The organism is Chryseobacterium sp. UF-290 (assembly GCF_058245615.1).
Genome location: NZ_JBSICB010000002.1, coordinates 230,686 through 288,356 on the forward strand (window position 1 = coordinate 230,686; position 57,671 = coordinate 288,356).

The window sequence follows — 57,671 nt, forward strand, 5'->3', positions numbered from 1 at the left end:
ATGGTGTCACTCCTTATAATTCCGGAGCCGAATTTGGTGAGAAAGGCTTCAGTGAAGCGAAATGGAGAACTGAACATTATGTAAAACGCAACGGTGAGCTGTATCCAACCCATGGATTAGGCCCGGTCGCCATGATGATGGATATCAACAGAGGAAACCGCCTGACCAGGCTTTCTTCATTCTCTTCAAAATCTGTAGGCTTACACAAATATATTGTTGAGCACGCCAAAGGAGGTGAAAACCATCCGAATGCTAAAGTAAAATTCAACCAGGGAGATATTGTCACCACACAGATTGCGTGTGCTAATGGAGAAACAATTCTTTTAACTCACGATACCAGCTTGCAGAGACCTTATGATCTTGGGTTCCGTGTACAGGGAACTGAAGGATTGTGGCAGGATTTCGGCTGGGGTGATTTCAATCAGGGACATATTTATTTTGAAAAAATAATGAACCATACCCACCGTTGGGAAAACACGGAGAAATGGATGAAGGAATATGACCACCCGATGTGGAAAAAGTTTGAAAGCACTGCTGCAGGTGCCGGACATGGCGGAATGGACTTTTTTGTTATGAATACGTTTATTGAATGTATTAAGAGAAATATAGAATTCCCGATGGATGTCTATGACCTCGCATTATGGTACTCCATTACTCCATTGAGTGAAGAGTCTATTGCCAAAGGCGGTCAGGTGGTTGATATTCCTGATTTCACCAACGGTAAATGGAAAACCCGTAAACCTGTATTTGGAATGACCGATGAGTTCTAAGAAAACATTACTCATCCTGGCAGGTGGATTAGGCAGTCGTTACAAAGGTCTCAAGCAGGTGGATGGAATACTTAACAACGGTTCTCCGATCCTGGAGTATTCTGTCTTTGATGCGCTGGAAGCAGGCTTCAATAAAGTGGTCATTATCGTCAACAAGCTGATTCCCAAAAGCTATATTGAAAGGCTGAACAGCATTTCCGAAACAAAAGGATTTGAACTGCATTGGATATACCAGGAAATAGACAGTATTCCCATACAAGGCTTTGATTATTCCAAAAGACAAAAGCCCTGGGGAACAGCCCACGCTGTGCTTTGTGCAAAAGATATTGTGCAGGAACCGTTTGTCATGATCAATGCTGATGATTTTTATGGAAAAGAGGTCTATCGGTTAGCCGCAGAAGGATTCGAACTCAATCAAATCTCAGATTCACAATTGGGTATGGCTGCTTATCCTGTAGCAACAACTTTAAGCGGTAACGGAACTGTAGCAAGGGGAATCTGTACCTTAGATCCTGAAAGCTACCTGATCAAAGTAGAAGAACAGACTTCCATTCAAAAGGTAAATGATAGTATTATTTATATTGAAAACGGAAAAAATATTGAAATAACTCCTGACACATTAGTATCTATGAATTTTTTCATGTTCCATCCGGGTATTTTTAAGGTATTGGAAACTTATTTTTATGATTTTATCAAGTCCGGACCTCTACCCAACCAGGAGTTTTATATTCCTTCAGCAGTACAGAAAATGATGGACGAAAAAAGAGTAAAAGTCATGGTAAGGACTTCCCCTTCACAATGGATGGGAGTCACCTATGCAGATGACAAGAAGAATATTAAGGATTTTCTGACCTCAGAAATACAAAAGAACAGATACCCGGAGAACTTATGGAACTAAACGATATTGTGATTCAATTTATCGGCACAGATAATTACCATCTCTCTCCTATTACGGATGGATTGATCAATACCACTTACCTCCTGGAAGATAAAGACCGGAAAGAAAAATTTATCCTCCAAAGGATCAATCATCATGTTTTCAAGCAGCCCGAAGTCATTATTAATAATCATATCGCCATCAATCAGCTTCTTGAAAACGGGGATTACCCGCTAATGCTCATCAAACCCATTCCTTCTTCAACCGGAAGTTTTATTGTAAAAGATGATCAGACGACAGGAGCATGGAGAATGACCGGTTTTATAGAAGGGGCCCAAACCTTCTTCAGAATCCCTGATTCCGGGACGGCCTATGCTTCGGCAAAGGCAATAGGATGCTTTCTAAATACCGTCAATACCGGAAATATTCCGGATATCCGGACTCCGATTCCTGATTTTATCAATTTTGAAAAGAGGATTTCAGATTATAAAGATTCCTTACACAAAGCGGACAGCTCTTTCATCAGCAATGCCTCTGCTGAAATTGAAGAGACCAACCGGTTTTTAACTCTGCCAAAGCAATGGATTGATATGGAAAATAATAATTTACTTCCCAAAAGGATCATCCATGGAGACCCGAATGTCAGAAATATCCTTTTCAAAGACTCCGCGCCTCTTGCGATTATTGATCTTGATACCATCATGATCTCTACCCTGTTATATGATTTTGGAGATATCGCCCGGTCATACACCAATACGACCAATGAGGATGACGGAACCGCTACTGAAAACTTCAATGCTGATATTTACGAAGCGGTAAAAGAAGGATTCTTATCTGACCTGAAAGAAAAACTGGTGCCTGAAGAACTTGGCAATCTTGATTATGCTGCTCAGGTAGTGATCTATATCCAGGCTGTCCGCTTTCTGACAGATTACCTGAATGGGAGTACTTATTATTCCATAACCTATCCTGAGCATAATCTGGACAGAACAAGGAACCAGCTACAGCTGTTAAAAGGATTAAGAGAGCATTTGGGTATTGACTGATTTATAAAACTGTTGCGGATTGAAGAAACCATGTAGGGCTATTGAAAATTTTTAACCACAGATTAAACAGATTTACACAGATTTTTATGGTAATTTTTTAAGCTCACAAATTGAACGATTATACAGAACTTTCTTCAATCTCAAAGCCACAAAAGCTTTTGAAAACTTAAGTTTTATAAAGTTCATTGAAAACTGAAAAGAAGAATACATAAGTTTTCAGAATCAAAGATTTTTTACCACACTCATTAAAGAACTGTGCTATCCGCATAATCTGCGAGGGACAAAAAAATGATCAGAGATTAATAAGTATAAAATTTAAACCTTATAGGTTTTTAGAAACCTATAAGGTTTGTTGTAAGCAGTGAGAGATGTTGTATATCTTATAATAGGTTCTGCATTATCTGCCCAATCCGCAAGAGATAAGATCATTTCAGGAATTCCTGGATTTTTTTCCATTCTTCCAGCTTCTTTTCAAAGGAAACCGTATGAAGCGGGCTTGTGGAAGGTAATAAAATGACAGGCAGCCTGTAATTCTTACCCAAGAGCTTCTGTAAGTTTTTAAACGATTTTCCTCCGTTGCAGAAAATGGCTTTTATGTTCGGATGCTCTTCCAACAGTTCGGCGATCTGATTGGCTTCTTCATTCCTGATCTCAGAATCCAGGCTTCCTTTTCTTTCGCAGGTATCGATGACATCCCAAAGGGCAATATGCTGCTTCTTTAGTGTTTCAATTCTTTTAGAATAGTCTTCTGTGAATTCTTCATTCAGCAATTCAAAGATGATCTTCCAGAATTTGTTCTGGGGATGGGCATAGTACTGTTGCTTTTCCAATGATTTCACTCCCGGAATGGAACCCAGGATCAAAATTTCAGACTGGTCATTAATAAGCGGTGGAAATGAAGAAATACGGTTTTGCATATTCAAATATATAAAATCCGGTCAAATCATCAGAAATTTCAAATAAAAAACGGGCATCCTTTATATTCAGAATGCCCGTTTATATCAATGTTCAGAATTAATTTTTTAATTCTTCATTATTAATGCTTAAAGTGTTTCCTTCAGCCAGTCAAAGAATTCTCTCTGCCATACCAATCCGTTCTGTGGATGAAGTACCCAGTGATTTTCGTTCGGGAAGTAAACCAGTTTAGATTTCAATCCTCTTAATTTAGCAGCCTGAAATGCTTCCTGACCCTGTTCGTAAGGCACACGGAAATCGATTCCTCCCTGAACGATCATGATCGGTTTGTTCCATTTTTCCACAAAATTGCTCGGGTTGAATTCCGTATAAGCTTTTGGCTGTGGCTTTTCCCAAGGAGAGCCAATATCCCAGTTGGCAAACCATAGCTCTTCGGTAGTAAGATACCAAGATTTCATATCGAATAATCCATCATGGGCGATGAACGTTTTGAATCTGTTCTCATGAATTCCTGCCAGCATAAATACACTGTATCCTCCATAGCTGGCTCCCACTGCAGCTACCCTGTCACCGTCTACGTATGGCAATGTTTTAGCATAGTCTGTTGCAGCGAGGTAATCCCTCATGGGCTGTCCGCCCCAGTCTTTGGAAATATCTTCATTCCATTTCGTTCCCCAGCCCGGCATTCCTCTTCTGTTGGGTGCCACTACGATATAATCGTTGGCTGTCATCAGGGCAAAATTCCATCTTACGCTGAAATATTGCGTCAATGCAGATTGTGGACCTCCCTGGCAGTATACCAGTGTCGGATATTTTTTGTTGGGGTCAAAGTTTGGCGGATAATGAAACCAAACGCCCATTTCTTTGCCATCCGAAGTTTTTACCATCTTAAGTTCAGATTTTCCCTGAGCTAACTTAGCATAAGTATCTTTATTGGCTTCAGTAACCTGCTTCATTTCTCCGTTCTTAAGGTTTACAGAGAAAATCTCCGTTGCATGGTTAACATCTGTTCTTCCGACTAAAAGCGAAGTCTTATTGTCTGTAAAGATCTCATTAACGTCAAAGTCTCCTTTGGTAATCTGCTGTACTTTTGCAGTTTTTGAATCCAGGGAGAAAAGCTGTTTTGTGCCTCTGTAAGCTGCTGTAAAATACACCGTTTTTGAATCCGCTCCCCAAAGGACATCTCCTGAAACACTTTCATCCCAACCGGCTGTAAGGTTTGTTGTCTTTCCGGTTTTCCAGTCCATGATTTTTACATCATTCTTATCCGCTTCATAGCCGTCTCTGGCCATACTCTGCCAGATCAGTGATTTTCCGTCCGGGCTGAATTTAGGATTAATATCATATCCTTTGTTCGATTCTGTCAGGTTTTTAGTTGTTCCTGAAGCCATATCGTAAGCAAAGATATCCGTATTGGTGCTTATAGCATATTCTTTCCCGCTTTTAGGTTTTGTAACGTATAAAAGCTGGGCGGAATCCGGGCTCCAGATAAAATCTTCCGCACCTCCGAAAGGTCTCTGAGGTGAATCCCATGTTTTTCCTTCCAGAAGGTCTTTAGCAGCCTCTACTTTATCAGAGGTATTGACAACAAATACATGATTGTATTTTCCTTCATTGAAGTAATCCCAATGTCTGTGGTTCAGATCGGTATACACCTGAGCCGTCGTTTTTGGAGTATCGCTGTATTTATCTTTCCCCATCAGTTTTTCAACCAAAACCTGCTTGCTGAAAGCTATTCTCTTACCGTCCGGTGAGATAGCAATGTTGTCAGCTTCACCAATTGTGTAGAATTCTGTCCAGGTTTTCCCGGCATCTTTTGAAAGGTAAATTTTATCGCCTTCCTGCGCATAAATTCCGTTTTTATCCCATTGAATCAGGGATTTTTTACCGAAATCTATTTTGGAGGACTGATGATTAAGAACATTCAGAAAGTAGTTCTCACTTTTTGTTTTTTCTGTTTTCAGATCTACCTGTCCCATTTTATAAATAAGGGAAGCCTGATCGGGTGAAACGGCCTGTACTCCTACTTTTTTCAAAGTCCAAAGAATTTCAGGCGTCATTCGTTGTTGTGCATTCATTAAAAGCGGAGCTGCCAGAGCCAGCAGACTGTACTTAAGTTTCATATGTTGATATTCATTTTTTAACAGATCTATGGGACCATGCCGATTAGATCCGTTTTATTAGTTCAAAGATTGCCAAAGTTAACCATTAAAATAAAATTAACGAAACTTTTCATGCTAATAAATTCTTACTCAGGTTTAATGGGTGCTTAGTCAGCTTTTTAGTACTATTTCTGTTTTTAAACCTGTAAATCACAGCATAACAGAGCAGGCAACAGCTCTGTATCCTGTCAGCTGATAATACCACGTTCCAGATAATCAAAGAACATCTTTTTATAGCTTTCTCCGATAGGGATAAAGGTACCTGCTATATTGGCCCTGTTCCCTTCCACAATGCTCAGGTGTTTTGTGGAAATGATAAACGAACGGTGAATCCTGAAGAAAAGCGGACTGGGTAATGACTCAGACAGCGTTGCCAGGCTCTGGTAAGAGATAACATTTCCTTTCGCTGTTACAAACTTCACATAGTTGCGCAGGCTTTCGATATAATAAATATCTTCCAGAAAAACTTTGTGATATTTATGCTTCCGGTCACCTTTCAGCATGAGAAATGCTTCTTCCTGCTTGTCTGCCTGTACCGGTATATCCTGACGCTGAACTTTTTCAACAGCCCTTAAAAAACGGTCGAATGCTATAGGCTTCATCAGGTAATCCACCACGTCATACTCAAAGCCTTCGAGCGCATAATCAGGATATGCAGTCGTAAGAATGATCTTGCAGCGGCTGCCGATTATCTTAAGGACATCGATACCACTTAGGTCCGGCATCTGAATATCCAGAAAAAGCAAATCCACCTCACCCTGAATGATTTTATCAATGGCTGAGAACACATTGTCTGAGCTTTCAACGACAGTAAGTGAGGGAACTTTCTGAATAAAAGATACCATAATATCTGCTGCATATTTTTCATCATCGAGAACAAAACATCTGTACATGGCCCGGATTGCTATAAGGTTATCTGCAGCAAAATACAAAATTCTTTTTGATCCTGCCGGATATCCAGGCGGTGCCGTCCGTTATAGAGTAAGCTCAGCCGCTTTTGTACATTAACCAATCCGATACCACCGGATACTTCTTTCCTTTTATTACTTTTTCTATTGGATACGGAAAATTCAAGTTTATTATCCCGGATGGAAAGATCAATATTTACCGGATATTCCGACTGATCAACAACGCCATGCTTTAATGCATTCTCTACAAACGCTATCAGGATCAGAGGGGCTATTTTGAGATTATTTCCTTTCGTATCCACTTGATAATTGACATAAAACTGTGGTGAAAAACGGATGCTGAATAGTGAAATATAATTTTGAATATACGTTATTTCATCCTCTATGTATACCAGTCCGTCCTTATGTTCCTTTAAAGTATAGCGCATCAGATCTGCAAGACTCACCAATGCATCGGCCAGCTGCTGTGATTTAGGCAGAGCCAGCGAATACATATAGTTTAATGAATTATAAAGAAAATGAGGGTTTATCTGGGAACGCAGGAAGGCCAGTTCAGCTTTGCCGGCTTCCTCTTTAAGGCGGAGATTCATCCTTTCAAGTACAAAATGCCTGTGAAGGAAAAATATTGCTGCCGATAATACGATATAGGGAATGGCATAATACAAATTGTCAAAGATATAGTATACTATAGACACATCTTCATCATAGTTTCTAAATCCAAGCCATACCGGATACAATACCTCTTCCCATCCGTAGCGGCACAGGGCAAAAAAAATACAGGCTGACAAGATCCCTCCTGCCAGAAAGATTTTATTCCTGTTGATTGCAAATCCTGGATATATAAAGCTGTAGCAATAATAAAACGTGGAAATTTTCGCAACATTCATAGAGAAATTGAGCCATAATATCTGCCGGTCAGGCGTTTCATTTAACCAGAAAAAGTAAGTATAGGCCAGAAATAAGGTCCAGCTCAATATATGTATGAAAATGATTTTCGATTTGCTCATGCGACAAATTTAAAAAGGGAAAGCAGCCGGCTTAAAAATTATTATACGTAGCTCCGATTTTTTTATATGAATCCCACATGTTCTGTTTCGCATAAAAAATAAAGAGATTGGAATAATAAAATTTATAAATGTCGCTGCAACTCTAATTTTGCTTTCAAATTTAATAGAATTCGGTATGAACATAGCAAAAATTGTAGTTTCCTTTTGTTTTTCAATCGCTTTATCGGTATCAGCATCCGCTCAGGAAAAGATCCGGATTTTAGTATTGGGCACTTCTCATTACAATCAAGAAAAGGACTCGGCAGAACAAAAAAAGGTCATCGAAAAGCTAGCAGCCTTTAACCCTGATATGGTAATGGGTGAGTTTGTTTCTCCTGAAGAATATGTCTCTCTTGAACCGGATAGCTACCGGAGAAAAATGAACGACAGTACTTTTTTCTATTATCAAAAGCTGAACGCTGATATTCGGTTCAGTGAAAAAAAATTGGAAAAGGATGCCAACCGCCTGATCAGGTTTCCCAATCTGCATCGATCACGTATAGAATTAGCAGCGGGTCTGCTCAATAATTATGATCTGGCGAATGCAAAATACCAGATATACATGCTGGAAACATGGAAGAAGTCCCATTTCAATCCTGAAGAAGCAGCTTTGTATAAAACAAGGTTAGGAGGAACCGAAACTTTGGTACAGCGTAATCTCTATCAAGATACAAGTGAATATAATACGATTATTTTCCCATTAATGCAGAAGCTGAACCTTTCTACTGTTTACCCGGTTGACTGCCAGATCTACGACACAAAATGGACGCAAGCCTGGCGGATCGTGGCCTACTGCATGCATTTCATTAACAGGATTGCCAAAATGGACGAAAATTCTGAAGAGGCCGGAATCGTACAGAAAATTGAGCAGGAAAAAAAGCGGATCTATTCAAAATCGGATAGTCTTGGCCTGCACGGATATGCTTATCTCAACTCTTCATTCAATGCCGAAGAAAGTGATCTTATTAATTTCTATGGCGGTGAAAAGCTGTTTGGCTTTTCAAAGAACTATCCTGAAAAAGAAGTCCGGGAAATGATCAGATACTGGAAACTGCGGAACGAAGGCATGGCTGCCAATATCATCAGGCTGGCCCGTGAAAAGAAAGGAAAACGCATCGTGATCGCTGCAGGTTCTGCCCATCAGAAGTGGATCGCTGATATTCTGAGGAAGGAGCCTGATGTAGATATCATTGACTACAATACCCTGTAAGGCTTCTGGCTTTTCAATTTATATAGATTCCAGCCTAAATTATAAAAGAAGATCTCACTATATGGATCAAAAAAACCGTCAATTTACATTGACGGTTTTTATAATTTATTTCTTATGATTAATCTCCATCTGAGAACATTGAGCTGGCCAGAGAGGTGACAATTGATAACAGAATACTGAAGATAAAGGCCCACCAGAAGCCATCTACGACCATACTATCCATAAAGTAATCCGCAATCATAACAATTACCGCATTGATTACCAAAGCAAAAAATCCTAAGGTAATAATGGTAAGCGGAAGTCCAAACAGACTTAAGATAGGTTTTACAAATATGTTTAAAATCCCCAACACAATGGCGAAAATAATCGCTGAAGAAAATCCTTCAAACTGTACTCCCGGTAAAATTTTCGTTAAGAGGTACGCAACTATTGCAGTTATAAATAATCTGATAATTAAGTTCATGTTGTTATTTTTTAATGTTTATGGGGATTAGGGAGCAAAAGCCATTCCATTCCGGAAAAAAAATGCTGCAAATCCTTTATTGAAAGAATATTCTGCCCCTCTATAGCACAAATCTGTTATTTTATTTTCATCATCGTTACCAGTGAAGTAGCCACATGACTTTCTGAATCAGATCCTTCACTCTGTACATAAATTTCTGTTCTGACAACAATAATCTTCCCCCCACCTTTGATAACGTAAGACTTGGAAACCAAAGCATCTCCCATCGCAGGCCGCAGATAATTCACCTTTAATTCAACGGTTACTACGTAGCAGTCCTCCGCATAATGACTTACTGCCGCATAACCGGAAGAAACATCCACTAAAGAAGCGATCATCGCCCCGTTGAACATTCCCGCTTTTCTGGTCATCATTTCCATTTTAGGTATTTTAATGGAAACAAAGTCAGTTTCCACTTCCAGCAATTCTGCTTTATAAAATTTCAGGGTTTCCGAACGGCCGAAGCTGTCTGTGATTAATTTCTTTTTCTCTGGGGTCATTCATTTTAATTTGATGTAAAGTTAAAGATTGATTTAAAAATTAAAGAATTAAAAGATTAAAAAATTATTGACAGGATAAGGTATTTTTACTTTTTAATAACAAAAAATGTAATGGCCGTAAATGCTTCATTTAATTTTAAGTTTAATATTGTAGTACTTTTCTGCGTTATCTGCTAAATCTGCGGAGACAAAAAAAACATCAAAAATTAATAGATATTTGCAGTATAAATGAAATCTTATAGGTTTGTTTAAAAAAGTCAAAGATTTTCACTCCAAAAGATTAGCTTTGCAGGAAAGTGATCTTCTATGAATTTTAAAAAGATCTTTCTGCTTTTAAACTTCCTGGCATGCTGTATGTTCCATTCACAAAGCCTGCATCTGTACGGAGGTGCTGATCAGGACCAATATCTGGGATGTTTAAACTGTGATACGTTCGATAAAAATTCTGTATGGAACAAATTCAGTGATTATGGAAACGTTTACAGCTCAAAATCGATCTGGAATACCTACGGAAATTACGGAAGCTCACACAGTACGTATTCTCCGTGGAGTGCGTATGCATCCTATCCTCCCGCCATTGTTGACCAGAATGGAAATTTTTACGGTTATCTTACTTTGAATCCTTATAAATCTGAAAGATCGGAGCTTGAATTGGCAAAAGTCTTATGCAAATATCATGAAGACATCAAAACGGATATCAATGGATGGTATGAAAAGCTGTTTCGGTAAAATTTAAACAAACCTGGTGATCCCAAATAAAAAGCTTTAGCAACAGGCCAAGGATTCGAATCCCGTATTCTCCACTATTTTAAATATTTACAGAATGACAAGCTGAAATTATTTTTCCTATCATATATCATTCTATGGAAACTAAATGTAGTACAATTTTAAAAACACTTTAGTACACTTAAGAAAGTTGACAAGACATTGTATAAGTAAGTTCACTTTAGGAGAAAATCTTTGATTTTTATGTTTGATTTTAACCACAGAGGACACAGATTTTCACAGATGTTTGCATACAGCTTTGGGGTTCACGTAAAAATCTTTGATTTTTAAAAACTTATGTGCACTTCTATACGCAAAACCTATCACTTGAAATAACTTATGTGTTCAAAAAAACTGTTATGAGTTTTGTAACTAATTTACATTTCGCCCGTCAGTTGAGTTGCACCGAGAAGTCATCTGTAAGAGAAAGCACCCCTTCTGTAAGCCCTTCCAGGTGTGCGCTGAAGCCTTTCAGCTTTGATGTTTTCCCTTTCAAAACGAGATCTAAAAGCTGCTTATCCGATAATTTTTTTCCAAAGATTTCGAAAGTAATTTTAAATCCGCAGTTTTTGAAATCAGAGCAGCCAACCGCTGTTTTTCCTTTGATCAGGTTGTGTTCCTTACATTTCGGACACTTGGTTTCTTCCCAGGACTGAAGTTCTTTTTTCTGGGCAGGCTCTCTTTTCTTTTTCTCTTTTACAACTTCTTTTTCTTCTTCCTGGAGCGTAATCACTTTTCCTTTTCCGTCAACGACCTTTTTGGTAAGCTCTGTTACCATCTGGATCAGCTCTTCTTTAAAAAGATTGGCCTCATACTCCCCTTTCTCAATTTTGCGAAGCTTCAGTTCCCATTCTCCGGTTAATTCAGGACTTTTTAACAGCTCATCTTCGATGGTATCAATCAATTGAATTCCGGTTTGGGTAGCGATCAGATTTTTCCTTTTCTTCTCGATATATTTTCTTTTGAAAAGGGTTTCAATGATATTCGCACGGGTAGATGGTCTTCCGATCCCATTATTCTTCAGTAATTCACGAAGCTCTTCGTCTTCCACCTGCTTTCCGGCAGTTTCCATCGCACGCAGCAAAGTTGCTTCGGTGTATGGTTTTGGAGGGGTGGTTTTTCCCTGGTGGATCATCGGATCATGAGGTCCGCTTTCTCCTACCTTAAATTCAGGAATGGTCTGTTCCTCTTCTTTTTCTTTATCTTTTTCCTTATCCGTGGATTCTTCTTTAGGCTCTTTGGCATAGACAGTTCTCCATCCCGGCTCCAGAACCTGTCTTCCGCTGGTTTTGAAAGGAATGGTTCCTACTTTTCCTTCTACTAAGGTATTGGAAATCTTACATTCCGGATAAAATACCGCAATAAATCGTTTGGCGATCAGGTCATAGATCAGTTTTTCCTCCCTGCTCAGATTTTGAGAAGGCGGAATTTCCGTAGGAATGATCGCATGGTGATCGGTTACTTTTGAATCATCAAAAACGGCCTTTGATTTTGGAATCGGAGCTTCCAGTAATGGGGCAATCAGATCCTGATAAGGATACATTTTCTGAAGAATCCCTCCGATCTTCGGATATAAGCTCTCGGATAGATAGGTGGTATCAACACGCGGATACGTCACATGCTTTTTTTCGTAAAGGCTCTGGATATAATTCAACGTATTCTCCGCTGAATAACCATATTTTTTGTTGGCTTCCACCTGCAGCCCGGTAAGGTCGAAAAGCCTCGGATTTTTTTCTTTTCCTTCTTTAATTTCGAAAGAAACAATTTCAAATGGATTTACTTTAAGGTATTCCAATCCTTTTTCCGCACGTTCCAGAGTTTTCAGCCTGTCGATCGCCGCATTGAAGATCACGTCACGGTATCTGGTCTTCAGCTCCCAATATTCTTCAACGGTAAAAGCGTCAATTTCTTTCTGACGCTGAACCAGCATTGCCAAAGTAGGAGTCTGAACCCTTCCAATGGAAAGAACAGCTTTATTTCCTCCGAATTTCTTGGTAAAAAGCCTGGTTGCATTGATTCCCAACAGCCAATCTCCGATGGCCCTTGCATTTCCGGCCAGATAAAGGTTCTTATATTCTTCAGCAGGTTTCAGATTTGCAAAACCTTCTTTGATAGCTTCTTCCGTCAACGATGAAATCCATAAACGCTGAATCGGCTTGTTGCATTTTGCCTTCTGCAATACCCAACGCTGGATCAGCTCTCCCTCCTGCCCGGCATCCCCGCAGTTAATGACCTCATCACATTCTTCCACTAATTTCTCAATCACTTTAAACTGGGTTTCTACGCCTTTATTCGGGATCAGCTTTATTCCAAAACTGCCGGGAATAATAGGAAGTAAAAACAAATTCCATGATTTGTACTGCGGACCGTAGTCGTGAGGTTCTTTCAGGGTGCAAAGGTGCCCGAACGTCCATGTCACGCAATAGCCGTTTCCTTCCATATAGCCCTGCTTAGGCGTGGTAGCGCCCAATACTTTGGCAATATCTCTGGCAACACTGGGTTTCTCGGCAATACATAATTTCATGAACTCGGGTTTATTGAAGGAGTGCAAAAATCGGGATTTTTTTTGACTTTAGCTAATTTAGTTGACAGTTGAGAGCTAACAGTTGAGAGCTAAAAGTGGTTTCAAATAACAGAGCTGAATTTTTATACATTATTTTATGTGTTAACTAATTTAGTAAATGTAAAAGGCAATTTCCTTTAAACATATTTTCAGATAACCTGGAGCAAAATCCAACAGCAGCCTTTATACAATTCTTAAAAAAATCTATTTATTTTATGTTTTTAGCAACCACAATTACATTCTGGTTCAAGTTGAATTTGCATTAAAAGCTTATTTTAAATAATAATACGTTATTAAATAACAAAAAATTAACATTAATAAAATTCTAATTTACAACAATTTAAATCAAATTCAATAAATCAGAATTTAAAAAGTCTACTTTTTTAGTGGACTAATAAAAATTAAATTATATATTTGCAAGCGTATTCAGGAAATAAAACAAAATGAAGGCAGAACTAAAGAATAATTCAATACAGAAACATAGCATCAAAAATATGATGAAGGATACCTGTATGCCTGTACATAAAAAACACTGTGGTTGACCTTACTTTTATATGACATATTTTTTAAAGGCTCTACCACGTTGTAGGGCCTTTTTTCATTGAAAACGAACAACATTAAAAAAATAAAAATGAGCAATTCTAAAAACAAATGGTTAATTCCATTAGCGTTTACAAACATCTATGTGATATGGGGAATTACGTTTTTAGCTATTTCATTTGGCTTAAAAGGTTTTCCGCCCTTCATTCTTTCCGGATTGAGATTTCTGGTTGCGGGAATTCTGATGATAGGATATCTTCTGTCAAAAGGGGAAAAGGCAGGTTCTCTGATCAACTGGAAAAAGAATGCCATTACCGGTATTCTGATCCTTACCGGAGGAACGGGACTTGTAGCCTGGGGAGAACAATATGTGACAGCTTCAGAAGCTGCCATTTCGATAGCCACCGGCCCATTCTGGTTTATCGCCATCGACAGAAAAAACTGGAAATATTATTTTTCGGATAAATTCATTCCGATCGGATTGGTGATCGGTTTTGTAGGACTGGTATTCTTCCTAAAAGGCAGTGCCCATTCAAGTGCCGCTCATGCAGTAGCTAACGGAAACTTAAGAATTACAGCATTTGTGGTATTGGGATTAAGTTCCGTTGCCTGGGTACTGGGATCTTTATATTCCAAGAAAAATCCGGCTTCTCAATCTACTTTTATGAATATTGCCCAACAGCTTATAATCGCAGGGCTGGCCTCTTTCCTTATTGCTTTTTTCAGAAAGGAATGGACCGGTTTTTCGGTTTCAGCGATCCCTTTATCCGCATGGCTGGGAGTCCTGTTTTTGATTTTCTTTGGATCAATAATCGCTTATTTGTCGTACATTTGGCTGTTATCCGTGAAACCCGCTGCCCTGGTAAGCACCCACACCTACATTAATCCTATTGTAACCGTTATTGCAGGCTGGATTGTTGCCAATCAGAGCATCAATGGAGGTCAGCTTTATGGTTTGGCAATCATATTGCTGGGAGTACTTCTGACCAATGTCACCAAGTACTTCAAACTTTCAAAACGGTCAAAGGTCAAAATCAGAAGAATGAAAAGATTTTTTAACAGAACAGGCAAGCGATATCAGCCTATTTAAACAGTATTAAAACATCAGAATGATAGAAATCAGAAACATATCAAAAACATTTTATCAGAAAAAGCAGTCTTTCAAAGCGCTGGATAAGGTGAGCCTCAATATAGAGAAAGGAGATATCGTAGGAATTATCGGATTCTCAGGTGCAGGAAAAAGCACGCTGATCCGTACGGTAAATCTGCTGGAAAGGCCTGATGAAGGGCAGATCATTATCAATGGAAAGGATTTCACCCGATTAAGTTCCAGGCAACTGGCTGAGGAACGTAAAAAAATAGGAATGATCTTCCAGCACTTCAACCTTCTTTCTTCGAGAACTGTTTTTGATAATGTAGCACTTCCCCTTGAGCTGGACGGTACGGGTAAGGATCAGATCAGGAAAAAGGTGAATGAACTCCTGAAGATCGTAGGACTTGAAGATAAGGCCAGTGATTATCCCAAAAGCCTTTCGGGAGGCCAAAAGCAAAGAGTAGCCATTGCAAGGGCATTAGCCAATGATCCTCACCTCCTGCTTTGTGATGAAGCCACCAGTGCCCTTGATCCCGCTACTACACAATCCATTTTACAGCTCTTAAGAGACATCAATCAGAGACTGGGAATTACCATCCTTTTAATTACCCATGAAATGGAGGTGATCAAATCTGTTTGTAACCACGTAGCTGTGATAGATAAAGGAAAATTATTAACAAAAGGAACGTTAAGCGAGATTATTTCGGACAGAAAGCATCCGATCATCCGTCAATTTATAAATTCAGACATCATGACCCTGCCACAGGAACTCAATAACAGACTGCAGAAAGAGCCACAGGATGGTTTATTCCCGCTGGTCGAAATAGAACTTAATGAAAGCATCAGTGTGGAGCAGCTTCTTTCAACTTTATATAATCAATATAAAATCCCCTACAAACTTTTAAAGGCTGATGTAGAGTATCTGGGAGACTCCAATTTCGGTAAACTGCTGCTGCAACTTCAGGGAGAGGAGGAAGAAAATCAGCAGGCGATCTATTATTTTAATCAGAATAAAATTCAAAATACAGTAAGAGGATATGCTTAGTGATACGGTAATTGCCCTTTTGGCAAAAGGAACCTGGGAAACGGTTTACATGACATTTTTATCCGGATTTTTCGGATTTGTGCTCGGACTTCCGGTCGGGATTATGCTTTTTTTAACCAGAAAGGGACAGCTGATGGAAAATGCTTTCTATCACAGAGCCTTATCTATTGTGGTTAATATTTTCCGCGCCATTCCTTTTATTATCCTGATCGTATGGATGATCCCTTTTACCAGGGTACTGGCGGGAACTTCCATTGGAGTGAACGCGGCATTGGTTCCGTTAAGTGTAGGAGCGGCTCCGTTCATTGCGCGACTTGTAGAAAACAGCCTTATTGAAGTTCCTTATGGTCTGATAGAAACAGCCAGAGCACTGGGAGCTTCTCCGTTACAGATCATCAGAAAAGTATTGCTTCCTGAAGCGCTTCCTTCATTGATCAATAATGCAACCATCACGTTGATCACTTTGGTCGGATACTCTGCAATGGGAGGAGCTGTAGGTGCCGGCGGATTAGGCCAGGTTGGGTACCAGTACGGATACATCGGCTATGATATCGTGATCATGAATACAGTATTGATCCTGCTTGTTCTTTTGGTATTCATCATACAGTTTGCAGGAGACAGATTGTCGAAGAGCTTTGACCACAGGTAGTGGGTTTGAAAGTCTGAGGGTTGGAGAGTTTGGGGGTTGGAGAGTAGTATAGAATATAAAGAAAAGAAAGACAGCTGATTTAAAATTTACCTGTTACATTTTAACAGATTCGCTTTCTTTGCCCTTTTGCGATTTTACCTTTTTACCTATAAAAAATTTACAATGAAAAAAATAAAGATTCTAAGTTTATTAACGGCCGGAGTACTTCTGTTCAATGCCTGTTCGGGACGAAAAGATGATCCTAACTTTATCCGTGTAGGAATTACCTATGGGCCGGAGCAGGAAATTGCGGAAGTCGCTAAAAAAGTTGCGAAGGATAAGTATAATCTGGAAGTGGAGCTTATTCCGTTTAATGATTATGTAGTTCCGAATGAAGCTTTAACGAATGGTGATATTGATGCCAATGCGTTCCAGCATGTTCCTTATTTAACGGAGCAGTCCAAGCAGAGAGGTTATAATCTGGCTGTAGTAGGCAATACTTTTGTCTATCCTATTGTGGCTTATTCAAAAAAAATCACCAATATCAGTCAGCTACAGGAAGGAAATACCATTGTCATTCCGAATGATCCTACTAATGGAGGGCGTTCCCTGCTTTTACTGCAGAAAAACGGTTTGTTAAAATTGAAAGACGGCGTCGGACTCCTTCCAAAGGTTACTGATATTACAGAAAATCCCAGACAGATCAGGATTATGGAGATCGAAGGTGCCCAGATTCCAAGAGTTCTGGATGACAGAGACGTTGTGGTAGGGATCATCAATAACAATTTTGCAGCCCAGGCCGGATTGGATTCAGAAAAACAAGGTGTGCTTAAAGAAGACAAAGATTCTCCTTATGTGAATGTTGTGGTTGCAAGACAGGACAACAAGAACAGTCAAAAGGTCAAGAATTTTGTAAAAGCTTACCAGTCTCCTGAAGTGGAAAAGAAAGCCAGAGAAATCTTCAAGGGCGGAGCGGTGAAAGGATGGGAGTAGTGAGTTAGAGGGCCAGCGGGTTTGAAAATATATGAGTGGATATGACAAACAAGCAAATTTACTTATCCGCCTATTCGCCCTTTTGCGATTTTGCCTTTTCCTCTTACTACCCTTATCAGCTGTCAATTAAATGGCAGTTTTTTTGTTCGCAAAAATTATTATCTCAAATTGAGATAATAAAAAAATTTTCTTTACTTTTGCTTTTAATCAAACAGAAAGGCATTATGTTAAAGAAAACCGTCATTATAAGTTTATTCACCTTTATATCTGCATCTTATATGGCACAGACCAGTACTCCTCTACCCGTTTATTTGGATGAATCAAAACCTGTAGAACAGCGTATTCAGGATGCACTTTCCAGAATGACCCTGGAAGAGAAAGTGGCGATGCTTCATGCACAGTCGAAGTTCAGCTCACCGGGAGTGCCCAGGCTGGGAATTCCTGAATTCTGGACGACTGACGGTCCTCACGGGGTCCGCCCTGAAGTGATGTGGGATGAATGGGACCAGGCCGGATGGACCAATGATTCCATTATCGCCTACCCTGCCCTTACTGCTTTATCCGCAACATGGAACAAAAAAATGTCATGGAACTATGGTAAAGCATTAGGTGAAGAAGCCCGATACAGAAAAAAGGATATTCTTCTGGGCCCGGGAGTCAATATCTACAGAACTCCCCTGAACGGAAGAAATTTTGAATATATGGGGGAAGATCCTTATCTGACCTCAAAGATGGTAGTACCCTACATCAAAGGGGTACAATCTAATGGTGTAGCAACTTCTGTAAAACATTTTGCCCTCAATAATCAGGAAATGTTCCGTCATACCAGCAACGTGAATGTAGACGACAGAGCCTTGTATGAAATCTATCTTCCTCCTTTCAAAGCGGCGGTCACAGAAGGAGATTCATGGACGATCATGGGTGCTTATGATATGTACAAAGGCCAGTATGCCAGCCAGAACCAGTATCTTTTAAACGACATTTTAAAAAAGGAATGGAACTATAAAGGTGCAGTAGTTTCCGACTGGGGGGCTGTAAACAATACTGAACAGGCTATTCACAATGGTCTGGACCTTGAGTTCGGGTCATGGACCAACGGTCTTTCTGCCGGAACTAAAAATGCTTATGACAATTATTATCTGGCCAAACCCTATCTCGATCTGATCAAGGCAGGAAAAGTTGGAACCAAAGAGCTTGATGATAAAGTAACGAGGCTGCTTCGCCTTGCTTACAAAACAACGATGAACCGTAACAAGCCTTTCGGGAATATCGCTTCTGAAGAACATAAGGCAATTGCAAAAGAAATCGGGGACGAAGGAATTGTTTTACTGAAAAATCAGGGCAATGTTCTTCCGATTGATATCAGTAAAGCTAAAAAAATTGCTGTTATTGGTGAAAATGCGATCAAGGTAATGACCGTAGGTGGAGGTTCTTCATCATTAAAAGTAAAATATGAAACCTTACCCTTAGACGGAATCCGATCAAGATTTGGGAAACAAGTTGATGTACAGTATGCCAGAGGCTATGTAGGAGACATTGGCGGAGAATATAATGGAGTAAAATCCGGACAGGATTTAAAAGATACCCGCTCTGAAGCTGAACTATTGAATGAGGCCGTAGAGCTCGCTAAGAAATCCGATTATGTGATTTTTGTGGGCGGATTAAACAAATCGGACTTCCAAGACAGTGAAGGTAATGACAGAAAAAGTTACGGACTGCCTTACAATCAGGACAATGTAATCTCTGCCCTTGCAAAAGCCAACAAAAACCTGGCAGTTGTTCTGGTTTCAGGAAATGCTGTGGCGATGCCATGGATCAAAGAAGTTCCGTCTATTGTACAGGCATGGTATCTGGGGTCTGAAGCAGGAAATTCTATAGCCTCCGTCCTGGCAGGAGATTCAAATCCTTCAGGAAAGCTTCCGTTTACCTTTCCCGTAAAGCTGGAAGATAATTCAGCCCATCAGCTTGGAGAATATCCAGGTCAGAAAGACGAACTGGCTGCAGGAAAAGGAAAGGACCAGAAAAATCCGATCAATATTACGTATAACGAAAGTATTTTTGTAGGATACCGCTGGCATGATACTAAAAAGATCAAACCTCTTTTCAGCTTCGGGCATGGATTGAGCTATACCACATTTGAATTTGGGAAAGCAAAAGCCGATAAAACAGCAATTTCACAGGAAGATAAGATCACTTTCACAGTAACCGTTAAAAATACAGGAAAGAAAGCCGGAGCTGAAGTAGCCCAGCTTTATATCAGTGATTTGAAATCATCTGTTCCACGCCCGGCCAAGGAACTGAAAGGCTTTGAAAAGGTATATCTGAATCCCGGTGAACAGAAAGAAATTACTTTCACCATTGATAAAACCGCATTAAGCTATTTTGACGCCGGCAAACATGATTGGGTAGCCGAGCCCGGAGATTTTGAAGCTTTAATAGGAAATTCTTCGGATGCTATTAAAACGAAAGTGAAGTTTACGCTGAAGTAACTGATCCTGAAAATATATCAGAAGAGGCTGTCCTAAAAAGAACAGCCTTTTCCTTTGAAATACCCGCAGAACCTTAAACTCAGTACCCGGCTGAAAAAGCCTATTAAATTCAGCCGTGACTCGTCCTGCTATGAAAGTTTTTTAATTCACGTTTCTGTCTGTTTTGTTTGAACAGTGAGAAACTATGATTTTATTTTCTGTTCCTGTTCTTCAGGTCATCTGAAAGAGAATCCTCTTTCTTGATTTCTTTTAATTTCTGGTTACCAAACGTCCAATATAATCCCAACCTTATGCTTCTGCTGTCGTTGTAAGATGAATTTTTATATACGATCGGGTATATGGCTTCATCATAGTTTTTCTGGCCTCTCAGCAGATCTGTGACAATAAGATAAGTAGTAAGGTTAAGATGAGGAATTTTCTTCTGTAAGGTTATGCTTAAATTGTTGGTCTTTCCATGCTTGAAAAATCCATCATAAAAATCTGTTGAAAATGAATATGAAACTTCCGCAGCATATCCCTTTTTGAAGAGGATCCCCAAAACAGTCCTGTTGTCGAAAGCAAAATTGGTTTTTCCTTTTTCAAAACCTTCGAACTCCATGATCGGAAGGTAATTCACATTCATATAGTTTTTGACGATATATTTGTTTTTAAATACCTTGTTCAGCGCAAGACTTGCATACAAGGTCATCATTTTAAAGTTGTTGTACTCCTGCACGAGGTAGTCATCTCTTTTTACAATCAGGGTACTGATGTAATTCGGGGAATAGTTCATTCCCACAGACAGCATCTGACTCTTATAGTACAGGGAAAGGTCAACTTCATGCTCTATCTGAGGTCTCAGATTGATATTCCCCGAAGTGTAAAGCATACTGTCGTCACTGTTCTTTCTTCTTAGCTGATTCAGCAGAAAATAATCCGGTCTGATCAGTGTTTTCTTATAGCTTGTTTCTACCTGAAAATTATCGGAAAAATTGTGCTGTACCAGAACATTCGGGTAAAATCCGTCTATTCTGAAGGAACTTGAGCTGAGATCATGATCAAAAAAGTTCGTAAGGTTCCCTTCATAACGCATTCCCAGTCTTACATAAGTTTTTTTAAACTCTTTCTGTCCTTCCAGAAACACAGCATACTGCTCTTCGCTATAATTTTGCATGCTTTCCTGTGAACTTGTATCATTTACCGTGATATTGATCGGATTATTGATATCGCTGTACGAAAACCTTCCTCCTACAGACCACGTTCCCCATTTCTTGGTCTGGAGGGTATAATTGGCATTCCCGATATACATATTGATATTTCTTGAAGAGGAATCGTCTATCCTGTTGCCGTCAAGATAATCAGGCTGCTGGTAAAAATAATTCCTGAAACTGTTGTTCGTTTTTCTGTTGGCATTTAAGTATTCAAACTGAACAGTAAGCTTTTGAGTGGCAGAATCATTTTCAAATTTATAGTTGGCCTGGACATTGGTGCTTCGTCCCAGATCTTTAAAGTTTGAATTGTATTTAAAAATAGAATCTTTTCTGGAAATTCTTTCTGCTGTAGGCAATCCGTTGTCCGCATTGAGTTCACTCTGTGTATTGGCAGGATTGTACTCGCCATACAGACTGAATTTGTTTTTCTTATTGGCAAAATAATTAACCAGTAGGGAATAAATATTCGTAGATTTCTGGATATCCTGCTTCTGTGCGATATCCCAGATGTTGTTTTTATACTCTCTCTGGGCATTTACCTCATTAAGAACATTGGCATGTGTACTGCTTAAAAGCGTATTGATTTCAAATTTATCAGACTTATAATTAAGATTCAGGTTCTGAGACATATTCATTTTTCTGGTAAATCCAAGGCTGGAGCCAATTCCCAGTTTCAAGCCTTCAATATTACTGTTCACCAGGTTAATCTTAATGATCGACTGCTCATCGGCAGGATAAGAAGAATCCGGGGTACCGATTACTTCAATGTTTTTGATCAGCTTGGCGGGTATAGATTCAAGATAATTTTTAAGTTCTATACCCGACAAGCGGAGCTTTCTGTCATTGATATATACGGTGGTATATTTTTGCTTGATTTTTATTGTTCCTTCCTCAGAAGCATCTGCATATCCTGAATTTTTGATAAACTCCCAGGTATTGTTGGCATCAGCTGTAGCAGTACCTGCGGGGGAAACTATGATTTTTCCGTTCTTAAATTTTACCGTTGTGCGGGTAATCTTGATTTCTTCAATTTTATTTTCATTTTTAAGGGTGTCTTTTTGTTGCGCGGAGGTTAATATTACTATCAGTGAAGATAGTAATATTAAGGCTCTGCTGGTTATATTATGAAGATAAATCATGATGTTGCTGTAATTGTTTTTTTAGAATCCTCAAGGTTTAAGAATGCGCTTAAGTTTAAAAGGATCATTAATGCTCCGAAGAAATATAGGTTCATGGCGATGATAATTCCCGTATGTAAGGCTACAACCATCCAGATGAATACTTTTCTCGTGCTTTTCTTCCACATAAAATAAGGGTAAAACAACTCGATAACGATGGTTGAAATTCCTATGAATATCGGGATAACAGGGAAGTTGACAAAGATGTCATAGCTGCTGTTATCCAGGATATAAGACTGGAATCCCGGCAGGTGTAATGCCTTCCAGATAGATTCTCCGTTCCACCAGTTGATTCCGAAAGCTTTATCCAATCCTGAAGTAAAGTAAACGATACTCATGTGTATTCTCAGAAGATTCCTGAAAGGAGTAGGATTGATCTCGTCATATTTAAATATTTTCGAATCCAGAGAATAGAAGCTTCCCAGCGGAAACAGAAGGCAATAGAACATGGCGATCGTCTTGAAGAAATCTATACCGTACATGAAAGTACTGGAAGACTGGAAGATCAGCAGATGAAGAATCAGGATAAGAGCGGCTGATAGTCTGCTCATAAATCCAGCCGTCAATGAGATACAGGCCAGAATATAGATTACAATATATCCCATTATTACGGCACTTTCTGAAATATTCATGGTGCCTAATAATTTGATGACAAAATAAAACGATGGCATTTTATCTGCCCCCAGAAATCCTACGACTTCCAGTGGTATCAGCCCCTGATCTGTAAAAAGAAGATTAAAATCAGTAAGCGTGGAAACAAAGTGCACTAAGAAGAATAATCCCATGGAAATTCTAAAAAATGCAAAGAACAGTTTATCTTCCGGTTTATATTCGTTGAAGAACTTATAAAATTCAGTTGGAAGCGATGTGGTTTTTCTTAATAGGCTTAGCATCGATGTCAAGGAGTTTAATTAGTACTGGTTTAGTTTTGTTGTCTGTTTTTATTTCATGCAGCATTGGATGATGGTGCAGGTAAAGTGTACAGGAAACACTATAGGTATCAGGATTATATTCTTTGTAGTAATATCTGCCGATACTTTTAATGAATATATCCAGGAATTCACCGTATTTGTCAGATTCATTAAATTGTGTGGATTTCTTTTTCTGCATCTTGTTTTCCAGAATGGTCAGCCTGTCCTGGAAGTATCCCAATAAAGTATGATATCTGTTGAGTCCTTCTTTGGATTTGAACGGCGGAAAGTAAGATTCTTTCACAAGGTTCTTGTTTTTATCATATACGGATACTTTTAAGATATATGAGCTCGCCACATTGGGAGCAAAGAATCCGTATCCTGCATTAATTCCTGCAACAGCCTGATACTGCTGGATAAAAGGGATAGAGTTGAATTCTCGGATGCCTTCTTTTGTATCTTTCAGAGCGGCTGTAACATCATTTTCCACATAGGAGGTTGATTTTTCATAGGAGTCGATGGTACTTGAGGTACACACAATCAGTATCAGCGCAATATGGACCATACTGAATATGAAGAAGAGTTTTGGGTATTTCATAGTAAGTAGTTTAAAAAATTAACATCTAAATATTACAGCTGCCATTGTCACAGTGAATCGGGATTATTTTCCGGTTTACAGCAAGCTGTATATAAAGTCCCTGGCCAGCTTTTGTAATGTGAAGAAGCCAAAGGACCGGAAATAAAGGCCATAGCAGCGGCAGGCTTGCCAATATTCTGAAAATAGATTCGTAGCCATAGGCCCAGGTAGTGCTGTAAGAGGCCATTTGCTTTTCAGCCAGAACCAGATCAATTCCTTTCATTTTCTGTCTTCTTTCCCTGAGAGAACGAAAATCAACCTTATCCAGCCAGTCTATCTTCTTTACGGTCTCCATAAACCGGGTGCAGCGTGGGCACCAGCTGTCATAATACACTATCAGCTTTTTCATAATCTAGTTTTTGGGAAGCTGCTTTTTTATGAAAGCCTTTATTCTGCCACTATTATTCAGGATCTTCAGCTTAAAAATACTTTCACCGGAAGAAGCGTTTACAACGTAAAATTCATTGGCAAAATTGATCTTTGTCTTTACAGAGTCGTTTTTAGGTAAGACCTTCAGCTCATTACTGCTGTTAATATACTTCAGATCGCTTGTCTGGGAAGGATTATACAAAACCACCTCCAGGTTTTCTTTTGATGAATTTCTGATCTTTAAATTCTGCTGTGCAGGGATTGCCCATTGGTTCCGGTAGATATGTCTACCTCTTTCGATCTTAAACGAACAAAGAAAAAGAACCGCACCTGTCGTTAATAATAAATAAAAATAAAGGCTTTTCATAACTGTAATTATTTATAGGTTGCAACAATTCTACCCAAGTCCATTTCCGGAGCTTCAATGGCAGATACAATTTTTGTTTCGAAAATGCTCACCGCATCTCTTTTTATACAGTTATCTACAGAACATTCTTTTTTGAAGGTTTTGTTCGTGATTACCGTACTTTTTATGAATGCTCCCACTTCAGTTTCCAAAGGTGTATTCCTGCTAAGTGTATCATATTTGATCTTATCGGTATTGTCAGAAACTTTGTCGAATGATAATAAAGACACTGTTGTCAGTATTGCGGCTGGTAGTATTAAGATATATTTTTTCATAGGGTTTAAAGTTTTTTAGAAACACATTCAGTTGAGGGTTTCAACTGAATGTGTAGGTTGAATAATATTATTTGTAGTTTTCAAGAACTTTATCAAAAGTAAGAACCGGGTCAATAGAGGTGCTGATCGCTTTTTCGCTCGCTACACTTACTGTTTCCACAGTTTCTTTAGAAAGTACTTTTTTCTTGGTGTTTACTGTTACTGAGCTGCTTACAGCAGCACCTCCAGCAAGCTCTACAGAAGAAACTTCATTTATGTTTCCATTTCCGTAGTCTAAATAATTACTTTCTGATGTCCATGAAGAAAGAGCTAAAGGAACGATAGCCAATCCTGCAAATAGTAGTTTTTTGTAGTTGTTCATAATAAAAATGTTTAATTTGTTATTTATACTCGTTTATAATTTCATTGAATGAAAGGGTTGTTTCAATAGAAGTACTGATTCCCTTTTCACTGGCAACATTTACTGTTTCAACAGTTTCTTTAGAAAAAACCTTCTTTTTATTTTTCACTACTACGGAGCTGCTTACTGCCGCTTCACCAATTACTTCTATGGAAGAAATAGTGCTGGTATTTCCGTTGCTGTAGTTGACAGACTGATCTTCAGATGTCCACGAAGAAAGAGCCAAAGGAACTATTGCAAGTCCCGCGAATAATAGTTTTTTGTAGTTTTTCATGATAAATGGTTTAATATGTTATTTGTAATCGTTTAAAATTTCATTGAATGAGCGGGCTGTTTCAAGAGAAGTGCTGATTGCCTTTTCGCTCGCTACACTTACTGTTTCCACAGTTTCCTTAGAAATAACTTTCTTTTTGGTTTTTACTGTTACTGTGCTGCTTACTGCCGTATCACCAACTACTTCTATGCTAGAAATAGTGCTGGAATTTCCGCTGCTGTAGTTGACAGACTGGTCTTCAGATGTCCATGAAGAAAGAGCCAAAGGAACAATTGCAAGTCCCGCGAATAATAGTTTTTTGTAGTTTTTCATGATAAAATGGTTTAAAATGTTATTTGTAATCGTTTAAAATTTCGTTGAATGAGCGGGCAGTCTCAATAGAGGTGCTCAGCGCTTTCTTTTCCGCTACGCTTACTTCCTCAATGGTAGATACGGAAAGAACTTTCTTTTTAGTTTTCACTGTTACGGAGCTGCTTACTGCCGCTTCACCAATTACTTCTATAGTAGAAATAGTGCTGGCATTTCCGTTGCTGTAGTTGACAGACTGGTCTTCAGATGTCCATGAAGAAAGGGCCAAAGGAACTATTGCAAGTCCCGCGAATAATAGTTTTTTGTAGTTTTTCATAATAAAATGTTATTAATAGTTTTTAAAAAAGTTTTTAGTTTTGTCTAAGCGTAATAAAAATATTACTGATACGTTTTTACGATATCTTCTATCGAAAGTGAGCTTGAAGGCTCAAGTATTGTGGTGGTGATCACAATCTTTTGCTGGGAAGGCCCCAGGTCAAAATGGTCTGTAACAGAAAAGATATTCTTCCTTGTCGTTTTAGACTGAACTACTACTACATCAGTATCACCAATGGTTTCGTTGTGAGAAAATGTCTGTTTTTTTTCAGTGTTCCGGTAATCAGGACCGGAAGTTTTTGAGTTCCAGGAGGAAAGGGCAAGAGGTATAATTGCCAGACCTGCCAGAAGCAGTTTTTTGTAGTGTCTCATATTATAAATGTTTAAAATGTGTTTCGGGTAGTTGGTTTCAAGACATGCCTTTCGCTGTTTCTCTGCTTGAAAAAGAGAAATTGGTATATTATGTCTAAAAGTTTTTCAGTTTTTAAGCCTAGATAAAGACTACTTTTCCGCCGATAAGAATAAACGGCCTTCTTGAATTGATGTTATCATCCTTTTCCAGGGCAGCAAGATAGATTCCATCCTGATACCGGCTGGCAAATGACAGCCTGTTATTGACCACAGAGCGTGTCTCCTGCTTCTCCCAATTGTTGTCTGTAAGCCTGTAAAGGGTATATGAGATTCCGTCCTGCAGCTTTGCATGGATTGTTTTTTCTGCCAGTGACTGGATATCTGATGTATTTTTATGATCATAAGCCAGGTTTCTCATTCTTTCGGCTACAGATTCTACCTGAGAAATACTGATCGGTGATTTTTTGGATTGATCAAAGAACAGCAGCTTCCCGTTCTTGTCTACATAGAAAAGAGATTTCTTTCCGGAGCTTTCCGGAGTATGAACCAGATACAATGCCCCTACGCCCACTTTATCAAATACCTTTTGCTTATGCTTAGGACTTATTGCCGCTACAGGAAGCCATTTGTTGAAACAGAAAACAGAAAGTAAGCCAAGCTCGGTTTTATCATCATAAAAGCCGTTCACATTATATCTTATGGTTTTGGTATACTGATCGGTCACATCAATATCTGAATAGGTAGAGGTAAAACCCATTTTACTGAGGGTCTTGTAATACTTCAGATATACTGATGCCGTATCCGGTACAAACCCTCTCCTGTATACTTTAGTAATAGTATAAGAGTTGTGAAGAGTATCTTTTATGCTGTTTATGATTTTGGTCGGATTAAAATTTCCTATATTTTCCGTCCCCCCTGAAAAGGGAAAAGACTTTTTCTGATCAAAGACCAAAGCGTTCCAGGCTTTCCCCCCGTTTGCATTTCCCCAAACCGGCGCATAATCTATAGTAACCGGTATTCCGTTTGCCTTGTTGATATAGTTTGCCAGATTCACCATAGCGATGTCAGAGCCTTTGTTTCCTGTCAGTAATTTATTAAATGACCAATAATCTTCCTGTGGAAAAGGATCTGAATAAGGCATTTTTAAATTCTTTAGTTTATTGTTTAGGAAATTGGCAGACTCTATTACAGATTTTTCAGAATCCAGTACATAATTTGAAGGAAGTTCATAGTTTTTCAATACAATCTTTCTCCAGTTAAAATCTTCTGAAAAATTCACTTTATACGGAAGAACAAAATTAACGAAGCTGTAATCTGAAATAGCGTTAGAGCGGATCAGCTCTTTAGACTTATCATAGGAAAGCTCTATATTGTCTTTGATCTCTTCATCCTTAATAAATTTTGAATCCTGCTCCTGAACTCCTGCTGCACTGATGTGGAAATTTAAAATAGCATTTTTCTTCAGGAATTCAAAAGCGTTCTTATAATTGATACTTTTATCGCTGTTCAGTATACCATAATTATTGGTTTTGTCAGAGCAGGACACCAGGGTACAAATACTCATGGCAAACAATACGTTTCTTTTATTGAATATTGATGTTTTATGAATTTTCATGGTCAGCTATTTTGTTTTGTTTTTCTTTTACAATATTATCTATTCCGAAAAACAAACACACTACACTATGGTTTAGTTCCGTACTACACCATAGTGTAGTTTTTATTCAGCGCTGATCCTACGCTTATCTCCCATGCAGAAGGCATTACACTATATTATAATATTCCTGAGATTTTACATTCTGGCAGCAATTTCATTGTTAAAGGAAAAAGCAGGCTTCTTGAACCTGCTTTTATAGTAATGATCATTATAATTAAGATATACTTCACCTTCATTTTTCTTATCCCGAACTCAGGTTAATATATATATAGAATATATAAGAACACTAACTGTCCTTCTGTTTCAGTCAAATTTCCGGATCTGTGGAATACCACCTACTCTATTTTCCGCCTCCTGCATTTTTCTCTACATCGGTCTTGGTATTTTCTTTCACCTTCTGATTTCCGAAACGTTTCACAAAAGTCAGGGAGACACCATACCAGTCCCATTTTGAGTATTCCCTGAAGGTCCCATCCGGGCTGTACGTTGTATTATCAGCATATGGCCTTTTAAAGATATTCATCAGCTGCATACTCAGTTCCATCTGTGTTTTAGGAAAAATCTTGGTCACCGAAATATTGTGAAAGACATTCGTATTGTTGGCATATGAATTCCCGTTATTCTGATTTGCAATTTCCATCCATGCGCTCAGGTTAATATTTTTACTGAAAAGATTGGTATAAGATACATTGGCAGAAGCCCCCCAATAGCTGATATGATCTTTAGCACCCAGCTTATTTTTCTCATTAAAATCTTTATTATTAATATAGTACCATCCAAACCCCGCATTTACGTTCAATTTATTTTTCAGGAAATTCTGATTCGTATTGGCAAAAAGATAATACTTCTCAACCTTTCCATCAAAGTTCCCCGGTAAAGAAACTGTTCTTCCGTTCTCCGTCACATAAGTGGTCCAGTAATCCTGATTGGTATGCATATATCTTGCAGAAATAAAGTACTTTTTCAAAATTCCGAATTTCAGATAAAGACGGTCATTCGGGTTAGGATTCAGGTACAGGTTTCCTCTGGAATACGTTCCGTTAATCTCAGGAACAAGAAAAGGATTGAACTCAGAATACCAAGGCCTCCAGATACTGCGGTTATAGGTAAGGCTTACATCATATTTGTCTGAAAAGCTATATTTCAGCAACAAATTTGGCAGGAAAGTATTGTATGAATCTCTTCTCTCTGTGCCGGCAACATCCTGTCTTACTTTATAATCAATATACTCATACCGAAGTCCTATCCTTGTTTCCAGTTTCTTGAAAAACGTTTTGCTGTAGTTGACATATAAGGAGCTCAGATTATCCTCATAATGGAACCTGTCATTTTTGGAAAGATTGTAAAATTCCGACTGAGAGTCATTCATACTGGATCCATAGAGACTATTGGGAATAGCATGATTATTAAAATCTGTTTTCCCTCCTACTTCAAGAGTTCCGCCTGATTTCCCTAACGGCTGTGTATAGTCCACCTTCAGGTAATAATTACGCATCTGATTGCTATTGATAATTCCCAATTGCTGCGTTTTTGTCAACCCTTGCTTTTCAATTAAATTATCATTATCATAGCTCGAATAATTGGTTCCTATATTGATATCTAAAACTTTATTCTTTTCTTTATCATAGTACTTATAAAAAGCATTCGTCCCTAAATTACGGCTAAATCCCCATGTATTCTGAGTCTGGTGATAAGAATCATCCAGAATACCGTTCACTGACAGTGTCCCGTCTGATTCTGCAAAAGACAGACTGCGGTTTTGATAATACTCCAGCACCAATCCGATATTGTTTTTCTCATTGATCTCAAATTCTGAGGTAGAAGAAAGAGAAGGACTTTCATTTCTCATCTCATTTTCCATACTGAATCTGGTGATTTTATTATTTTCATACCGGGTATCCATAGATTCATTCTTCTGAACATAAGTCCCGTTATTATAACTTCCTATAAAGGTCTGGGTAAATCTTTTCTTATGATAGTTCAGATTAAAATTGGTGTATTGTGAATTTTTGGTACTCTGCCTGTTGTTGAGCGATATGCTTCCTTTTACCCCTTCGTCATCCCTCTTCTTCAGGACGATATTGATCACAGAGCCTAATGTTTCGTAACGTGAGGACGGACTGGTTATCACTTCAATTTTCAACAGATTATCTGCCGGAATCGTTTTAAGATATTCCTTTAATTCTTTCCCTGTGAAAACGGATTTTCTATCATTGATGTATACAGTAACCATCTGACCTTCCGCTTTTACATCATCATTATTGTCAATGCTTACCAAAGGCGTCATCCTGAGAACATCCCATGTTGTATTTCCTGCCAGTATTGCACTGTTCGCAACATTGAACACCGTTCTGTCCACTTTGGATTCTACTGTCGGCTTTCTGGCAACAAGGGTAACCCCTTCTATTTCTTTCGCATTGGTCTGGACAGTATCTTTTACAGCCTGAGCCTGCTGGGCCATTGTCAAAGAACCGATTAATAGAGCGATTGGAAATAAGATTATTTTCATGTGAAGTATTAGTTTTTACCTATAAGACCACTACTATCGGATATTTGTTACATCAAAAATGGAAAAAAAGTAAAATAAACACTTAATCTTCAGAAACATACTCTTAGCCCCAGAAACATAAAATCAAAAACAATGAAAATTAACCACAAAAAAGCATCAATAACAATCATATCCGTAATAAATAAAACAAAAACACGATTTATATTTAATTTAAATTTATTTAAAGAAAACTTCACCTATTACATCAGAACTCTTCATCTATAGCTAAAAAAGCCCGGATCTCACCCCGGGCCCCTAGCAATAGCAAATTTACAAGGATTACTATTAAAAAACAGGCTCATTTAAACTTTCAAAATAATGGATACCTCCTACTTCATGCAGGCTGAGTTTATCTTTATTAAAATCCGCTTCCTGATTTTTGCTGTTTTTCAGGAAAGAATTGCTGAACAAGGCATAAGAAGGCTGCTCTGCCAATCCGTTTTTCAAAAGCTGATGGGCCTCTACAATGGTCTTACCATACAGTTTTCTGAAATTCCCGATATTATATTGTGAAAATGTTCCGTAATGAACAATGAACTTCAGAGAAAGATCAATGGTTATGCTTAGGCTCCTGCTCAATTCTTCGATTTTTCTGTTGAAAGCATTCCTCATTTTCAAAAGCATTTTTGAAATATTCTGATAGGACGGACTCTCATCATAACGATAAAATAAAATGGCATCTCCTTCAATTTCTGAAATTTCGAAATAACGACCGTTCACATCGATCAGTGTAGATAGTAGTTGTCTGACAATATATTCTCCTGTATAAAGTTTTGTATTGAACACAAATTCTGTAAATCCGCTGAAATCCGGAATAAGAATGATCCCCTCTTGTATATCTGTATTCTTCATAATGATAATGGATTAAAAACCTGCTGCATCATTACAGACGAAGCAGGATCAATTTTACTTTATTGCCATCCTCCTTCTACAGAACGGTAGAGCTCCGTTATGACATTCAGCCTTTGGCCTTTCAGGGAAGACAGCTCCATTCTGTCTGAAGCTTATTGGTCTGAGCTATGATCATTTCTACATAAGTCGCTGAATTGCGCAGGGAGCATTTTTGGCGAAATGGCAAAATGGCGAAATGGCGAAAAGAAAGATGTAAAGGAAGCAGAAAAAGTAATAAGCGAATTCACTATTTTAGCTTTCTGCAGTTTTGTCTTTTTATCAGACAACATCAATAATCAGTTCTTTATTATAACCGTTATATTTTTCATCAATATATCCGTGAGGGTTACAGATTACTTCTGTTTCGCCTATTTTATATCTGGATGGAGTGTGGATATGCCCATGAATCCAATATAATGGCTGATATTCTGTTATCAGGTCTTCCAGATCAGAGGCATAGGCAGATGTGAGCGGATCTTCTTTATATTCATCAGGAACAGATTGTATACTTGGCGCATGATGGGTAACCACAATATTTTTAAGTTCTTTTGAATTTTCAAGGCTTTCTTTTAACCACTGTTTTGAAATCTGATGGATCTTGAAGGTATCTATTGTTCTCATTTTGGAATACGACGGATCACGTTTAATCATTTTATAGTCATTCATTTTCGGCTGACAGAACATTCCGTATTCTATCGGATTTCCAAAGATTGAAAAATCTGTCCACAATGTTGCTCCGTGAAAACGTACTCCATCAATATCAACAGCTGAATTCTCTAACACATATACATTTGAATCCTGAGCTGCCTGCTTTATTTTATTCAATGTCTTCGGATAAGAACCTTTATAGTACTCATGATTTCCCAGAACATAAATGACCGGTTTATCAGATATTGTACTTTTAATCCATTCAATTCCTTTGGTTCCTAAGTTGATATCTCCTGCCAAAACAACAATATCCGGATGATCAAAACTTAATTCCGTACTTCCAAATTCCCTGTGAAGATCACTGATGATCTGTATTCTCATGATACAAAAGTAGTGAAGAGGGGTAAAAGAGCAAAATGATGAAAGGGCTAAGAACGCAAAGGAAGCTAAGAAAGCAAATAAGGCAAAGAGTAAGGGCTATCTATAAGCCTTTTTACCTCTTCGCCATTTTGCCCTAAAAAAAGAACCGACACCTAAAGCACCGATTCCTTCCTCATATAGTTGGTATAATTTTAAGAACGCTTATGATGAAACTGCGACTTCGGCCCGTTTCACTTTTAGGTTTTTCAATATAAAATACAATAACATTCCCAGCGCAGCAAGAGCATACCCTATCAAAATAATCAGATTCAGGCTGCCCACTGCCCATTCAGAGGGAAAGATCTGGCCCATTAAGGTCATAAATGACAGTCCGATCCCAGCTCCCAGGAAGTAACTTGTAGAGCTCAAACTTGATGCCAGCCCGTAACTGGAAGATTCAACATCCTGAATTGCCATTACTGAAAGTGCCGTAAAGCAGAATGTCATTCCAATTCCGGAAATACATGCTGCCCCTAATAATACTACAGTTAACGGATGTCCCATGTAGACAGATATCAGCAATAATATTCCCCCGGCCAGCATAAAGAGCCATCCGAAGACCCCCATTTGGGAAGAATTTAATCGCTTTGAAACGTGAGGTAAAATAAATTTAGCGGTCAAAGCTGATATAACACTGAACGGAACAAGCATTAATCCGGCAGATGCAGCGCTATATCCCATATCTTTCTGAAGCATCAGCGAGATAAGAAATAGAAAACCGATGAAAAACGCTCCCAACGTAAGGAATACCGCATTGGAAACCACTAATGATCTATGTTTAAAGAGCTTTAGATCAAATAATGGCTCTGTAACAGACTTCAGCCTGTAGAATACCAGAACCAAAAGCAGCACAGCCAGGATCAGAGATCCTGCTACAAAAAAAGGCTGATCTTTGATATGAACCAGCTCGTGGGTTCCATAGGTCAGGCTTAAAAGTCCCAGCACCATCATGATTCCGGAAACAAGATCTGTTTCCTGAGCGGTTTCATTTTTCTCATCTGCAGGTAGATAATAATAAGACAGTATTAATGTGATAAAAAGGACCGGTACATTAATCAGAAAGACCCAATGCCAGCTCAGATATGTACTGATAATTCCCCCTACAGAAAGACCGCTTCCCGATCCAATGGCCGCAAAGGAACTGAAAATCCCTATCGCACGGTTCCTTTCCTGCTCTTCCCTGAAAGTATGGGTCACAATCGACAATGCTGACGGCATTACCAATGCCGCCCCTAACCCCTGCAGAGCCCTGAAGACAGCCAATACTTCAAAACTTCCCGATAATCCTGCACCCAATGATGTCAGCATAAAGATCAGAGCTCCCCACAGGAACATTTTCTTTCTTCCGATCTGATCAGAAAGCTTCCCTCCAATGATCAGAAAGCCACCAAAAAACAGCACATAAAGAGTTTGCAGCCACTGAACGGTCTCAGCTCCGATCTTAAACTGCTGCTGGATAGAAGGAATCGTTAAGTTAATAATGGCAATATCCAATGCTTCTACAAAAGTACCTACTGATGCTAAAATTAATATTACATTCTTCCTTGTATCCATATATTCAAATTTCCTGCAAAATTAAAATTAACAGAACGTATTTAAAAATTTAACCTTAAATTTGGAACAATATTACACATACAACACAATAAAAGGAACAAAATACCTGTAATAAGAAATAATAACCTATAAAACAGAACAAAATGACAGCAAACAATTATATTCCCGACGAAAAAGACTTATCGATTCTCAGGCTTCTGCAGAAGAACGCTAAAATGAGTATCCGTGATATTTCAGCAAGGGTCAGCCTGAGCCCTACTCCCACCCATGAACGTATCAAGCGTATGGAAAAGCTGGGAATCATTAAAGAATACACGATTGTTGTAGACCGTAAAAAAGTCAATAAGGGGATGATGGTCATTTGTATGATCGCTCTGAATGTTCACAATAAAAAAACGGCCGGAAAATTTATTGAAGAAGTCGGTAAACTGAAAGAAGTAGTTGAATTTTACAACATCAGCGGTGACTTTGATTTTATGCTTAAAATTCTTGCTCCCAATATGGATGAATTCCATGAGTTTTTTGTGAATAAACTTTCCGAGATCGAAGGTATTGGACAGACAAAAAGTATTTTTGTCATGAACAGCATTAAAGAAAGTACACAGATCGTATAGATTTATAAGCCAAAGTCAAAAAAAAACGAGACAATCAATATATTAATCTATTTTTACAATCATCACTATACAGGTTTAAACTTTTCCAGCTAAATTAAAAAAAACAATAAAATTTAAACACAAGCTATTTAAAAACGTTTTTTCTCCATCTATCTGTGCCTGATCTTTACCATAAGAACCTTGGAATATTATTTATTTTTTTAGTACATTAGTAGTGCTGATTTCCCTATAGATCAGCAAATTATTACCAAAAACAACAGAAGATGATGATGCACAGTAAATTTATTAATTCAGGTACCTGCAACTGGCTGTTAGCAGTACACTGTAAAACTATCAGTATGTATACAACATACAGTTCTGTACGTTAACACTGCGGCAACAGATCTCATGGAACATGATCGTTATCTTCCGGAAACAGCACTTATATTAAGCTTATGAAACAATTTCATATTGATATAAATGATCACAAAATCACGAAATCCGTGATCCGGATCAACGGAACTGATTTAAAGAGACATCTGTTTTTATTAGTTTTTATAATAATTTCTTTTTTGAGCTGCCACTCTAAAAAAGACATTGATGAAATAAATGATGCTTTATTAAAGAAGAGCGAAGCATTAAGACTGAAAGGAAAAGATACTGAGCTTATTGCACTTAATAATGACATCATCAGGCAAACAAAAGAGAACGGGTATAAGAAAGGCGAGGCATTGGCATACATCAACCTTGCCAATATGTATGCCACTATGGGAAAATACAAAGTCAGTCACTATTATCTGAAATCCGCAGAGAATATTATTAACCAGCTTAACGATAACTTCCTATATGCCAAGCTATATCATGAATATGGCCAGATGAATTTCGTTACAGGTTTAACGAACACCGCTTTAAGCTATAATGCCAAAGCGATTTATTATGGTAAAAAACTGAAAGAAAAAGGCTGGCTGCTAGGCAACATGTATGAACAGAGAGCCGATTTTCTTCTTTCATCAGATAAGGATTCGGCATTGATCTACTATCATAAGGGACTCAATGTAGATCCTTCCGCACTCAACAGCGCCCAGCTTGGCAGATACCATTTGCTTCAGACCAAAAACATGGATTCAGCCACTTTATATACCAGCAAAGCCTTATCTCTCCTTAAAGACTCAGAATCCGGAACTGTAAGACAGGGTGTCGTATATTCTTTTTATGCAGATCTTCTTGCTGAAAAGAAAGAGTATGAAAAGGCCCTTGAGTTTTATAAGAAAGCAGCGGATATTTTAGTAAATACCAAAAGAATCAACAAACTGCCGGAACTCTACCAACAGATCGCCGTTACCTACGAAAAGGTCAGCAATAAAGAAATGGCAGATCAGTATTCTTTAAAGGCAAAACAATTAGACAAAGCCTTAAAACAGTCCGGAAATGAAGCCATAGATCTTTCATTAAGCGATGTAGTCAAACAGAAAAGCAAAGACAATATTAACCTGATGGTTATCGGAGCTTCCATTTTTACATTGGGGATTTTTGCATTTTTATACCTTAAAAGAAGAAAACACAAAGAAGAAAATAAGGACTTCCAGATACCTGACGCAGAAACATCACAAAAGAAAGAAAAAATTTCCAAAGAAGATTTCGCGGAGCTACTGGATCTGGCCAGAAAGAATGATCTTAAATTCTTAAAGAGATTTGAAGAGATCAACCCAAGCCTTTTTCAGAATGTCTTAAAAATAAGTCCACAGCTTACCAAGTCGGAATTATCTTTATGCGCGATGATCTGGCTAGGATTTTCCTCTAAGGATATAGCTGATTTCACATTCATTCAGCACAGGTCAGTACAGACTAAAAAAGGAAGACTCAGAAAGAAACTGAACGTTTCCTCAGACAGGGATCTTTATAGTTTTTTCATGTCTTTATAATTTTTGCCTTCATAAATAGTATTTTAAATTCTGAATCGACACATCTGACAGGCAACAGAATTTTCTCACATCAAAATTTAAGGTACAAAAATCCTCAATACCGGCTTTTTATAGTGTGTATAAAATTTACATTCTAAAACATTTCCATTAAAATATCGGTCTTATTAAACATAGAAAAGTCCAAATATTGATCATAATATTTCAGCTTTTTCCCCTGTTTTCTTTATTTTAAAATGAATTTAGCAAAAATCATAATCAACTATAAATCAAATAAATAACATGCGACATAAATACATAGTGTAGCCATGTCGTATGTTATTTTTTGGAAATATTTGCCATTATTGAATATGTTTGTGATGTGAAAAATATAAACCTTACAAAAAAATATAAAAACAAAAACAAAACGATAGCATCCCTCCCCTCTACACCACTTACTTAGATTTAATAAAAAGCATCAATAAATACAAAATAACAATAAAAATGATGATCGGAGGGGCGGGATTTTTTATACACTAAACAGATAATATGCATAAAAACACAAACGAAAAAAAAGAGGCCTAAAACAACACAATACACTATGATGAAATGAATTATCTTAACACTTAAGGTATTCAAACCAATATTATTTGTTTAGCTATGAGAGATTACCCTGGTTGTAATCTCTCATTTTTTTGTTAAAACATCTTTGATTCTTCAAATCCTCTTTCCTTTCTCCTCAGCTTTTACACCTGATCCACTTTTTGCATCATTCACAAATTTTGAGAATAATCCCCCAAAAAAACAGCTGTATAATAAATACTATAAAGCTGTTTTAAAGAGATATTTAATACCGGTATTTCCCGGATACGATCTTATCAGATTTTATTTCCAGTAATTCCAGACGGATCCATCAAATATGGCTAACGTCTTACTGGCAGTATCATAGCACATCATTCCAGGATAAGGATTCTTCACACTGAGATGAGGCGTTGCAACCCGGGGAAGGATCATTGCTTTATCCGGAGACTCCAGCACCAATACTCCATCCGCTGTACTGGATGATGCGCCTATAACAACTCCCTTTCCTAGCTCCGCAGTATTATTCACCACAACAGCAGTAGAACTCCCAGCATCTGACAATGGCTTCCATGTATCATTTTCATACACCTTAACCCTGCTATCCGTCACATCAAAAACAAACGTTCCATTGACCAGCGATCCGGCAGCAAGTCCTGTTGTTGCAGGAAGAATCAACCCTTTTGTGTTACCGGATACATTGTTGAAGTCCAGGACCGTACTGCTGCCCTCAACCTCCTGTTTTCCAATTGCTACCTGAGCAAATGAAATATTAAAAAGAACCACAGCAACCACTATACTTATATTTTTTATATTTTTCATACTACCTTGTCTATTAGATTAATCGTTACAGCTTCTCTCTATACATTTCCATTCGGTACCATTATAAAGCTTTATACATTTGTCCTGAATATCATACAGCAACATTCCTTCTTTCGGATCCGCAACAGCATCTCCAGGCTGTGGAGTCTGGCTCACATGCTGAACCCTGGTAACAACAAAGCCTTTGTTTTTTGATTCCATAGCCAGAAATCCGTTAGGAACGTTTTCAGGCCAGGCGTTTGCTTTCTGCTGTACCGTAATTCCAAACTTGGTAAAACCATCAGGAGTTCCTGTAGTTGGAGGTTTGGTACAGAAACCATCTATCTCATCAATAATTGCAGGTGCGTTACCACAGCTGTTTTTGTCTTCCGATAATCCATTGGGCCATAATGAAGGACACATTGCTTTGGTGGCATTAGGTCCACAAAAGCTGGCCCCACCCATACCAAGGTTAGACACAGACCCCATCGCAATGGCTACAATCTGGCTATCATCACTGATCACACCACCTCCGCCGCTTACATCTGCTTTTGCAATACAATAAGCCTTACCTGTAGGAATACCAACGTATTTCACTGACGGATAAGTTGTAGACTGCTGGGTAAATGTTCCGCAAATTTCCACCACACTGCTGGTTCCCATTTCCATCGTAGAAGTGACTCCCGGATAAGTTCCGAAGAAAGACGGATCTCCCTGGACTACTGAACCCACCAGAGATAAAAAAGATTTTGTTCCCAGTTTTACTTTTGAAGATACATTACTTCCAAAAGTACCTATCGAGATTGTTCCGGTAGATCTGACACTCGCCCCGTCACCAATCTCCAATACTCCATCTACCTGTACATTAACAGACTGTAACTGGCCACTCTGAATGAGAAGTGTTGCTCCATTCGGAATATTAATACTGATACTTACAGTGAGATTTCCATTAAGACAATAGGTATTCCCTGCTGTCATTGCCTGCCCCGTGTAAGCAATACATTGTGCATTTGTTACACTGTAAAAAGCAACCATTAATAAAAAAATCATCTTCTTACTAATGGTGAAAAAATTTAATTTATTCATATATGTTTATAGTAATTTAACACATTATTCGTATTTTAATAATGTTTTTTTAAGATTTCAACACCGCCGGCAGCCTAACAAGCAATTAACATACCAAACTTATATTTAAATAAGAAAATAATAATAAAACACAGCATATAAGCTTATTATATTTAAAAATAAAAGGTTACAATATAATTTTTAAGAATAATTACAAAACATGACAAAACAGGATATTACTCAATAAAAAAATTATATATTAAAGAAACATCTCATACTATTCAATATACTGACATTTTAATATCAATATTACTTTACCATTAATAAAAGCCAAGTTGATAACCTTTAATAATAAACAAAAAGTGTGGCAATTAACAATTCCAGGATCCTACATTGATCCTTCAATAGATATTTTTTAACGGGTAATGATCCTACAAGCTGATCCTTCGGATAAGAAAGATCGCAAAACCGAATGAGCAGTACCATAAAAATTAGCATTAAAAAGCGTAAATTTGCAGCATGAATAACGATACCATTTGTGCATTGGCAACTGCCAACGGAATAGGTGCTTTAGGCATTATCAGAGTTTCAGGGGATGAAGCATTACCCATAGTTCAAAAAAGCTTTCCGGCTAAAAAGCTGGAGAAACAGAAATCCCATACCATTCATTACGGATACTTTATGGATGGCGGGGAGACTATTGATGAAGTTATGCTTTCGATCTTTCTGGCTCCGAAAAGCTTCACTACAGAAAATTCTGTAGAAATTGCCTTTCACGGTTCCCCACATATCGGTAAACGTATTCTTGAGACCCTGATCAAAAATGGAGCACGAATGGCTAAGGCAGGTGAATTTACCCTGCGTGCATTCATCAATGGAAGGATCGATCTTTCTCAGGCTGAAGCTATTGCAGATGTGATCGCCTCTGAAAATGAAGCCTCCAGAAAGGTAGCTATCAATCAGCTAAAGGGAGGAATTACCAATGAAATATCCTTACTGAGAACCGATCTCCTGAATTTTGTTTCTCTGATCGAACTGGAACTGGATTTTGCAGAAGAGGATGTAGAATTCGCCGACAGAACCGCGCTAAGCGGACTGCTGGATAAAATTGAAATCAAATTAGATTCCCTCATTGAAAGCTTCCAATACGGAAATGCCATTAAAAACGGAACAGCCGTTGCCATCATCGGAAAACCCAATGCCGGTAAGTCTACCCTACTCAATGCCCTATTGAAAGAAGAAAGAGCTATTGTAAGCAATATTGCCGGAACGACAAGGGATACGATCGAAGAGGTACTGCATATTAAAGGTCACGCCTTCAGGCTGATCGACACCGCCGGACTTCGTGAAACAGCAGATGAGATCGAAGCTATCGGAGTAAAAAAAGCCAAAGAAAAAGTTGAAAATGCCAATATCCTGGTATATCTGGCCGATGCAGCTACAGAGAATTTTTCAGAAGATATTGACATGATTCAATCCCTGCTGAGAGATGATCTGAAGCTTATTATCTGTGCTACAAAAATTGATGAAGTGACTCCAACAAAATATGAAACCGTAGAGGATGTCTTCAGAAATGCCATTACCCATGAATTTGATTTCATCAAAATTTCTGCCGTTGAAAACCAAAATATCCAGGATCTTAAAAATGAATTATCTTCATACGTGGAACATTTAAAATCTGAAGAAAATAACGTTGTTATTACCAACCAGCGCCACTTCGAAGCCCTGCAAAAATCTTCAGATGCCGTACATAAAGTAAAAGAAGCTATTTCTTTCCAGATTTCTACAGAATTATTGGCATATGAATTGAGAAATGCACTGGAACATCTGGGGACAATTTCTGGTGAAGTGACTAGTAATGAGATACTTGGAAATATCTTCTCAAAATTTTGTATCGGCAAGTAATAACTGTCTGATTTTCAACAATTTAAACCTAAAAAAACTTCCCTGTTTTTCTGCCAATTATTGATTACACAGTATGAAAACGTTAAGACTATGCAGACAATAAACCGATAAAGGAAGGCTCAGAAAAATTAAATCAGATCCAGGAAATACATTTTAATGGATTGCAATATCCATTTTGTATACCAATAATCAGATTGCTTTTTGTTTGCAATATGTAAAAAAAACCGACAAATCTGTTAACTATGTCTGAATTTTCGGTTAAGTTTTATAATAATTTAATGAAGTAATTGGGATAGTTCCAAAAAAACACCTTTCACAACCACAACATTATCAATACATTAAAATAAATTTATTATTGTTCACATAAAATATCTTGCCGTTTTCATAAAATACCTATATTTATCACCAAGGAGTTCTTAACACCTTCTTTATCAACCGAAATTGGTTACACTTAGCTGTGTATTAAAAGGGAATCGTGTGCAAATCACGAACTGTCGCGCAACTGTAAGTAACATATTAAAGGTTTTTATCAATACTGTCCACTGTATATCTTTTATATGGGAAGGACGATAAAAGCTGTTACAAGTCAGGAGACCTGCCTATTTCGAATTGACGATGCTTTCGCGGTATGAAGCTTATAGTCAGGTATGATACGATATGGATAACTGTGTGATAAAAATGCTTATTAGCAGACGTTATTTTTTGAAACAGAATTAGTTAATGGGGGTGCAAGCCTTTTCCATTATACTATAGCTCATTCGTATTCCCTTTCCATAATTTTCTTTCTGGCCAATAAGCATTGTGAAGTTTACTGAGAACTTTTTATAGGATTTAATCAATGTAAAAAGTTTAAAAATGTACCCAGGCAATCCTGATTATTTATGCATTAGCGACAGGCTTCTCAATAGACAAGTCCGGACAGGAAGAATTTTGCAAAATTCTCAAATTCAGAATGTATTTAAGATTCATCCGCTCCCTTCTGATCATTTTCTTTTTACTGCCCAACAGTTGAGCCTATCCGGTTATTGCTGTACTAATACATCTCCATTTACAAACAAACTTCAACTCAACAATAAATATTATAATGAACAAAAATGAAAATTGGAAGTCTCCCGGTATGCTGTTCCGGGAGGTTATGAAAAAAGAAAATCCCCTGCAGATTGTCGGAGCTGTTAATGCAAACCATGCATTACTGGCACAGCAAGCTGGCTTCAATGCGATCTATCTTTCAGGAGGTGGTGTTGCTGCAGGTTCTTTAGGAATTCCTGATTTAGGGATCACCACTTTAGAAGATGTATTAACAGATGTTCAGCGTATAACCAATGTATGTGATTTACCATTAATGGTAGATGTAGATACAGGATTTGGTCCTTCGGCATTTAATGTGGCAAGAACCGTAAAATCATTGATTAAAGCCGGAGCTGCGGCCATGCATATTGAAGACCAGGTTGGCGCAAAACGCTGCGGACATCGTCCGGGAAAAGAGGTAGTAAGCAAAGAAGAGATGGCAGACAGGTTGAAAGCTGCTGCTGATGCCAGAACAGACGAAAGCTTTGTTATTGGGGCCAGAACAGATGCATTCGCTAATGAAGGTTTGGACAAAACGTTAGAAAGAGCTGTTGCCTATAAAGAAGCAGGTGCGGATTTCATCTTTGCTGAAGCTGTTCCTGATTTAAGTTTTTATCAAAAATTTGTTGATGCTGCCGGAATTCCCGTGCTCGCCAATATCACCGAATTCGGGATGATAAAGATGTATACTGTTGACGAATTGAAAGCTGCCGGTGTCGGGTTGATTCTTTATCCGCTTTCTGCATTCCGTGCCGCCAACAAAGCCGCCCAAAATGTATATGAGCACATCCGCAGAGACGGAACACAGGCTAATGTATTAGATACTATGCAAACCAGAGAAGAGCTTTACCAAAGCATTGGTTACCACGACTATGAACAAAAATTAGATAACCTTTTTAAACAAAATAATAATGTCAACTCATAACGAACCAACATTTAAGCCTAAAAAAAGTGTAGCGCTTTCAGGTGTAGCGGCCGGCAATACTTCACTTTGCAGTGTAGGAAAAAGTGGAAATGACCTCCATTACAGAGGATATGATATTCTGGATTTAGCAGAGAAAGCACAATTTGAAGAAGTCGCCTACCTTTTGATCTATGGCCAACTGCCTACCGAAGCACAATTAAAAAACTATAAAGCCAAATTAAAATCTTTAAGAGGACTTCCCCACTCTGTAAGAAATATTCTAAAGAGTATTCCTGCTGCCGCACATCCCATGGATGTAATGCGTTCAATGGTATCAGCGATCGGCAGCATTCAGCCGGAAAAAGATGATCATAATGTTGCGGGGGCAAGAGATATTGCGGATAAGCTATTGGCATCGTTTAGTTCAGGGTTATTATACTGGTATCATTATACCCATAATGGTAAAGAAATCGATGTAGAAACAGATGATGATACTATTGGCGGGCATTTTTTACACTTATTGCATGGCAAAAAGGCTCCCGATTCCTGGGTGAAAGCGATGGAAATCTCGCTCAACCTTTATGCGGAACATGAATTTAATGCTTCCACTTTTACAGCACGTGTCATTGCCGGAACAGCTTCAGACTTTTACTCCTGCATAACGGGTGCTATTGGGGCCTTAAGAGGACCAAAGCATGGAGGCGCCAATGAGGTGGCTTTTGAAATCCAAAGCCGTTATAATTCTCCTGATGAAGCTGAAGAAGACATCAGGAAGCGTATTGCCTCCAAAGAGGTGATTATTGGATTTGGACATCCTGTTTACACCATATCAGACCCACGAAATGTAGTGATCAAAAAAGTAGCTAAGGAACTCTCCGAAGAAGCCGGAGATATGCTGCTGTACAATATCGCTGAAAGACTGGAGACCGTCATGTGGGAAGAAAAGAAAATGTTCCCGAATCTTGACTGGTTCTCTGCTGTATCTTATCACTTGATGGGGGTTCCTACCTTAATGTTCACTCCATTATTTGTTATCTCAAGGGTTACAGGATGGAGCGCGCACATTATTGAGCAAAGACAGGATGGAAAAATCATCCGTCCGAGCGCCAATTATACAGGACCTGAGAATAAAGAGTTTGTCTCCATAGAAAACAGAAAATAAAAAATCACAATTAATCATTAAACTATACAACAAAGATGTCATCACACATTTCAAACGAAAGACCACAACCGGATAAGGTATTAACAGATATTGCAGATTATGTATTACACTATGAGATTAAAAATGATTTAGCCTGGAAAACGGCTCATTACTGTCTTTTAGATACGATCGGATGTGGCCTGGAAGCATTGACTTATCCAGCATGTACAAAACTTTTGGGGCCTATCGTAAAAGGTACAGTCGTTCCGAACGGAGCAAAAGTTCCGGGAACACAGTTTCAGCTAGATCCGGTTCAGGCTGCTTTTAACATTGGAGCGATTATCCGTTGGTTAGATTTCAACGACACCTGGCTGGCTGCTGAATGGGGACACCCTTCTGATAACCTTGGGGGAATTTTGGCCACCGCAGACTGGTTATCAAGAACCAACATCGCTGAGGGAAAAGCCCCTTTAAAAATGAAACAGGTTCTGGAAGCTATGATTATGGCCCATGAGATCCAGGGTGTAATGGCACTGGAAAATTCATTCAACAAAGTAGGTTTAGACCATGTACTGTTGGTGAAATTAGCTTCCACAGCGGTTGTTGGGAAGCTAATCGGCTTAACCCGTGATGAGCTGATCAATGCCATTTCGTTATCTTTCGTTGACGGGCAATCTTTAAGAACTTACCGTCATGCACCTAATACAGGAAGTCGTAAATCATGGGCTGCGGGAGACGCTACTTCAAGAGCCGTACGTTTGGCATTAATCGCCAAAACCGGAGAAATGGGTTACCCATCTGTACTGACTGCTAAAACATGGGGGTTCTATGATGTTTCGTTCAACGGAAATGAATTCAAATTCCAGAGAGATTACGGATCTTATGTAATGGAAAATGTACTGTTCAAGATCTCCTTCCCCGCAGAATTCCATTCCCAAACCGCAGTAGAAGCAGCGATGACTTTGAACGGTAAATTGAAAGAATTGGGAAAATCATCTGATGATATCAAAAAAATCACCATTCGTACCCATGAGGCAGCGATTCGTATTATCGATAAAAAAGGCCCGCTTAATAATCCTGCCGACCGTGACCATGCCATACAGTATATGGTAGCTGTTCCCCTTATTTTTGGAAGATTAACTGCTGCGGATTATGAAGATACTATCGCCGCAGATCCAAGAATCGACATTCTTCGTGATAAAATAGAATGTGTTGAAGAAGCCCAGTTTACCAGGGATTATCATGATCCTGAAAAACGGTCCATCGCCAATGCTTTAACAGTAGAGCTCAATGATGGAACCGTCTTAGATGAAATCGTTGTAGAGTATCCTATCGGTCATAAACGCAGAAGAGACGAAGGTATTCCTGAGCTGATCAAAAAATATAAAATAAATCTTGCAAGAATATTCCCTGAAAAACAACAGAAAGTTGTACTGGAAAGTTCATTAGACTACGATACACTTGTGAATCTCAATGTAAACGAGTTTGTTGATCTATTGGTCATATAATGCAATGAAAAGTTGAAAGTGAGTACAATAAATTCACTTTCAGCTTTTAACACTCAATCTAAAAACTATGTCACAAAAAGTAAAAATATTAATCAACGGAGATTTTATAGAAAGTAAAGCCCCTGAGCATCTTCCTGTAGAAAATCCCGCTTCACAAGAGATTCTTGCAGAAGTACCATTAACACCTTTATCTGAAATAGATGAAGCCATTGAAGCTGCAAAAGAAGCCTTCAAAACATGGAAAGAAGTCGCTACTCCGGAAAGAGCCAGGTTATTTCTGAAATACCAGCAGCTTCTGAAGGAAAACCAAAAAGAGATCGCTGAAATTCTTTCCAAAGAAAACGGAAAAACTTTCCCGGACGCTATGGGCGATGTATGGCGTGGCATCGAAGTCGTGGAACATGCGTGTAATATTCCAACCCTTATGATGGGAGAAACGGTGGAAAATGTTGCACGGGGAGTTGATACATACAGCTATATCCAGCCCCTTGGTGTCTGTGCAGGAATTACGCCTTTCAATTTTCCGGCGATGATCCCTCTATGGATGTTCCCAATGGCAATTGCCTGTGGTAATACCTTTATTTTAAAGCCATCCGAGCAGACTCCCATGACCTCAATAAAAATGGCAGAGCTATTTATGGAAGCAGGTTTCCCTAAGGGAGTATTGAATATCGTTCATGGTTCCAAGGATCAGGTCAATCATATTTTAAACCACCCTGAAATCAAAGCAATTTCATTCGTAGGTTCAGTGCCTGTGGCTGAGCATGTATATCGTACAGGAACAGATAATCTGAAAAGGGTTCAGGCCTTTGGCGGGGCAAAAAACCATATGGTGGTAATGCCGGATGCCAATAAAGAACAGGTGATCAATAATCTGGCAGGTGCTTCCTGTGGTGCCGCCGGACAGCGTTGTATGGCCATCAGTGTTGCCGTTCTGGTAGGAGAAGCGCAAAACTGGGTAGATGACATCAAGACTGCTTTAAGTACGATCAAACCGGGAGTCTGGTCTGATGAATCCGCGGCCTTTGGCCCTCTGATTAATAAGCAATCCAAAGAGAAAGTTTTAAGATTAATCAAAAGTGCCTATGAGCAGGGAGCCGAGGTATTATTAGACGGAAGTGATTGCCATGTTGAAGGATATGAGAACGGATATTTTGTAGGACCTACTTTGTTTAATAACGTATCTGTTGATATGGACATTTACAAAGAAGAAATTTTCGGGCCTGCACTGCTTTTATTGAAAGCGGAAACCTTGGATGAAGCCATTAAGATTATCAACGCTAATCCTTATGGAAACGGAACTTCGATTTTTACCAATTCAGGAGCTGCTGCCAGAAAGTTCCAGCATGAGATTGAAGTGGGGCAAATTGGGGTCAATCTTCCGATTCCGGTTCCACTGCCGTTTTTCTCTTTTACAGGATGGCGAAAATCATTCTTTGGCGATCTGCATTCTTATGGAAAACAAGGGGTTCGCTTTTATACGGAAACAAAGACCATTACCGCCCGCTGGTTTGAAGATGATGTGCCGGGAGGTAATGTGAACATGACTATCAGCCTAAAATAAAATCTTATGCAATTTAACCTCAATGAAGATCAACTGGCGTTTCAGGACGCAGCGAGAAGATTTGCTGAAAAAGAGCTGGCTCCTTATGCTTCAGAATGGGATGCTCAAAAGATATTCCCGAGAGAAGCTATTGCCAGGGCCGGGAAATTGGGCTTTTGCGGTGTGTATACAAGTGAAGAGGCCGGAGGCCTGGGATTATCACGATTAGACGCGGCCATTATATTTGAGGAACTATCAGCCGCATGTCCTTCAACCACTGCCTATATTACCATACACAATATGGTTTCCTGGATGATTGATACGTTTGGAAATGATGAGATCAGAAAACAGTTATGTCCGGATCTTGCATCAGGTACATTATTGGGATCTTACTGCCTTACCGAGCCGGGTTCAGGCTCGGACGCTGCCGCATTAAAAACTACAGCCATAAAAGAGGGTAACAAATACATCCTTAATGGTACTAAAGCATTCATTTCCGGAGCCGGTGAAAGCGATATATTGATCGTAATGGCCCGTACCGGTGATTCAGGAGCAAAAGGAATTAGCGCTTTTATTGTGCCTGCCTATACAAAAGGGATCAGCTTCGGGGAAAAAGAAAAAAAATTGGGATGGAATACGCAGCCTACCCGTTTTGTATTTTTAGATCATGTGGAGGTAGATGAACAATATCTTCTGGGAGAAACAGGACAGGGCTTCAAAATTGCATTAAAAGGTCTGGACGGCGGACGTATCAATATTGGGACGTGCTCTGTAGGAGCAGCACAGGGCGCTATCAATCAGGCTCAGAAATATATGCACGAAAGACAGCAGTTTGGTAAGGCATTAGCCCAATTTCAATCTCTTCAATTTAAAATTGCCGATATGGCAACGGAATTGGTAGCGGCCCGTCAAATGGTACATCTGGCAGCCTTTAAGCTGGATTCCAGGGATGTCAATGCGACTACCTATTGTGCAATGGCAAAGCGATTGGCAACCGATATGTGCTTTAATATCTGCAATGAAGCCCTGCAAATATTAGGAGGCTACGGCTGTACCCAGGATTTTCCTGTAGAACGTTTAATGCGTGACGCAAGAATCCATCAGGTCGTGGAAGGCACTAATGAAATCATGAAACTGGTGATTTCAAGAAAGATACTGGAAGAAGGAGCCATGCTGCAAATCCGTTAATTCAAACAATCAAAAATGAGCTTAATACTAACAGAAATAAAAAACAAGGTAGGAATTATTACCCTCAATTCAGAGAAGACCCTCAATTCCTTGTCATTGGAAATGATAGAAGAATTGAAAGATATTCTGAAAGCCTGGAAATCCTCCGATGAAACAGCCTGCATATTCCTGCAGGGAACAGGCGAAAAAGCACTGTGCGCCGGCGGAGATGTAAGAAAGCTGCATGACGCTATTATCGCACAGCGAAATATTGATGGAACACAAGTTCCACAGGACTGTTTTGATTTCTTTTCAAAAGAATATCAGGTAGACTACGATATTCACACTTACCCGAAGCCAATCATTGTATGGGGGCACGGTATTGTCATGGGGGGCGGTATCGGTATTATGGTCGGAGCTTCGCACCGTATCGTTACCGAAAGAAGCAAACTGGCAATGCCGGAGATTACCATTGGCCTGTATCCTGACGTTGGCGGAACATGGTTTTTGAATAAAATGCCATCAGCTTACGGAATGTATTTAGGCCTAACAGGAGCACGGTTAGACGGTGCAGATTGCAGGTTCTTAGGTTTAGCAGATTATTATATTGAGTCATCTTCAAAAGAAGCTATTCTGAATGCTCTGGAACAGGCAGATTGGAACGGTAATCACCATAAAACCGTTTCCGATATTTTAGAAAATGCCTCCAAAGATATTGTTGTTCCTGAATCACAGGCAGCAGCACATCAACCGTTCATCCAACAATTTGAAACGGTAAATTCCCTGGAGCAGTTCAGAGAAATATTAGTACATCATCCTGACAAAGATGAATGGATCAATAATGGTTTGAAAAGTTTTGAAGCCGGTTCACCAAGCTCGGCACATATTATTTTCAGGCAATTACAGCAGGGTAAGAATTTAAGCCTGGAAGAGGTTTTTCAATCTGAGCTGAACCTGTCCTGCCAGTGCTGCATCCATCCCGATTTTGCGGAAGGTGTGAGGGCTTTATTGGTGGATAAGGATCTGTCTCCCAAATGGCAGCCGGCTACATTAGATGGTATCACCAAAGATTGGGTAGACAATTATTTTACCCCGCTTTGGAAGAAAGAGGAACATCCATTAAAAAATTTAGTTAAAAACGAATAAATATGTCAACAATAGCATTCATAGGATTAGGAAATATGGGCGGACCTATGGCCGCCAATTTAATAAAAAACGGTCATACGGTTACTGGTTTTGACCTTTCAGCGACAGCGTTGGAAGCTCTGGCTTCTGCAGGCGGACAGGCCTCTGACTCAGCTTTAACAGCATCTAAGGATGCGGATGTGGTGATCTCTATGCTCCCTTCAGGGAAACATGTTGCTGAATTGTATTCTGAAGAATTTATTGGTCATCTAAAGCCTGGCACACTACTTATTGACAGCAGTACGATTGATGCGGTGACCGCCCGTTCTGTTGCCGAACTGGCCGCTTCGAAAGGCTGTAAAATGATAGATGCCCCTGTCTCTGGCGGTACCAGTGGTGCCCAGGCAGGAACATTAACTTTTATTGTAGGAGGCAAGACTGAAGATTACGAAAGAGCAAGACCGATATTAAAATGCATGGGTCAGAATATATTTCACGCCGGTGGTTCAGGAGCAGGCCAGGTGGCTAAAATCTGCAATAATATGCTGTTGGCGATTCATATGATCGGAACTTCTGAAGCCATCAATTTAGGAATCCGTCACGGATTGGACGCAAAAGTATTGAGTGAAATCATGCAGAAAAGTTCCGGGAGAAACTGGTCATTGGAGGTATACAATCCTTATCCCGGAGTCTTGGAAAGCTCTCCTGCTTCAAGGGAATATACAGGCGGCTTTGCCGTAGATCTGATGACAAAAGACTTAGGCTTAGCAGCGGAAGCAGGTCTGGAAACCAGAACATCCACTCCTTTAGGAAATACAGCGCTGAACCTATACAGAATGTGGAGTGAGACCGGAAACGGAAAAATAGATTTTTCAAGCATTATTCAATTCCTAAATAAGCATCAATAATATGAATTTTGAAACACTAGCCTACCAGCAACAAGGTCATATAGGGACATTGACCATCAACCGTCCGCAAGCATTAAACGCTTTGAACGAAACCGTGCTAAAAGAGCTTAAATCATTTGCAGACCAAATCAGACTCAACAAAGACATCCGGGTTTTAATCATTACGGGTTCAGGAGAAAAAGCTTTTGTCGCAGGCGCGGATATTAAAGCAATGCAGGGAATGACACCAAAAGAAGCAGAAGATTTTTCAATAATGGCGCAGGCTGCATTTAATGCCATTGAAGCATTACCATTTGCTGTAATAGCAGCTGTCAATGGTTTTGCATTGGGAGGCGGGTGTGAATTAGCATTGTCCTGTGATATTATTCTGGCAAGTGAAAAGGCAAGATTCGGATTGCCGGAAGTAACATTGGGATTGTTACCTTGCTTCGGCGGAACACAGCGACTGCCCAGGGCCATTGGGTTATATAAAGCAAGAGAAATGGTATTCTCAGGTGAATTTTATCCGGCGGCGGCCTGTAAGGAACTGGGCTTTGTCAACCGTGTCGTTGCTCCTGAAGAATTACTGAATGAGGTCCAAAAGCTGGCGGAAACAATCGCGTCAAGAGGCCCAATAGCGGTTGCAAAAGCAAAGGAATCTCTGAATACAGGATTTGAGCTGCACATTACAGACGGTTTAAAGCAGGAATCTGTCCTGTTTGGAGAATTATTTAATACACAGGACCATAGCGAAGGTATAGGCGCATTTATAGAAAAAAGACAACCTGATTTTACGGGAAGATAGTAAATATTGAAGATGAATTTTGAAAGAGAAAAATTAGTGTTACCGGAAGGAGGAAAAAAGGCGGCTCAAAGCGCATGCTTGAAATAAGTAAACAGAAGCAATTTTATATGCAGGAATATTGTGGCTGTGCCTATTCTCTGAGAGATACCAATAGATGGAGAGCAGAAACCGGAAGAAAGAAGTTATTGAGGGCTAAAAACAGCTGAAATTCATTTCATTCATGTTTTGAGACGTACTTCATCAAGTTTTACGATAACTATTATTTGTGTAATATTAACACCCAGCTTCCCTCTTCCGGCTTCAAGCCTCTTATATCCCGAACTCAGGCTAATATAATACGTTATTTTTCCAGAGTATTTTTATAAATGATCCCCTCTTTCATTATAATTTTAAAATTTTTGTCAGGGTCTGCAATCAGATTAATATTCTCTAAAGGATTTCCGTCAACTAATATTAAATCCGCATATGCCCCTTCTGTTATTTCTCCCAGCATACCTTCCTGATATGGAGATCTCCTACCGCTCATAGCAAGAAGCTTCGCATTATCATAAGTGGCCATTTTCAATATCTCAAAGGGTTGATACCAGCGTATCATTTTTGCCAGTTTCTTCCCCTGCTTTGCAGCTGCCCCTGCATCAAACAGGCAATCACTTCCCCAAGCTGTTTTTATTTTGTACTTTTTTGCCAGCTGGTAAGCATTATCTGTACCTTTCATCATTTCCAATTGCTTCAGCCTGTTCTTTGATCCTTCAGGAAACCGATTGGCGTCTTCATCATCAAGAAAAGGCTGCAGGCTCCACCATATTCCTTTTTCAGCCATCAGCTTTGCCGTAGCCTCATCAATTAGCTGTCCATGATCAATACATGTGACACCAGCTTTAACAGCAGTTGTAACAGCTGCCGAAGTATAAGCATGGACCGTGACATAAGTTCCCCAGTTTTCCGCTGCATTTACTGCTGCTCTTAGCTCTTCCTCAGTGTACTGCGCTACATCAATCGGATCATAATTAGAAGAAACTCCCCCACCGGCCATTAATTTGAGCTGGGTAGCTCCCTGACGCAGCTGCTCACGACTGCGTAACAACACCTGATCTACACCATCTGCAATTGCAGTAACCCCATTTTTTTCAGCATAAGACATTTCTCTTCCCCAACTTCTCGGTATATCAGTGGGCAGGCCAAAATCTCCATGCCCTCCGGTTTGGGAAATAAAAGCTCCGCTTGGGAATACTCTTGGTCCGGCAATAAGCCCCATATCAATTGCTTTGGCAAGGGTTAAAGAACCACCTCCCAGATCTCTTACCGTAGTAAACCCTCTCAAGAGCTGTTTTTCAGCAGCTTTTGCAGCCAATAAATTGAGAAAAGAGATATCAGACACCATAGCCTGCATTTGAGGAACAGATTCAAGCAACAGATGCGCATGATTATCTATTAAACCAGGAATGATAATCTTTCCCTGCCCGTTAATAATATCTGTTGCCGGGTCTTTTTCTATAGTGATATTTTCAGCAGAGATTTTTTTAATCAGCTTTCCCTCAATCAGAATATTTCCCTGGGTCAGCTTATTGTCTTTACCATTGAATATATGAACGTTGTTAATCAATATTCTTTTAGGCAACTCCTGCGCATTGAACAAACTATTTGCGACTATTATTAAAAAAATAACAGATCTATTTATTCTATTTTTCATTTTTCATTTTTTTAGATTCGTATACTTATACCAGGACATTCAGGCTAAGCATTACCCCATTAATTATTGGAAGGACTTATAATACCCACATCAAGATTTAAAAAAATACTTTTTTCCATTTAGCAATGGTATTCCGGCTTAATTTAAAATGTCTCGCGGTCTGGCTATTGTTCAGATTATGTTTTTTCTGATAGTCCAAAATTTCAAAAATTGATTGACGGTCATAGGATTTTAATTTTTGATTTACATCTTCATTATTTATTTGAAATAAAATCTTGTTCAAAGTAATTATATCCAGATTACCCAATTGGGCTTTGTTTAAAATATGTGTACATAAACCCATTTTATCAGGAAATTTAAACCGGATCAAATCTGTATAAATTTTTCTGTAGTCTGGCTTTGTTTTCATCATTTTTATTTAGTAAGAGGGTTTTTATTTGAATTTTCAAAAAAGCTCATCTATAGAGAATTCGTGCTGCGCTTTTCTTATTACTCTTTTATTTTCCCAAAGCTTTTGACTATTTCAATTTTATCTACTATATTTTCGTTAAAGTAAATCAGCAGATAAGTTTTCAGTCCGATCCAATTTGATTTTAGGTAATAAGTCCATCTATCAGCCGGATAATGGTTAAATTCATTTCCAAGCTCTGAGATGATCTCCTTTTTTGTCTTCCCAATCAATTCCTGAAAATTTTTCCTTTTTTCCATAATCTTATGCTCCTTAGTGCTTTTTGTATTGTTTGTATTTTTGTAGGATTACAATTCCATCTGAGAAGGAAGCCCGAAAAATGTTTTCCGGGCCTTCTTATATAGTTATTATTTACGTGTAATTAATTTGCGGCTTACTTCACAAACCATTGTATATATCGCCCTTCTCCACTATTGAAAGAGTGTGGTCTTAATGCACCAGAAGCACAAAACGCAGTAGCAAAACTATTATCATCCGTGGTACATTTTCCGAAGTGGTGGTTCACTTCAGTTTCACCAAAGAATCCAAACATATTGTTATATCTTGCAGCGCTTAGGGTAGTTCCGTCAGGAGCAGTTATATTTCCGTTCATACGACCTCCTGCATCCCAGTGAGCAGAATATCCGGTATTGATATAAGGACATATACCATTAACAGCTGTTGCTACTCCATTGTACGTTGCATTCGCCGTTTGCCCATTGTAGATATATCCAAAAATTTTCCCGGTAGTAGGCACCAGCACATGAGAACAAGTGGATGCATTATTCGCTATATAATCATATCCTGCAGTTGGTTTGGAATTGAAATAGTTATTGTTCGCCCAGCTATCCGTCATATTAGTTGGTTCGTTAGTAATCTGAACTCTGTAATCTCCCAATGTTGCATTTTTAGCATTTTGCATTGCCGTAAGAGGGATTCTGTAGCTTGCATAATTTATCTGCCCGGATGGAGCTGTTACTACATTTTGAGGAGAATTCACATAAAGTCCCGGCGCACCCGCAATACTCATAGAGTTAGCCGGACCATAGGCTCCCCCACCCGTATATGCCGTTTTCTCAGAAAATGACCAAAGCAAAGTATAACCGCCATGAGTCATATCACAGTATGTTTTAACAGGAGTAGGATCTGAATCACTGGTTTTTATCCAGTATTCCCCATCAATTCTTTTTCCAAGGTTATAAATTTCCAGGCATCTGTTGGCAGGGTCCTCCAAAGTACCTTTAGAGGTATCAAATGTTACAGAAAACGTACACGTCTGTGAATTGGCTCCGTTGGTAGTAAATGTATAAGTATATACTCCTGCACTTGATGGAGTTCCGGATCCATGAAGCGTAATGGAAGTGCTTCCTGAAGTGATCGTTTCTGTCGTCATAAAGTTTACCCCGTTATTAGAGGAAGAGGTAATGGTTACCTGACCTGCCGTGTCTACATTAGACAATGGGATTGTGACCGTATTGGTATTATAATCTAAAACAGTCTGCGCATTGTAGGTACCATTTACAACAGCACCGCCACAAGTAATGCCATAGCTGGTCTGTGAGCCTTTCACATCCACCGTTACAGATGTACATGATGCGTCAATCTCTCCATCATATTCAAAAGATAACGTGTCTGTCTGCGGACCTGCACTTGGAGCTCCGGAACCCGTTAACGAAATGGTATAAGTTCCGGGATTCGGGAATACACCTGATTTTTCAAAGTAATAGCCATTTGTTGTTTTGGCAATTATATTATAGGTTCCCGCCGATGTAGCAGTAACCTGCATCGTGATATAATTACTGGTATTAAGAGAGGTACCCTGTGTGTAGGTTCCAAAAATTTTTATTTTACTGCAGTCTACCGTGTAAACAGCCGGTTTGTAAGTTCCACACAAGCTTAGCCATGTTGAATTGCCGGCATGATAATAATTATAGCATTTTTCATCAGTATTGTAAATCGTTAATCCATCTTCCGTAGTTGCCAGACCTGTAATGGCATCTCTCTGGGCAGTTGTCAAACGGGGAAGTAAAGCTCCTGTATTATTATTTTTAGATACTACATCCAACACAGATTTCTTGTTGGGATCTGAGGTATTAATCCCCACCTGGCCAAATAACTGGTAGGGTAGAATAATCATTAGTATCAAGATGAGTGATATATTTTTTTTCATTTTTTTGTATATATTTTTATATATTTTATGGTATTCTTAATTAAGCTCTTGTATTTTCTTTACTGAAAGGGAGGCGGCCGGGATAGCCATCCTTTTTCCATAAACCGTTTTTGTACTGATTGCTCAGCATTATGAGCTGTAGTTTTCATCATTTTGAGTATTACTATAATTGCTAACTTTTTTATAGGGAATTGTCGCTGTTTTCAAGAATACGAGCGGTTATCAAATTATTTATAACAGGTAGGAATAGGAACAGAATTAACAGTAATTCAAGATTCTATGACTGCAAATGTATGCGGAATAATAAATCAATAAAATAATCCATCAATGAAAACCACCAAAACAATTTAAAGATGTTATTTTATTGACATTCAGCATATTAAATAAGTCAATTATTTTAAATTGACTTATTCAGGAAATAAAATGATCACAAAAATTTAATATTCGATAATATGGTGAAGCTTCAACACAGGCTATGGGCTATGGAAGGTATGCCAAAAATAAAAGTCCAAATAAGATATTGGACTTTTATAATATTGTAATTTCTAAATGGCACAAGGTCATTTATATCTTGAACTTTTAAACCGTCATTAATCTATGGATCATACAACATTCTTTTGAATAAGTCTCCATAAGTTAAATTACATTTGTCTCTGGTATCCTTTTCAGAATACAATGAACGGTTTTTATTTAATAAGTTACTGCAGCAGGTGTATTCTGAGGAGAAGCTACAGAACCTCCCAAAGAATTATAAAATCCGTACCCTGCTCCATACACCGTACCATCTCCTGAGGCTGGGTTTTCCTCCGTTACAATTAAATTCCACAGATAATTCATTGAAACTTGCTTAAATCTTATATTAGCTGGTAAAATAGTGGATAAGGCCATTTTCTTAAAGGTATTTGTAGCATTATTATTACCTGTACCCAACACGCTTGCTCCTAAAGCCGCACCGCTGGCATAAACAGACAAATTGGTTACAACAGTAGATCCGTCAAGGCCACAATCTATATCAACGATTTGCTCTGTTCCATTTGTAAGCATTTCACCAATAACCACTTGCGTAGGAGGTAAATTAACACCTGTACCCAGTCCTACTGCACTTGCCAAATTACCAAAGCCAAAAATCTTATTCTTGCTGGTAAGAACCATTCCTCCTCCGTCATCCAGAGAAACTTTTATAATTTTCTCTCCACTTTCCAAAGGGAATGAAGGGGTAGCATCTACAGGAACGGATAATACTCCGGCAGGCGAGCTTATTGCAAGATTTCTACTGTTAGTATCATTGTATCCCCAAACATACATTTTACCATCTGAAGTGATCGCCGCATTGGCTCCCAACGAGTAATCAATGGTAAAATCTACCACGGTAACTCCTGTATTCTGCTTTAAAGTATTAAAAAAAGGAAGGACAGAAAATGTATTGGTACGATCTGTATTGACCCCTAATCCTGTTCTATAGTTTGTATTTAATCCGGCTGAATACAGCAATCCCTGGTCAGATAGCATAAGGGTGTGATATCCGTATTTTCCGGTCTTCACTTTTGACGCCTTAACTCCCTGAGGAAGGGGTATTTTAGTTGGGATCGATATCGGACTATAGGGATACATCCCCTCAGCAATCGTTAAATAGTCAAGTCCGTATTTCGAATACGTGTTATTTCCCCACGCCCATAATTCTCCATTCTTTAAAACAGCAATTCCTCCTACCACACCTGCAGAAATATCAACAGCTTCTTTTGCCAGCAATATACTTGGCTTGTACGGGCCATCCGATTTTCCCAATGATCTTTCCAAAGAATATCCCATTCCATATATATACCCATCGTCTTTACCAATATAATACATATTCCATAAAGATCCTGCTGCCACTTTTTTCGCTTTAATCGGGATACCGGAGTTTCCTCCCGCCAGTATCTGATTAACAATATTGCTGACTCCTCCTTTATCAACAAGGCAACTACTCCACTTGTCTGATGTTTTAATTCTGAG

General features: G+C 38.8%; 51 protein-coding genes, 1 pseudogene and 1 riboswitch (2 of these 53 only partly in view). Of the genes and pseudogenes, 22 read left to right on the forward strand and 30 right to left on the reverse strand.

Annotated features, from left to right (window positions below; translation table 11 throughout):
- The 3 genes in view from AC4IF5_RS03350 to AC4IF5_RS03360 are tightly spaced (each overlapping or abutting the next) and all read left to right on the forward strand, a layout consistent with a single transcriptional unit that may run on beyond the window.
- A protein-coding gene (locus AC4IF5_RS03350) for a Gfo/Idh/MocA family protein (protein ID WP_490731664.1) crosses the window boundary here: on the forward strand, nucleotides 1–770 show its 3' portion. It extends 628 nt beyond the left edge of the window; 770 of the gene's 1,398 nt are visible here — the last part of the coding sequence; the start codon falls outside the window, past its left edge; its stop codon occupies nucleotides 768–770.
- The gene (locus tag AC4IF5_RS03355) at nucleotides 760–1,668 is read left to right on the forward strand and encodes a sugar phosphate nucleotidyltransferase (protein ID WP_490731666.1); all 909 of its coding nucleotides are present in this window, start codon (nucleotides 760–762) and stop codon (nucleotides 1,666–1,668) included. Before AC4IF5_RS03350 ends, AC4IF5_RS03355 begins: the two co-directional genes overlap by 11 nt.
- The gene (locus tag AC4IF5_RS03360) at nucleotides 1,659–2,693 is read left to right on the forward strand and encodes a phosphotransferase enzyme family protein (protein WP_490731668.1); all 1,035 of its coding nucleotides are present in this window, start codon (nucleotides 1,659–1,661) and stop codon (nucleotides 2,691–2,693) included. Before AC4IF5_RS03355 ends, AC4IF5_RS03360 begins: the two co-directional genes overlap by 10 nt.
- Nucleotides 2,694–3,008: 315 nt before the next feature.
- Here the strand turns inward: AC4IF5_RS03360 and AC4IF5_RS03365 are convergent, their stop codons facing one another.
- The 5 genes from AC4IF5_RS03365 to AC4IF5_RS03385 form a co-directional block, all read right to left on the reverse strand.
- Nucleotides 3,009–3,149, reverse strand: coding sequence for a hypothetical protein (locus tag AC4IF5_RS03365; RefSeq protein WP_490731903.1), 141 nt, complete (start codon nucleotides 3,147–3,149; stop codon nucleotides 3,009–3,011).
- The gene (locus AC4IF5_RS03370; RefSeq protein WP_490731670.1) at nucleotides 3,119–3,610 is read right to left on the reverse strand and encodes a DNA-deoxyinosine glycosylase; all 492 of its coding nucleotides are present in this window, start codon (nucleotides 3,608–3,610) and stop codon (nucleotides 3,119–3,121) included. Before AC4IF5_RS03370 ends, AC4IF5_RS03365 begins: the two co-directional genes overlap by 31 nt.
- A gap of 126 nt (nucleotides 3,611–3,736) precedes the next feature.
- Entirely contained in the window at nucleotides 3,737–5,731 is a 1,995-nt protein-coding gene (locus AC4IF5_RS03375) for a S9 family peptidase (protein WP_490731672.1), read from the reverse strand.
- Nucleotides 5,732–5,958: 227 nt separating this feature from the next.
- On the reverse strand, nucleotides 5,959–6,663 hold the full coding sequence (locus AC4IF5_RS03380) for a LytR/AlgR family response regulator transcription factor (protein ID WP_490731674.1): 705 nt from the start codon (nucleotides 6,661–6,663) through the stop codon (nucleotides 5,959–5,961).
- 11 nt (nucleotides 6,664–6,674) lie between these two features.
- Nucleotides 6,675–7,685: a sensor histidine kinase gene (locus AC4IF5_RS03385; protein ID WP_490731676.1), complete on the reverse strand. Its 1,011-nt coding sequence runs from the start codon at nucleotides 7,683–7,685 to the stop codon at nucleotides 6,675–6,677.
- Nucleotides 7,686–7,860: 175 nt separating this feature from the next.
- On the opposite strand from AC4IF5_RS03385, the gene AC4IF5_RS03390 reads away from it, so the two are divergent.
- Nucleotides 7,861–8,934 (forward strand): DUF5694 domain-containing protein, encoded by a 1,074-nt coding sequence (locus tag AC4IF5_RS03390; RefSeq protein ID WP_490731678.1) that lies wholly within the window; start codon nucleotides 7,861–7,863, stop codon nucleotides 8,932–8,934.
- Between the two features lie 118 nt (nucleotides 8,935–9,052).
- On the opposite strand, the gene AC4IF5_RS03395 is transcribed toward AC4IF5_RS03390, so the two are convergent.
- Both AC4IF5_RS03395 and AC4IF5_RS03400 read right to left on the reverse strand, forming a co-directional pair.
- Complete coding sequence (locus tag AC4IF5_RS03395; protein WP_490731680.1) at nucleotides 9,053–9,397, reverse strand: phage holin family protein; 345 nt, start codon at nucleotides 9,395–9,397, stop codon at nucleotides 9,053–9,055.
- 116 nt (nucleotides 9,398–9,513) lie between these two features.
- Complete coding sequence (locus AC4IF5_RS03400; protein ID WP_490731682.1) at nucleotides 9,514–9,936, reverse strand: PaaI family thioesterase; 423 nt, start codon at nucleotides 9,934–9,936, stop codon at nucleotides 9,514–9,516.
- Between the two features lie 306 nt (nucleotides 9,937–10,242).
- On the opposite strand from AC4IF5_RS03400, the gene AC4IF5_RS03405 reads away from it, so the two are divergent.
- On the forward strand, nucleotides 10,243–10,665 hold the full coding sequence (locus tag AC4IF5_RS03405; protein ID WP_490731684.1) for a hypothetical protein: 423 nt from the start codon (nucleotides 10,243–10,245) through the stop codon (nucleotides 10,663–10,665).
- Between the two features lie 427 nt (nucleotides 10,666–11,092).
- On the opposite strand, the gene AC4IF5_RS03410 is transcribed toward AC4IF5_RS03405, so the two are convergent.
- On the reverse strand, nucleotides 11,093–13,225 hold the full coding sequence (locus tag AC4IF5_RS03410) for a type IA DNA topoisomerase (protein ID WP_490731685.1): 2,133 nt from the start codon (nucleotides 13,223–13,225) through the stop codon (nucleotides 11,093–11,095).
- A 670-nt stretch (nucleotides 13,226–13,895) separates the two neighbouring features.
- On the opposite strand from AC4IF5_RS03410, the gene AC4IF5_RS03415 reads away from it, so the two are divergent.
- From AC4IF5_RS03415 to AC4IF5_RS03435, 5 genes are all read left to right on the forward strand, one after another.
- Complete coding sequence (locus tag AC4IF5_RS03415; RefSeq protein WP_490731687.1) at nucleotides 13,896–14,894, forward strand: EamA family transporter; 999 nt, start codon at nucleotides 13,896–13,898, stop codon at nucleotides 14,892–14,894.
- 19 nt (nucleotides 14,895–14,913) lie between these two features.
- Nucleotides 14,914–15,942, forward strand: coding sequence for a methionine ABC transporter ATP-binding protein (locus AC4IF5_RS03420; RefSeq protein ID WP_490731688.1), 1,029 nt, complete (start codon nucleotides 14,914–14,916; stop codon nucleotides 15,940–15,942).
- The gene (gene metI / locus AC4IF5_RS03425) at nucleotides 15,935–16,591 is read left to right on the forward strand and encodes a methionine ABC transporter permease MetI (RefSeq protein WP_490731690.1); all 657 of its coding nucleotides are present in this window, start codon (nucleotides 15,935–15,937) and stop codon (nucleotides 16,589–16,591) included. Before AC4IF5_RS03420 ends, metI begins: the two co-directional genes overlap by 8 nt.
- Before the next feature lie 162 nt (nucleotides 16,592–16,753).
- Complete coding sequence (metQ, locus tag AC4IF5_RS03430; RefSeq protein ID WP_490731692.1) at nucleotides 16,754–17,563, forward strand: methionine ABC transporter substrate-binding lipoprotein MetQ; 810 nt, start codon at nucleotides 16,754–16,756, stop codon at nucleotides 17,561–17,563.
- Nucleotides 17,564–17,841: 278 nt separating this feature from the next.
- A complete protein-coding gene (locus AC4IF5_RS03435) occupies nucleotides 17,842–20,052 on the forward strand; it encodes a glycoside hydrolase family 3 C-terminal domain-containing protein (RefSeq protein ID WP_490731901.1) in 2,211 nt (736 codons plus the stop codon).
- 190 nt (nucleotides 20,053–20,242) lie between these two features.
- Here AC4IF5_RS03435 and AC4IF5_RS03440 read toward each other — a convergent pair whose 3' ends face one another.
- The 16 genes from AC4IF5_RS03440 to AC4IF5_RS03515 form a co-directional block, all read right to left on the reverse strand.
- The gene (locus AC4IF5_RS03440; RefSeq protein WP_490731694.1) at nucleotides 20,243–22,381 is read right to left on the reverse strand and encodes an outer membrane beta-barrel protein; all 2,139 of its coding nucleotides are present in this window, start codon (nucleotides 22,379–22,381) and stop codon (nucleotides 20,243–20,245) included.
- Nucleotides 22,378–23,313, reverse strand: coding sequence for an HTTM domain-containing protein (locus AC4IF5_RS03445; RefSeq protein ID WP_490731695.1), 936 nt, complete (start codon nucleotides 23,311–23,313; stop codon nucleotides 22,378–22,380). Before AC4IF5_RS03445 ends, AC4IF5_RS03440 begins: the two co-directional genes overlap by 4 nt.
- Complete coding sequence (locus AC4IF5_RS03450; protein WP_490731697.1) at nucleotides 23,273–23,929, reverse strand: hypothetical protein; 657 nt, start codon at nucleotides 23,927–23,929, stop codon at nucleotides 23,273–23,275. The genes AC4IF5_RS03445 and AC4IF5_RS03450 overlap by 41 nt, the downstream gene beginning before the upstream one ends.
- 25 nt (nucleotides 23,930–23,954) lie before the next feature.
- Nucleotides 23,955–24,317: a thiol-disulfide oxidoreductase DCC family protein gene (locus tag AC4IF5_RS03455; RefSeq protein WP_490731699.1), complete on the reverse strand. Its 363-nt coding sequence runs from the start codon at nucleotides 24,315–24,317 to the stop codon at nucleotides 23,955–23,957.
- A 3-nt stretch (nucleotides 24,318–24,320) separates the two neighbouring features.
- Nucleotides 24,321–24,704 carry a hypothetical protein gene (locus tag AC4IF5_RS03460; RefSeq protein ID WP_490731701.1) on the reverse strand — a complete coding sequence of 128 codons (384 nt, stop codon included), beginning with the start codon at nucleotides 24,702–24,704 and terminating at the stop codon, nucleotides 24,321–24,323.
- Between the two features lie 8 nt (nucleotides 24,705–24,712).
- Nucleotides 24,713–25,018, reverse strand: coding sequence for a hypothetical protein (locus AC4IF5_RS03465; protein WP_490731703.1), 306 nt, complete (start codon nucleotides 25,016–25,018; stop codon nucleotides 24,713–24,715).
- A 67-nt stretch (nucleotides 25,019–25,085) separates the two neighbouring features.
- The gene (locus AC4IF5_RS03470; RefSeq protein ID WP_490731705.1) at nucleotides 25,086–25,379 is read right to left on the reverse strand and encodes a hypothetical protein; all 294 of its coding nucleotides are present in this window, start codon (nucleotides 25,377–25,379) and stop codon (nucleotides 25,086–25,088) included.
- A 19-nt stretch (nucleotides 25,380–25,398) separates the two neighbouring features.
- Complete coding sequence (locus tag AC4IF5_RS03475; protein ID WP_490731706.1) at nucleotides 25,399–25,692, reverse strand: hypothetical protein; 294 nt, start codon at nucleotides 25,690–25,692, stop codon at nucleotides 25,399–25,401.
- A gap of 18 nt (nucleotides 25,693–25,710) precedes the next feature.
- Nucleotides 25,711–26,004: a hypothetical protein gene (locus AC4IF5_RS03480; protein ID WP_490731708.1), complete on the reverse strand. Its 294-nt coding sequence runs from the start codon at nucleotides 26,002–26,004 to the stop codon at nucleotides 25,711–25,713.
- Between the two features lie 19 nt (nucleotides 26,005–26,023).
- The gene (locus AC4IF5_RS03485) at nucleotides 26,024–26,317 is read right to left on the reverse strand and encodes a hypothetical protein (RefSeq protein ID WP_490731710.1); all 294 of its coding nucleotides are present in this window, start codon (nucleotides 26,315–26,317) and stop codon (nucleotides 26,024–26,026) included.
- Nucleotides 26,318–26,379: 62 nt separating this feature from the next.
- Nucleotides 26,380–26,688, reverse strand: a complete 309-nt coding sequence (locus AC4IF5_RS03490; protein ID WP_490731712.1) for a hypothetical protein — start codon at nucleotides 26,686–26,688, stop codon at nucleotides 26,380–26,382.
- A gap of 118 nt (nucleotides 26,689–26,806) precedes the next feature.
- On the reverse strand, nucleotides 26,807–28,282 hold the full coding sequence (locus tag AC4IF5_RS03495; RefSeq protein ID WP_490731714.1) for a hypothetical protein: 1,476 nt from the start codon (nucleotides 28,280–28,282) through the stop codon (nucleotides 26,807–26,809).
- A 379-nt stretch (nucleotides 28,283–28,661) separates the two neighbouring features.
- A complete protein-coding gene (locus AC4IF5_RS03500) occupies nucleotides 28,662–30,830 on the reverse strand; it encodes an outer membrane beta-barrel family protein (RefSeq protein ID WP_490731716.1) in 2,169 nt (722 codons plus the stop codon).
- Nucleotides 30,831–31,154: 324 nt separating this feature from the next.
- On the reverse strand, nucleotides 31,155–31,721 hold the full coding sequence (locus tag AC4IF5_RS03505; protein WP_490731718.1) for a DUF2652 domain-containing protein: 567 nt from the start codon (nucleotides 31,719–31,721) through the stop codon (nucleotides 31,155–31,157).
- 318 nt (nucleotides 31,722–32,039) lie between these two features.
- On the reverse strand, nucleotides 32,040–32,789 hold the full coding sequence (locus tag AC4IF5_RS03510) for a metallophosphoesterase (protein WP_490731720.1): 750 nt from the start codon (nucleotides 32,787–32,789) through the stop codon (nucleotides 32,040–32,042).
- A gap of 201 nt (nucleotides 32,790–32,990) precedes the next feature.
- Nucleotides 32,991–34,382: an MFS transporter gene (locus AC4IF5_RS03515; protein ID WP_490731722.1), complete on the reverse strand. Its 1,392-nt coding sequence runs from the start codon at nucleotides 34,380–34,382 to the stop codon at nucleotides 32,991–32,993.
- 143 nt (nucleotides 34,383–34,525) lie between these two features.
- On the opposite strand from AC4IF5_RS03515, the gene AC4IF5_RS03520 reads away from it, so the two are divergent.
- Nucleotides 34,526–34,996, forward strand: coding sequence for an Lrp/AsnC family transcriptional regulator (locus AC4IF5_RS03520; protein WP_490731723.1), 471 nt, complete (start codon nucleotides 34,526–34,528; stop codon nucleotides 34,994–34,996).
- Between the two features lie 434 nt (nucleotides 34,997–35,430).
- Nucleotides 35,431–36,897: a tetratricopeptide repeat protein gene (locus tag AC4IF5_RS03525; protein WP_490731724.1), complete on the forward strand. Its 1,467-nt coding sequence runs from the start codon at nucleotides 35,431–35,433 to the stop codon at nucleotides 36,895–36,897.
- A gap of 861 nt (nucleotides 36,898–37,758) precedes the next feature.
- On the opposite strand, the gene AC4IF5_RS03530 is transcribed toward AC4IF5_RS03525, so the two are convergent.
- Together AC4IF5_RS03530 and AC4IF5_RS03535 are read right to left on the reverse strand one after the other, a co-directional pair.
- On the reverse strand, nucleotides 37,759–38,274 hold the full coding sequence (locus AC4IF5_RS03530; protein ID WP_490731726.1) for a phage tail-like protein: 516 nt from the start codon (nucleotides 38,272–38,274) through the stop codon (nucleotides 37,759–37,761).
- Between the two features lie 18 nt (nucleotides 38,275–38,292).
- A complete protein-coding gene (locus AC4IF5_RS03535) occupies nucleotides 38,293–39,303 on the reverse strand; it encodes a phage tail-like protein (protein WP_490731727.1) in 1,011 nt (336 codons plus the stop codon).
- 534 nt (nucleotides 39,304–39,837) lie between these two features.
- Between AC4IF5_RS03535 and mnmE the strand changes: the two genes are divergently transcribed.
- The 10 genes and pseudogenes from mnmE to AC4IF5_RS03585 form a co-directional block, all read left to right on the forward strand.
- A complete protein-coding gene (gene mnmE / locus AC4IF5_RS03540; protein ID WP_490731729.1) occupies nucleotides 39,838–41,223 on the forward strand; it encodes a tRNA uridine-5-carboxymethylaminomethyl(34) synthesis GTPase MnmE in 1,386 nt (461 codons plus the stop codon).
- Nucleotides 41,224–41,648: 425 nt separating this feature from the next.
- Nucleotides 41,649–41,840: riboswitch (cobalamin riboswitch) on the forward strand.
- A gap of 467 nt (nucleotides 41,841–42,307) precedes the next feature.
- Complete coding sequence (gene prpB / locus AC4IF5_RS03545; protein ID WP_490731731.1) at nucleotides 42,308–43,216, forward strand: methylisocitrate lyase; 909 nt, start codon at nucleotides 42,308–42,310, stop codon at nucleotides 43,214–43,216.
- Nucleotides 43,203–44,357: a bifunctional 2-methylcitrate synthase/citrate synthase gene (gene prpC / locus AC4IF5_RS03550; protein WP_490731733.1), complete on the forward strand. Its 1,155-nt coding sequence runs from the start codon at nucleotides 43,203–43,205 to the stop codon at nucleotides 44,355–44,357. Before prpB ends, prpC begins: the two co-directional genes overlap by 14 nt.
- Before the next feature lie 35 nt (nucleotides 44,358–44,392).
- Nucleotides 44,393–45,844, forward strand: a complete 1,452-nt coding sequence (locus AC4IF5_RS03555) for a bifunctional 2-methylcitrate dehydratase/aconitate hydratase (RefSeq protein WP_490731734.1) — start codon at nucleotides 44,393–44,395, stop codon at nucleotides 45,842–45,844.
- Nucleotides 45,845–45,911: 67 nt separating this feature from the next.
- Nucleotides 45,912–47,408, forward strand: a complete 1,497-nt coding sequence (locus AC4IF5_RS03560; RefSeq protein ID WP_490731736.1) for a CoA-acylating methylmalonate-semialdehyde dehydrogenase — start codon at nucleotides 45,912–45,914, stop codon at nucleotides 47,406–47,408.
- A 6-nt stretch (nucleotides 47,409–47,414) separates the two neighbouring features.
- Nucleotides 47,415–48,575: an acyl-CoA dehydrogenase family protein gene (locus AC4IF5_RS03565; protein ID WP_490731738.1), complete on the forward strand. Its 1,161-nt coding sequence runs from the start codon at nucleotides 47,415–47,417 to the stop codon at nucleotides 48,573–48,575.
- Between the two features lie 15 nt (nucleotides 48,576–48,590).
- A complete protein-coding gene (locus AC4IF5_RS03570; RefSeq protein ID WP_490731740.1) occupies nucleotides 48,591–49,700 on the forward strand; it encodes an enoyl-CoA hydratase/isomerase family protein in 1,110 nt (369 codons plus the stop codon).
- Between the two features lie 2 nt (nucleotides 49,701–49,702).
- A complete protein-coding gene (gene mmsB, locus AC4IF5_RS03575) occupies nucleotides 49,703–50,587 on the forward strand; it encodes a 3-hydroxyisobutyrate dehydrogenase (RefSeq protein WP_490731742.1) in 885 nt (294 codons plus the stop codon).
- A 1-nt stretch (nucleotide 50,588) separates the two neighbouring features.
- Entirely contained in the window at nucleotides 50,589–51,371 is a 783-nt protein-coding gene (locus AC4IF5_RS03580; protein ID WP_490731744.1) for an enoyl-CoA hydratase/isomerase family protein, read from the forward strand.
- Between the two features lie 50 nt (nucleotides 51,372–51,421).
- Nucleotides 51,422–51,577, forward strand: a pseudogene (locus AC4IF5_RS03585) (epoxyqueuosine reductase QueH); the annotation flags it as partial.
- 134 nt (nucleotides 51,578–51,711) lie between these two features.
- Here AC4IF5_RS03585 and AC4IF5_RS03590 read toward each other — a convergent pair.
- From AC4IF5_RS03590 to AC4IF5_RS03605, 4 genes are all read right to left on the reverse strand, one after another.
- Nucleotides 51,712–53,061, reverse strand: coding sequence for a metal-dependent hydrolase family protein (locus tag AC4IF5_RS03590; protein WP_490731746.1), 1,350 nt, complete (start codon nucleotides 53,059–53,061; stop codon nucleotides 51,712–51,714).
- Nucleotides 53,062–53,550: 489 nt separating this feature from the next.
- Nucleotides 53,551–53,769 carry a hypothetical protein gene (locus AC4IF5_RS03595; protein ID WP_490731748.1) on the reverse strand — a complete coding sequence of 73 codons (219 nt, stop codon included), beginning with the start codon at nucleotides 53,767–53,769 and terminating at the stop codon, nucleotides 53,551–53,553.
- A gap of 134 nt (nucleotides 53,770–53,903) precedes the next feature.
- A complete protein-coding gene (locus tag AC4IF5_RS03600) occupies nucleotides 53,904–55,679 on the reverse strand; it encodes a phage tail-like protein (protein ID WP_490731750.1) in 1,776 nt (591 codons plus the stop codon).
- A gap of 690 nt (nucleotides 55,680–56,369) precedes the next feature.
- On the reverse strand, nucleotides 56,370–57,671 hold the 3' portion of the coding sequence (locus tag AC4IF5_RS03605) for an RCC1 domain-containing protein (protein ID WP_490731752.1). It continues 231 nt past the right edge of the window; the window shows 1,302 of its 1,533 coding nt (coding positions 232–1,533); the start codon falls outside the window, past its right edge; it ends in the stop codon at nucleotides 56,370–56,372.

Excerpts from the sequence above, each read along its gene's own strand:
- AC4IF5_RS03355 (WP_490731666.1), top strand. The coding sequence starts at position 760 with ATGAGTTCTAAGAAAACATTACTCATCCTGGCAGGTGGATTAGGCAGT.
- AC4IF5_RS03360 (WP_490731668.1), top strand. The coding sequence starts at position 1,659 with ATGGAACTAAACGATATTGTGATTCAATTTATCGGCACAGATAATTAC.
- AC4IF5_RS03365 (WP_490731903.1), bottom strand. The coding sequence starts at position 3,149 with ATGGAAAAAAATCCAGGAATTCCTGAAATGATCTTATCTCTTGCGGAT.
- AC4IF5_RS03370 (WP_490731670.1), bottom strand. The coding sequence starts at position 3,610 with ATGCAAAACCGTATTTCTTCATTTCCACCGCTTATTAATGACCAGTCT.
- AC4IF5_RS03375 (WP_490731672.1), bottom strand. The coding sequence starts at position 5,731 with ATGAAACTTAAGTACAGTCTGCTGGCTCTGGCAGCTCCGCTTTTAATG.
- AC4IF5_RS03380 (WP_490731674.1), bottom strand. The coding sequence starts at position 6,663 with ATGTACAGATGTTTTGTTCTCGATGATGAAAAATATGCAGCAGATATT.
- AC4IF5_RS03385 (WP_490731676.1), bottom strand. The coding sequence starts at position 7,685 with ATGAGCAAATCGAAAATCATTTTCATACATATATTGAGCTGGACCTTA.
- AC4IF5_RS03390 (WP_490731678.1), top strand. The coding sequence starts at position 7,861 with ATGAACATAGCAAAAATTGTAGTTTCCTTTTGTTTTTCAATCGCTTTA.
- AC4IF5_RS03395 (WP_490731680.1), bottom strand. The coding sequence starts at position 9,397 with ATGAACTTAATTATCAGATTATTTATAACTGCAATAGTTGCGTACCTC.
- AC4IF5_RS03400 (WP_490731682.1), bottom strand. The coding sequence starts at position 9,936 with ATGACCCCAGAGAAAAAGAAATTAATCACAGACAGCTTCGGCCGTTCG.
- AC4IF5_RS03405 (WP_490731684.1), top strand. The coding sequence starts at position 10,243 with ATGAATTTTAAAAAGATCTTTCTGCTTTTAAACTTCCTGGCATGCTGT.
- AC4IF5_RS03410 (WP_490731685.1), bottom strand. The coding sequence starts at position 13,225 with ATGAAATTATGTATTGCCGAGAAACCCAGTGTTGCCAGAGATATTGCC.
- AC4IF5_RS03415 (WP_490731687.1), top strand. The coding sequence starts at position 13,896 with ATGAGCAATTCTAAAAACAAATGGTTAATTCCATTAGCGTTTACAAAC.
- AC4IF5_RS03420 (WP_490731688.1), top strand. The coding sequence starts at position 14,914 with ATGATAGAAATCAGAAACATATCAAAAACATTTTATCAGAAAAAGCAG.
- metI (WP_490731690.1), top strand. The coding sequence starts at position 15,935 with ATGCTTAGTGATACGGTAATTGCCCTTTTGGCAAAAGGAACCTGGGAA.
- metQ (WP_490731692.1), top strand. The coding sequence starts at position 16,754 with ATGAAAAAAATAAAGATTCTAAGTTTATTAACGGCCGGAGTACTTCTG.
- AC4IF5_RS03435 (WP_490731901.1), top strand. The coding sequence starts at position 17,842 with ATGGCACAGACCAGTACTCCTCTACCCGTTTATTTGGATGAATCAAAA.
- AC4IF5_RS03440 (WP_490731694.1), bottom strand. The coding sequence starts at position 22,381 with ATGATTTATCTTCATAATATAACCAGCAGAGCCTTAATATTACTATCT.
- AC4IF5_RS03445 (WP_490731695.1), bottom strand. The coding sequence starts at position 23,313 with ATGCTAAGCCTATTAAGAAAAACCACATCGCTTCCAACTGAATTTTAT.
- AC4IF5_RS03450 (WP_490731697.1), bottom strand. The coding sequence starts at position 23,929 with ATGAAATACCCAAAACTCTTCTTCATATTCAGTATGGTCCATATTGCG.
- AC4IF5_RS03455 (WP_490731699.1), bottom strand. The coding sequence starts at position 24,317 with ATGAAAAAGCTGATAGTGTATTATGACAGCTGGTGCCCACGCTGCACC.
- AC4IF5_RS03460 (WP_490731701.1), bottom strand. The coding sequence starts at position 24,704 with ATGAAAAGCCTTTATTTTTATTTATTATTAACGACAGGTGCGGTTCTT.
- AC4IF5_RS03465 (WP_490731703.1), bottom strand. The coding sequence starts at position 25,018 with ATGAAAAAATATATCTTAATACTACCAGCCGCAATACTGACAACAGTG.
- AC4IF5_RS03470 (WP_490731705.1), bottom strand. The coding sequence starts at position 25,379 with ATGAACAACTACAAAAAACTACTATTTGCAGGATTGGCTATCGTTCCT.
- AC4IF5_RS03475 (WP_490731706.1), bottom strand. The coding sequence starts at position 25,692 with ATGAAAAACTACAAAAAACTATTATTCGCGGGACTTGCAATAGTTCCT.
- AC4IF5_RS03480 (WP_490731708.1), bottom strand. The coding sequence starts at position 26,004 with ATGAAAAACTACAAAAAACTATTATTCGCGGGACTTGCAATTGTTCCT.
- AC4IF5_RS03485 (WP_490731710.1), bottom strand. The coding sequence starts at position 26,317 with ATGAAAAACTACAAAAAACTATTATTCGCGGGACTTGCAATAGTTCCT.
- AC4IF5_RS03490 (WP_490731712.1), bottom strand. The coding sequence starts at position 26,688 with ATGAGACACTACAAAAAACTGCTTCTGGCAGGTCTGGCAATTATACCT.
- AC4IF5_RS03495 (WP_490731714.1), bottom strand. The coding sequence starts at position 28,282 with ATGAAAATTCATAAAACATCAATATTCAATAAAAGAAACGTATTGTTT.
- AC4IF5_RS03500 (WP_490731716.1), bottom strand. The coding sequence starts at position 30,830 with ATGAAAATAATCTTATTTCCAATCGCTCTATTAATCGGTTCTTTGACA.
- AC4IF5_RS03505 (WP_490731718.1), bottom strand. The coding sequence starts at position 31,721 with ATGAAGAATACAGATATACAAGAGGGGATCATTCTTATTCCGGATTTC.
- AC4IF5_RS03510 (WP_490731720.1), bottom strand. The coding sequence starts at position 32,789 with ATGAGAATACAGATCATCAGTGATCTTCACAGGGAATTTGGAAGTACG.
- AC4IF5_RS03515 (WP_490731722.1), bottom strand. The coding sequence starts at position 34,382 with ATGGATACAAGGAAGAATGTAATATTAATTTTAGCATCAGTAGGTACT.
- AC4IF5_RS03520 (WP_490731723.1), top strand. The coding sequence starts at position 34,526 with ATGACAGCAAACAATTATATTCCCGACGAAAAAGACTTATCGATTCTC.
- AC4IF5_RS03525 (WP_490731724.1), top strand. The coding sequence starts at position 35,431 with ATGAAACAATTTCATATTGATATAAATGATCACAAAATCACGAAATCC.
- AC4IF5_RS03530 (WP_490731726.1), bottom strand. The coding sequence starts at position 38,274 with ATGAAAAATATAAAAAATATAAGTATAGTGGTTGCTGTGGTTCTTTTT.
- AC4IF5_RS03535 (WP_490731727.1), bottom strand. The coding sequence starts at position 39,303 with ATGATTTTTTTATTAATGGTTGCTTTTTACAGTGTAACAAATGCACAA.
- mnmE (WP_490731729.1), top strand. The coding sequence starts at position 39,838 with ATGAATAACGATACCATTTGTGCATTGGCAACTGCCAACGGAATAGGT.
- prpB (WP_490731731.1), top strand. The coding sequence starts at position 42,308 with ATGAACAAAAATGAAAATTGGAAGTCTCCCGGTATGCTGTTCCGGGAG.
- prpC (WP_490731733.1), top strand. The coding sequence starts at position 43,203 with ATGTCAACTCATAACGAACCAACATTTAAGCCTAAAAAAAGTGTAGCG.
- AC4IF5_RS03555 (WP_490731734.1), top strand. The coding sequence starts at position 44,393 with ATGTCATCACACATTTCAAACGAAAGACCACAACCGGATAAGGTATTA.
- AC4IF5_RS03560 (WP_490731736.1), top strand. The coding sequence starts at position 45,912 with ATGTCACAAAAAGTAAAAATATTAATCAACGGAGATTTTATAGAAAGT.
- AC4IF5_RS03565 (WP_490731738.1), top strand. The coding sequence starts at position 47,415 with ATGCAATTTAACCTCAATGAAGATCAACTGGCGTTTCAGGACGCAGCG.
- AC4IF5_RS03570 (WP_490731740.1), top strand. The coding sequence starts at position 48,591 with ATGAGCTTAATACTAACAGAAATAAAAAACAAGGTAGGAATTATTACC.
- mmsB (WP_490731742.1), top strand. The coding sequence starts at position 49,703 with ATGTCAACAATAGCATTCATAGGATTAGGAAATATGGGCGGACCTATG.
- AC4IF5_RS03580 (WP_490731744.1), top strand. The coding sequence starts at position 50,589 with ATGAATTTTGAAACACTAGCCTACCAGCAACAAGGTCATATAGGGACA.
- AC4IF5_RS03590 (WP_490731746.1), bottom strand. The coding sequence starts at position 53,061 with ATGAAAAATAGAATAAATAGATCTGTTATTTTTTTAATAATAGTCGCA.
- AC4IF5_RS03595 (WP_490731748.1), bottom strand. The coding sequence starts at position 53,769 with ATGGAAAAAAGGAAAAATTTTCAGGAATTGATTGGGAAGACAAAAAAG.
- AC4IF5_RS03600 (WP_490731750.1), bottom strand. The coding sequence starts at position 55,679 with ATGAAAAAAAATATATCACTCATCTTGATACTAATGATTATTCTACCC.